The organism is Flavobacterium lacus (genome assembly GCF_003268815.1).
Lineage (GTDB): Bacteria > Bacteroidota > Bacteroidia > Flavobacteriales > Flavobacteriaceae > Flavobacterium > Flavobacterium lacus.
Genome location: NZ_QLSV01000016.1, coordinates 1 through 57,671, shown reverse-complemented (window position 1 = coordinate 57,671; position 57,671 = coordinate 1). Strand labels below are relative to the sequence as shown.

Sequence of the window (57,671 nt, the reverse complement as noted above, 5' to 3'; positions counted from 1 at the left end):
AAGTAGCTCCAAAATTTTCTGCTCTCGAAATAGGTCCGAAAAATCGTCGGGAACGTTCTTGCGGCGTTCGTAAATCGCCATGTCCGGCGGTCTGACTGATCATAGCTCCCGAAGGCCAAATACGAGGGCCTTTCGCATTACCGTCATCAATTGCTTTTTTGAGGTCAAAAACAGGTCCGCCCACATCTCGCACCGAAGTAAAGCCTTGCATCAACATTTTTTCCGATTGTATAAATACTTTTCCAAATAAAGCTTCGGGTTTTACATCGGGTGCCATCATATCGCCCATGGTTAACGCTCCAAAAACCATGTGCACATGCACGTCGATTAATCCAGGCATTAGGGTTTTTCCTGTTCCGTCGATCACCAATGTTGTGCTTGTTTCCTCCAGCGGCACTGCCGAAATTACCTCAATTTTATTTCCTTTAATTACTACATGTTGTTGTACTAAAACCGTATTATTTTTGCCGTCGAAAATAGAAACATTCTTAAAAAGTACTGCCTCGTGCGACGCTTGGGCCCAACTAACTTCGGTGGACGTGAGCAAAAACAATAACGACCCTATTGCCGTTAACAAAAAGTGATGCAATACGTAAACTTGTTTCATAGTATTGATTATTTTATGATTTTAAACCCACTTTTATTGCTTGCGAAAATTAGATTTACAAAAGGCTTCCAACAAAACTGAAGCAAAAAACGTTACCGTTTCATCGTCCAAAAATCAAAGCCCAACCCGATTCCGATGTAGGGTTTACGGTTGTAATTCCAATCGCCGGTGTTTTTTGTCAAACCGATATCCCATCCGTAAAAACCTAGTACCTTGAATCCTCTCACGTTTACTCCCAAACCGGGCGTAATAAAAAAGATGAGACCTTCTTCTTCGTTTGTATAATTAGCTCCGGAAAGACGCGTGGTGCCTTCGTCTAGCCCTACTCTGCCCAAACCAAAACCCAGTCCTGCAGAAATGCCGTAGGTTCTTGTTTTGACGTCTAATCTTCGGTTTTTATAAAACTCCCAATCGTAATTCAAACTAAAAGAAGTTCCGATTTTTAATTCACTGGTTACTTGACTGTTTAGTCGATTTTTGATGGCGGGTCTGATTGTAAACGGTATCGTAATGGCACTCCATTTTGTGTGCAAATGCGTTAAAAGCAATTCTTCATGAACGGGTAATGGAATATAAACCATTTGATTGAGTGGTGCATCTGATTCTTCTATAAAAGGAACAGGGCTTAAATAAATCTTTCCCGGCGATTCGGCAGTATATTTAATTCCGGCTATTTTCCAGTTAGATAAAACGGTAACGGTACTATCACGGGGTGTGGCAATCAAGGTATCTTTTTCAAGCACGCGTTGAATGGTCATTCCGGCTATCTCCTCTGTCATTGTCCAACCCGCCTTTAACATGACTTTTTTTGTTCCGATAGGAACAATCACTTTGTCTTGATGTGGCCATTTATGATGCAAAGTATAGACATTAACTATTTTTCGCTGCTGTTTTTGCTGACCGTAGCACAGCACAACACCGGACAAAAAACAAGCTGTAAAAAGTAAAAAAAACCTAACCGATTTTCTTTGGATTAGCCCTGAAAACCAACTTAATTGGAACGTCATAAAATGATAATCTTATTTTGTGTGTGAAGCATTTTGTACTGGTTAGGTGGAATGCAACGCCAGACTCATAGGTCTATTATCAAAATTAATTAAAATTTATTTAATCTACCAAGTTTTTTTTTGATTAGTCTCGCACCAAGTGGAGCGTTTTTTTGTCGAAGTGTTTTTTATCTCGCAAAGTCGCAAAGTTTGAAACCTCAGTAACTCAGCACCTCACCACCTCAGCCAACCAAATAAATCCCATCCTCTTTAATCTCAATCAACTTCTGGCGGTACAATGTTCCGATTGCTTTTTTAAATGTTTTCTTGCTCATTTTCAGGACTGTTTTGATGTCTTCCGGGTGGCTGTTATCGGTGAGGCGAAGAAAACCGCGGCTGGCTTTCAGTTCATCCAAGACGATTTGCGCATTTTCTTCAATGCTTTCAAAACCTACTCGATGCAACGAAACATCTATTTTACCGTCGGGACGCACGAGTTTTACGAATCCTTTGGTTTTGTCTCCCGGACGAATTTTGTCTTCATACACTTCGTTTTTATAAACCAATCCGCGATAACGACCGTTGATAATCACATTAATACCAATATCGGTAATGTGCGAGATAATCAAATGCACTTCCTCTCCGCTTGTTAAACCAGATGGTTCTTTGTCCAGAAACTGATTAATCTTGCTTGAACCCACCAACCGATTCGTTTTTTCATCCAAAAACAAATGCACCAAATAGCGTTTGCCTTGCTCCATCGGTCGTGCTTGCTCTTTAAACGGCACAAACAAATCTTTCTCCAAACCCCAATCTAAAAATGCACCAAATTGATTGGTATAATTCACTCGCAAAAAGGCGAAATCCCCCAATGTAATATACGGTTTGAGGGTGGTAGCGACAGGACGTTCTTCGTGATCCAAATACACAAAAACAGTGATGTCCTGCCCTATTTCGTAATCGGCGGGCACATATTTCACCGGAAGCAATACGTCGTCTTTTCCGTCGGTTAAAAAGAGACCCACTAGGGTGCTTCGGTCAATTTTGAGGGTGTGGTGAACGCCAAGGGTGAGCATAGGGATAATTTTGGGCAAAGGTAGGGAAAATGTGGGAATGGGGCAATTTGTCAATGGAGCAATTTGTTAATGGGGCAAAGGGGCAATTGTTGGGTGTTGGGAAAGAAAGTTGTAGTAGCTATTTAGATTGGTGAGATTGGAACGCGGATGACGCGGATTTAAAAAATTGACGCGGATTTTGTTGGATTCGCTTCGCGAAGGCGGATTTGGGCGGATTTCGGCAGGGTTATCATTTTCTTTTTTTTGATTATTTTTTTTTAACTGCAGAGATTGCTTAGACGCTTCGCTTTTGGGGTTTCTCGCAGAGACGCGAAGACGCTTCGCTTTTTTGGTCAGTTTTTTTACCATTAAGAAATTTGGGTGTTGGGAAAGAAAGTTGTAGTAGCTATTTAGATTGGTGAGATTGGAACGCGGATGACGCGGATTTAAAAAATTGACGCGGATTTTTTTGGATTCGCTTCGCGAAGGCGAATTTGGGCGGATTTCGGGAGGGTTATCATTTTCTTTTTTTTGATTATTTTTTTTTAACTGCAGAGAATGCTTAGACGCTTCGCTTTTGGGGTTTCTCGCAGAGACGCGAAGACGCTTCGCTTTTTTGGTCAGTTTTTTTACCATTAAGAAATTAAGGTTCATTAAGGTTGTTACTAATTGGTGAATTAACTGTGGACATAACCTACTTTTTAATGGAACACAGATGAGTATGCGCAATAAAGCGTTTTTAATAATAAAACCCAACCGCAGCGGCATCGAATTGTTTAAAAGCAATTTGATTTCGTTGTTAAACAGTTGTTCAGAAAAGGAATCGGAGGAGTTTCACAAGAACCGCTAAATTAGCAGCTGCGAGAGAAAGAAAGTGAATAAAAAATTGCCTAAATCCTGTCCATTCACAAACACAAAAAAAAAACTTCCTCCCCAAAAAAAACCTCGCTTAGAAACCTGAAACATCGGAACAAACGAGGTGGTTTTGTGTAAGTAGTATGAAAATTTAGTTTTTTCATCCGGTTGAAACCCGTTGTTACAATTATTTTATCCCTACCAGATTTGAGTTGGTGCGTTGTAGGTTTTGAACGTTTTTAGGAAAGTGGCTTGGAAGTGACAGAGTTTGGAGAGCAGGTTTAAGTCTCGATTTTTTTTAATACTTGCCGCACAACAATTGTTTTTGCGATTTTGTCTCCAATTCTCTAATTATTTTTATCACTTAAGGCGACTAAAATTCCTAAGCACATTTGCAAATCAATTATTGCAAAAATGAATCTTACTATTGCTTGAGTCATTGTAATTTTATTTAAATCATTATTTACAACTTTTAAACTCAAAATACGTTTGCCTATAGTCTGCCCAAATAAACCTTCGCTAATTGGCCAAAGAAAGAGAAAAAGCAAAAAAATAATTGGGATCGAAACATGCCCAACAAAACTTACTATTAATATTAAAGCCAACATAGTAAAAATAAAATAATCAATAAAAAAAGCTATAATTCTTAACCTTTTTTGTGCTACTTCAGTTGTTGAATCAATACTATACATTAGTACTTAGTTTTGGTTAATCAATCTCTGCTAACTAGTAAATATACGCAAGTTTATATATCTCCCGCCAAATATATAAAATCTCCCCACAAACTAAAACACAACTTTTTTACAACCCTTACGGATTCCCGTAAAAAAAAGCAAAAATAACTTTTTACCTTAGCCATCTAGTTTCCTAATTATTTTGCGAAACTAGATTGTTAATTTTATTTAAAAAACCTAAATTTGAGAATTAAACCAGTATACATGCACATCGAACCTCGCAAAGCCCTCAATAAAGCGTTTGAAAAATATAACCCAACCTTAATGGGATGGAGTGGTTTAAAAGTAATAGGTGACAAACTTGATTTAATTTTAAAGTTAAAGCAGTCCAACCCCACCGCAGACACGAGTGCGTTGGAACGTGAGATTGATTTGATGGTTTATGAATTGTGTGGGTTGAGTGAGGAAGAGATTGGGATTATGGAGGAGAGTTAAATAGATGAAGTGGTTTGTAGGAAATGTTACATTAATTTTTTAAATTTGGGTTTCTGAATACAAATACCACAAAGTTTAGCGATAGTATAGAAATTATGTAACCTTTTTTATAAAAAAGTTATATAAAGTTGATGATATTTACTAGTTATGCCTCATTGTAAAGACGACAACAACATAAAACAAAAAATATGACAGTAAGACAAAAAATGGACAGTATTCTTCGAAATGACCCCGATTACTTAGACTGTGGGGAATATCATATTGACGGCAGAGCACACGGAGTTTTGCAAAACACAAAAAACGGAAAAATCAAAGTAGTTTATAAATCCAAAGACGACATTGATGATGACGGGAATCCAATTACCAAAGAAATGGAATATAAAAACCTGAAAGAAATGTTAGAAGATTATAAACTTGTTTATTAATTAAAGATGAAATTCGGAAAGACTATAAAAATATTCCTCATTGATGGAGAACCCAACGGGAGAATGAGTTGTGAACTTTCCAATTGGTCTGGAAAAGCTTATAAAATTCCTCGAATTAAAATCAAGGACTGCTCAGACCGTGACGACCTAACAAGCACCGGTGTTTATTTACTCTTCGGGAAAGATGATGCTGGAAAAGACCAAGTGTATATTGGTGAAGCTGAATCAATTCTAAAACGACTAAACCAACAGTTGACTCAAAAGGATTTCTGGAATGAAGCAATTGTTTTTATTAGCAAAGACGAGAACTTAAACAAAGCTCACATAAAATATTTAGAAAATCGGCTTCACGACATTGCAAAATCGGCCAATCGCTACACAGTTGACAATTCTATTATTCCGACTCAATCCTCAATCTCAGAATCTGACAGAGCCGAAATGGAAGAATTTATTGAATACATTAAAATGCTTGTAAATACACTTGGACATAAAGTATTTGACGAAAAAAGAGAATTTAAAGCTAAACAAAAACAAGAATCGTTTTTTATTAAAGCTGCTCGTGGTGCTGACGGACAAGGAGAACCGACATCTGACGGTTTTGTGGTTTTCAAAAATTCCAAAGCTGCTTCAACAATTGTAAATTCAATGACTCCAAACTTCATCACTTACAGACAAAAACTAATTGACGAAGGAGTTCTTGTAGACAAGGTAGAATACTTTGAATTTTCAGACGACTATATTTTTAGTAGTCCATCGACAGCAGCAGTTATGGTTATGGGACGAAATGCAAACGGACTGACAGAATGGAAAAATAAAGACGGAAAAACGCTTAAAGAATTTGAAACGAATGACAAAACAACGAAGGCATAACAGCACATTGGCAATAGGCGGGGTTTCGTCTCCGCTTGACAGTTTTGAGGTAGCCGAAAGTTTTGTGCTCCGAACAAACTTCTGTGCTGAAAAGCCCGCCCATCGCCAATCTGCAAAACGTTAGTGGCTATTATGCCGAAAATTCTACTCAAAGAAAATTATGATTAAAATAGAATTTGAAGAACCGAATATAGAAACTTGCGAATGTTGTGAAAAGGAAAGTACTAAACTGACAAGATTTGTTTATAAAGATGATGATGCATTTGCAATTTATTACATAAAGTTCACCAAAGATCATGAAGAAAAAATTGCTACTGGAATAATTAGTATTGGAGATTGGGGAACTGACGAAGAACCGAAAAATAGATTCTCATTTCCATTCAGAATTTGGACGAATAGTGAAAATTTTCAAGTCGGACTAATCGATAAAGAAGAGTCGCCATGGAAACAAAGTTTACTCGGAAAAATATTGGACAGAAAAGATGCGTTGAATCATCCTTGGATAAGCGAAGTATTTCATATTACAGACCATATTGTTGTCGAAGATAAAGAAGTCGTTGAATATTTTACGTAACAATAACAGCCACTAACAGCGTTTACACGAGATTTGGGTTTTAGGCTTAATTTAACGTTGGTTTTGTATCTGAAAAATTAGTCTTAATTTAGTCCCAAACCTCGTGTAGCCGCGAAACGCTAGCGGCAAGTGTACCTGACGACTTAGCAATAAATAATAAACATTTAAAACAGAAAATTATGACTTGGTGGATTTTATTAGGAGTAGGAATTACATTTTTGACACTCATTCTTGCAGGAGCATTTAAAAAGAAAAAATGACACCCAGCATTGAAAAATCAAAAGAAATAAAATTAGTCGGAATACCACTACTCCAAATGCGACTGTTGACCGAAACGGAAATCTAAATTGTGCCTTTCAATTTAATTCCTGGCTGCGCAAATCTCACGACTTCGTGGCAACTATTTAAAATATACTATACATTGCTGCGAAGTCAGAGACGTTGAGAGCACAGTGCTACATTACAAAAAACATTTCTCGGAGCGGGAGTGTTTTGCTGCGAAGTCAGAGACATTCGCAGAGCACAGTGCTAGTAGGAAGAGTGGAATTAGTTTGAGCATTTTGCTGCGAGATGGAACTATTCGCCGAGCATAGTTTGCAACGTTATGATTCGTATTGAAAAATAGGAAGTGTTTTGCTGCGAAGTCAGAGACATTCGCAGAGCACAGTGCTAGTGGGAAGAGTGGAATTAGTTTGAGCGTTTTGCTGCGAGATGGAACTATTCGCCGAGCATAGTGTTACTTTAGATGGAACACTGCCGGGAGCGGAAGAAAGTAGTTAAGGGAGCTATTAAAATGATGGTCATAACAACTTAAATTATTAAAAATGAAAATTTTTTGCGTAAAGAGTTTAATGCTGGTTTTTATCTTGATGTTTTGCGATTCATATTCGCAAGACATTCCGAAAGACACTCTTTATGGAAAAATAAAAAGAGTGAGGGAGAAAGTTGTTTTTTTGACTAAAATAGAAAATTATAGGCTTTTTGATTTTGACGATGAAAATTACGGACACACGGGTTTTTTAGGTCCAAAATACAGTACTTGGAGGTTTTATGATAATTGGTTTAAATCTCCCGTTATCTACTATTTGAATTATGATAGATTGTATGATGTAAACAGAAATGTTACAGAAGAAACTTGGTATGGTAAAAAAGATGAATTTGTAGGATATTTTAAATATTCCTATGATGAAAAGCAACGTCTCACCAAAATGATAGATTCAAGTAATACAGATGTGGATATTGTGATTCATGATTTTAGAGATTATGGCGACCATACTTCTGAAAGTGAAATAAAAATCAACTTTGAGTTTAATTCTTTTTACACGATTTACAAAAGGTATTTCAAAGGTAAACTCACGCAAAGAAAATCATTGAACGATTACGGTGAAACAAATGAGTTTTTCTATGATTATAATGATTTTGGGAAGATATCCACCATCAAACACCGAACTAATTTTAGATACATGAGAATGGATGAAAATTCAAAAGATCGTGAAAAAGTTGATACCATAAGCATTATAAATACTAAGGAAATTTATCATTATGATGCCCAACAAAGATTAGTGAAGAAAGAATATTTTGATACATTTACCTATGATGATGATGGAAAACCAAAATATAATGGAACAGAATTAATTGTGTACAAAGATGCGCAAAATACTGAATTTTACAACGTTAAAAATGGAAAGAATGTTTTAGTAAAAAGAATTAAAACCGATTCAAAGGGGAGGCTTATTGAAAGAATACATTTTGGACATGATAGAATAAATGAAGAGTTACAAATAACCTATCAAAAAGATAAAATAGTAAAAGTAATTTGTGTTAAAGATGAGTCAAAAACATACAAAATCGACTTTTCCTATAAGTTTGATCACAATAACAATTGGATAGAAATAATTAAGACGATAAATGGTCGTGATTTATTCAAATGGATAAGAGAAATTGAATATTATTAGATAATACAAAAAAATCCCGAACACATCGGGATTTTAAATTATTTAGGTGAGACTAGTTCAAGTATTTCCTAGCTGCGCATTCTATGATAAAAAACAACTAAAAATTGTTAAAATTATGATGCAAATTTATAAGTATTAATATAAGGTGTTTCTCTGTTTACAACAGCAAAAACTCTGCTTATAAGTTTGCATCTAATATTGTTTAAAACAAGCATTGAATTTTTCCCTTCTTCTTTCTTTTTTATATAATATTCTTTCAATTGCGGATCATATTTTAATGTAGTCATGGCACACATTTGAAGTAAAGACTTCATTTTTTTATCAGCCATATGATTAACTTTGGTTCTACCTTTTATACTAGAACCAGAGCTATATTCAAATGGTGCTACTCCAGAATAACAAGCAAATTGTCTCCAGTTTTTAAAAGCAGAAAATCCTTTTGTAGCAATAATAAAATATAAACTTGTTTGTTCTCCAATGCCAGGAACTGATTTTATTAATGTATACTGTTTGTTTAAATCCTCATTAGATTTGATTATTTCTTTAATTCTCTTCTCTATTTTATTGATGGTTTTCTTGATAGTATTTGTCAAAGATTGATTAATTGTTGAAACTTCTTTGAATACCTCTTTACTGACAAACTCACTATTTTCTTTAGTTGTTTCTAAAAGTAATAAGGATTTAAGTACTTTTTCTCTTTCTGTATAAAGCATTTTCAGCTTTTGGATGTCTATCTCTGCTAAATTATATAATCGTAATTTATCAATATTTCTGTAACTGTAATAGGAAATGTCTTTTGCATCAGTCTTATCGTTTTTTCCTCTAGATATTCCTTTTGAACGTTTGATTTCAATAGCTGGAACAATCCACAAATCTAACTCTATAGCTAGCAAAGTGTAGCTTAGATGATTAGTATACACTCCTGTGTTTTCACAGCAAAACAATACTTGACTTAAATCAATGTTTCGTTTAGTCAACAACTTTACAAAATCCTTGATGGATTTTGGATTATTGTCAATCACAAAATGTTCCGATTGTAATGTTTGAGAATTTAAAAGATTTACATCTAATTTTAATTTTGAAACGTCAATTCCTACGTGAAATAAATAATTTTTCATAACTTTGAATTTAGGATAAACAAAAATGTTGAACTTCTTTAGAGCCTTTATTAGACCGCAATGTCTATCATTCTATTTGAAGCAATTCAACTGGGTTCAAGGAGAAGGCAGAGGACTAATGCGCAGCTTAGTTCTTAACTAGCAAAGTCTAAAGTTCACCTCTGCTTTCCTTTGAATAAAATTAATCATTTTTTATCGAATTCAAAGTAAAGGCAAAGTCTCACGACTTCGTGGCAACTATTTAAAATATACAATACATTGCTGCGAAGTCATAGAATACGAAGAGCACAGTGCTATTTTACAATAAACATTTCTCGGAGCGGGTTGACAATTAACAGACTACTTTACTTTTTTACAACTTTTTGTGTGGTAGTTGTCCCATTTTCATCTTCTAAAGTCAATAAATAAATTCCATTGGCTAGATGGGAAAGCGAAATTTCGGAAACGTTAGTAAAGATTTGTAGCGTTTTGCCGTAAATATCGATAACTTTTATGGTTTTTATCGTGGTTGATAGTTGAAGTTTGTCTTGCACCGGATTGGGATAAAGCGTTACGACTGGTTTTGTAAACTCCTCATTTGATAATGTGTCCGGTCCAAATTTAACCAACCAAAAGTCGGTGGCGTCAACATTATAATGCAGTCCTACAACATCGCCGTTTAATGATCTTGTGACTCCAGCAACTATATAGCCACTATCTGCAGTTTGTGCTACACAATAGGCAGTGTCTACGCGACTCCCTCCTAACGTTTTTTGCCATTGTAGCGTGCCACTGCTATCAATCTTAACTATCCAATAATCAGATTGACCTTTGTTCTCTGTGATATCCCCGTCGTTTGAAAGGGTTGTTGCAGCAATGATGTATCCACCATCTGTCGTTTGTTGAATAAAATTGGCGATATCATTGTTTGTTCCGCCGTATGATTTTTGCCAAAGTATCTCACCTATTCCGTTTAACTTTACAATCCATGCATCGCGATTACCAATTGATACCGACACATCGCCGTTGGTTGAATCTGTTCTTCCTGCTACAATATAGCCGCCATCCGCTGTAGGTTGAACTGAAAAAGCAATATCTTCGCCAGTACCACCAAGGCATTTTTGCCAAACTAGATTACCTAAACTATCTAATTTTACAACCCAATAGTCAACAGAAGCTTTGTAGGACGCACTTCCAACATCATAATACGTGTGATTGCCAGTTACGTCACCATTGTTTTTGGTTTCTGTTGTTCCTGCCACGATATAGCCACCATCAGCAGTTTGAGCCACAGAATAAGCAATATCTTCACCCGAACCACCTAAACATTTTTGCCAAACTAAATTGCCTAAACTATCTAATTTAACAACCCACATATCTGAAGTTTGTGATGGGGCGTGGTGCCCTGAAACCATTCCTTGATTAAAGTCGGCTGTACCGGCAACAATATAGCCACCGTCGGTAGTTTGTTTAATAGAATGAGCAATTTCATTACCTGTGCCACCAATACATTTTTGCCAGCTGATTGTGCCCACCGCGTTTAATTTGACAATCCACATATCGCCACTGCCATGATGACCTGTAACATCGCCACCGCTAACGGTTGTATATCCTGCTACAATGTAGCCACCATCGGTTGTTTGCACCATACTAGTAGCCGACTCTGATCCTTGGCTTCCAAGGCAATTTTGCCATTGAAAATTTCCCTGACTATCTGTTTTAACAACCCACATGTCTAACGAACCAGAATGAATTCCTTGCACAATGCCATTATTTGTGCGGGCATTGCCGGCTGCAATATAGCCTCCATCAGAAGTTTGTAATACTGGCAGGGCAAAATTAAAAGTTCCGGCTTCTGTCCCTGTTCCGCCAAGACAAACTTTCCACTCAATTGGGGGAACTTGTGCGTAAAGCAAGCATGATGAACACAAAAAAAACACTACTAAAAGTACTGTTAGCTGATTGTATAATTTTATAATGTATTGTTTTTCACAGATTTTCATAATGCCTTTTTAGTTTGAGCAAAATTATCTTTTTTTTTATGTAATTCCTATTTTGAAATACCTCCGCGAGGTCAGAGACATTTTCCCGCTCCGTCAAGTCTCGGGACTTCGTGGGAATAATTTAAAAAACCTGCTCCCCAAAGTGTTATAGCAAAGATTTGCTATGAAAAGCACCGCAAAGTCCATACTTTGAGCCAGTACTATTTTCTACTCCCCCATCTAATCCATTCCTTTTTTTATCAAAGAGACCTTTTACCCTTTTTAAATCAAAGAACTAAACTAATCGTGCCACAAAATGCCGTTTTTTGGTTTTATTTTAAGACAACTTTTTTTAGCAGTGTTCCATTTGTTGTTACAATCTTTAGTAAATATATTCCTTTGGAGTAGGGTCTTAAATCTATTTCATTTTTGTTTGTCGTTTCCAGAAGTACTCCGCTGAGATTGAATAATTCTACTTGTTGTAACGTATCCGAATCAATACTTACAAGTCCGGAAGTTGGGTTTGGATATACTTTTAGGTTTTGTGTTACAAAGGACTCCACAGTTAGCGGATCATAGATCGGAATAAAATCGGATATTGTTACTTGTGCCGTATTCGTGAGTATAGGAAAATTGTAGTCAAAATAAATGTTTGCATTATTGTCAACCACGATACCATTTGCTAATGAATTATACGTTGTTGCTTTAAATTTCACAAAACCATTGGAGCCTAATTCATTTACGGCACTATGTGGTAAGTTAATATCATTGAAAGTAAATTCAATTTCCGGTGTTACTGTTCCTCTTATCATCACTGTATAAGGATGAGAACTTATTCCCCATTGAATGGTTGCCGGATCAAGGTGAACGGAAAGTGAATCTTTTATGACCACTTTATAGGCCGTATCGGTTCCTGTATTTTGAAAACGAATCATGTAATCTAAAACGGTTCCGGCTTTTACATAATTGTTTTCTGTTATTCCGGTTGGGCTTACCAATTTATCATTGGGATCAAAGCTATCGATGATTTCCAAACAATGTACTTCGTACTCAATGTCATCATCACCCATTGGCATTGTGTTGACAAATTGGGTGCTCATCACCTCATTGTTACTACCACAACCTTCAACCGTGTCTTGGGCTATACTGTCTCCGGGATAAAACGGACTTTGATTAGCTTCCAGTCGAATTGTTTGCCCATTTGCCGGATATTCTATTACCGTATTTTGTCCTCCGTTGAGTTGAAAAGTAGCGGTTACGGCAAGGGCATTGTCTACATATAGGCGATATTCTCGTGGGTTTTGCATATTACCACTACCGGGTTCACTCGTATTTATTATGGTAAATTGCACTTGATTAGTACCTAAACATGTTCCTTCCACTTTAATGGATGATTTATCCCAACTCAGATAATCGGGGTCTAAAGCATTTGCACAATCATTTATAGGCGTTATCCATGCTTTGGTGCATTGTGTTAGTCCGGTGATGCCATCTACACATTCGGTATGATCTATAATATGAATAAAACCCGTTTGATTTGGTGCTAACGCACCGATATTGAATACGTAATTGCCCTGCGAATTTATAGTATAGGGATAATCGCTGGAAATAAAAGTAACATATTCCGGAAGTTGTACTATTACTTCTACATTTTGAGCCACTGCAAAGCCAGAATTACTGTAACTAACGTAGGTATTACTATCAAAACATCTTCGGCGTCTGTCACTTGCGATATCAACATTGAGCAGTGGGCAATTGGCTATTTCCATTGGGAAATTGAGGTTATTTGCATCTTGTCCTACATCCGTTATCGTAACTTCCTGTTGGGTGTAGCAGTTTTGTTGTATTAAGGAACTTTGAACAGGATTGGTAAGTATTTCAACAGTGTATGTTCCGGGAACTACAGGAATATCATAATTTCCATTATTATCACTTATTGAAAAACGACTAACTCCGCTAGTATCTGTAGCCTTTACGATAATAAATTTTTGTGTTACATCGGTAGGATCCAGAACGCAATTAGCATCTAAATCCTGGAATATCGTTCCGGTAATGTTACATCGGTTTGAAGGTAGTTCGTAATCCGTTATTTCAGCAAATACAGCATCTCCATTATTGGTTACAATTACGTTTTGGCCTGCGTTATAGCTAAAATCATAATCTAATCTACTGGCAAATAGTATTTTACCATGATCATATAACACGCTCGCATCCAAAGATGCTGACTCAAAATCTACTACCCATTTTATTTGATGATAAATATCTATCTTAGCTACAAATCCTTTATATCCGGATATTGATGCAATTCCCGGACTAATGCCCAAGGTAGTTTCTCCACTACATCCACCCGTGATGTAGGCTTCATTAAATTCATTAAAAGTTATAGCGGTAATTCTTAGATGGCCACTAGATAAGTAGGTGTGTTCATTAATAATGGTAGCATCACTAGTATAAAACCCAACCATTCCTTTAGAATTAGTACCTGGTGTATATCCGGTAACTCCAATAATTCCGGTTGCTGTTATGTCTAATGACGAGGCATAGTCATATCCATTATTTTCCTCATCTAACACCCTTTTTATCCAGTTTTGGGTTCCGTTTAAAGCATATGATACAAGCAAAATTCCTTTATCTGTTGAGCCATTAAAAGGCATAAGCACCCCATCAAAATACACTTGACCTTCTGCTTTACTCAAAACAATAAGTTCATTGGTTTGTGGATTAATTTTTAAATCAATTCCATAGGCAAAGGTATTATGAGGAGTTCCTCCTGCTCTTTTTGCCCATTGTATTGTTCCGTTTGGTTGGTATTTTGCTACAAGCATATCTACTGTGGTAGCATTAGAAATAGGTGGATTACTCAGTGTGATCGAATTTCCTAGAGTTATAGTTTGTCTAAAAGTTCCAGTAAGGTATACATTTCCATTAGTATCTGTGGTTACTTTTTCAAAAGAACTACCTAAGTTTCCTGAGTCGTGCCAAAGGTAATCACCATTGGTATTTACTTTGAGTAACACGCCTTCACCACCAAATTGTCCAATAGAGCCTACATTACTTAAAAGTTGACCGTTATAAGTTATATTAAAACCAGCTGATTTAAAGACAACATAAATGTCTCCAAAGGGGTCTACATGTATATCAGAAGATCTATCATAGTAAATGTTATCATTACCCCCTATTGTTTTCATCCAAACTACTTCTTTATTTACATCAAGTTTGGCAAAAAAAACATCACCACGGCCAACCATCGGATACGACAGACCATTATAGGAAAATGTATTGATAGTAGTATTGGTTTCACCAATTGAATAACCGATAATATAGGTGTTTCCTGAGCTATCTTTTGTAGATTTTGTACCATACTCGTATCCGTCTCCGGTTACTGCAGCTGCCCAAGTAAATTGTTGGGATTGACCACTGGTTACTTGGAGTAGTATTGCAACTACTAAGCATATTTTTAATCGCATGTTACTATTATTATTTTGCTCAAATATATACAATTCTCTTACATCTTTTATACCACAATCTTTTTGTAAATAAAATTCTGTTGTACTAATGATCAAGTGATTGCAAAACCGCACGAGCGAGGTTCAGACGTAGTCCAATCCGTCCAGCTCCACGTCTCCGGACTTCGTGGGAATAATTTTAAAAAAGCATGTCCATTCAAAATTTACAACCCCTCTTATTGCTCTTTCTAAAAATTTACGAATGAAAAAACTTAATTTATTAGTTTTAGTTATCTTAGTAACTATATTTTTTTCCTACTCATTGCGTGATAGCGATGAAAATGATAGGTACTGTTTACTGCTGATTCGCTAATTATCAGATAGCCGCGTTGGCTCATTGACAAATTGCCGAATTGACACCTTAAGAAAACTTTCTCGTTACTATTAAACCTTTCTCTTATTTTTGTGTCATAGAAGAAACCATAAAAAATACTTTATGAAAAATCTTTCCTTTTTCTTGCTGTTAGGCTGTTCCACTGTTGTTTGGGGGCAGGAAATTTATTTTCCACCCACCACGGGAACCACATGGGAGACTACTTCACCCAGCACTTTGGACTATTGTCCGGAAAAAATTGAAGCACTTTATACCTTTTTAGAGGAAAATCAATCCAAAGCCTTCTTACTTTTGAAAGACGGAAAAATAGTGTTAGAGCAGTATTTTGATGGTTTTCAACCCACAGACAATTGGTATTGGGCTTCTGCCGGAAAAACGATTACTGCTTTTACGGTTGGCATTGCTCAACAAGAAGGACTATTGTCTATTGAAGACCCTTCCGCTGATTATTTAGGAGAAGGTTGGACAACAGCACCACTGGAAAAAGAGCAACTTATTACCGTCAAAAACCAACTCAGCATGACCACCGGATTAGATTATACCGTTCCTAATTTAGGCTGTACCGAGCCTTCGTGTTTGTTATATCTTGCTGATGCCGGGGAACAATGGTATTATCACAATGCTCCTTACACGATACTGGATGAAGTGATTGAAGCCGCTACCGCAACTACTTTGAATCAATATTTTTCGCAAAAAGTAAGAATCCCTATTGGTATGAATGGTGCATTTTTGCCCGTTGAAGAAAATAATGTGTATTTCAGCACACCTCGTAGTATGGCTCGTTTTGGGTTACTCATGCTCAATGAGGGCAATTGGGGTACAACACCTATTATGACAGATGCTACGTATTTTAACGAAATGATTAACACCTCACAATCCCTGAATTTATCGTATGGTTATTTGTGGTGGTTGAATGGGAAAAGTTCCTATAAGGTTCCGGGAACAACCGCGACTTTTCCTGGGTTCTTAATCCCAAATGCTCCTGCTGATACCTATTTAGCGGCAGGGAAAAACGGGCAATTTTTAAGCATTACCCCCAGCGAAGGCTTGGTATGGATTAGAATGGGCGACAGTCCTGATGATTTACCCGTTCCGTTTTTATTGAATAATCAGATCTGGGATAAAATAAATGATTTGGTTTGTCCGCTTTCTACCGATGATGTAGCAAAAGATAAATGGCAAATTTTTCCTAACCCTGTGGTTAATGAATTAACTATTCAGCATGCCGATAATCTTTCTTATACTTGGGCGTTGTTTAGTCAATCGTTGCAATTTGTACAACGCGGGGATCAATTTTCATCACCTGATTTTAGTGATTATGCGAAGGGATTGTATTGGATAAAAATTCAATCTGAAAAGGATGTGATTTGGAAAAAAGTGGTAAAAAATTAAGCCTGCCATAGACTTTTTGTTGACAATAGGACTACCATCCTTGTCCTTTCATGCACAAAAAAAAGGATAACCGAAGTTATCCTTTTAAAAAAACTGAGCCGATAGAGGGACTCGAACCCACGACCTGCTGATTACAAATCAGCTGCTCTAGCCAGCTGAGCTACATCGGCGTCTCAATGTGAGTGCAAATATAATTTTGAAAATCAAATTTCCAAAACAAAAAGGCACTTTTTTATAAAAAAAATAGATTAAAGTGCGTTTACTTTTTCAACTAATTGAATAGCAGCTGCTTCTAAATCTTTTTCTACTTGTTTTAAATGAACTCTTCTGTCTTCTACTTTTTTATCGTTTAATTTTGCGATTAAAGCATCAAAAGTACTGATGGTTTCATCAATTAACGCACTTGTTTTATCCGTTGGTTTTCCTGTTGTAGTCATTTCGTGGATATAAACCGCCTCGATAATATCACCCATCACAAAATTAATGTCTTTCTTCAAATTTCTAATACTTGCCATTTTTCTTTAAATTTTAATTGCGGTGCAAAAGTACGTAAAAATTTAGAAATAAATCGACTGACATAAATTCGATGTGCTATTTTCATTTAAAGCCACGAATTTTCACGAATTGATTTCATTTACCCTATACCGTGAAATTCGTTGCAAATAAAAATGTAGTTATTAAATCTAAATTGTAGTTTCTACTAGTGTGGCTATTCCTTTCAACATAAACGAAGTGAATACGGCTGGAATCAAAACCGTATCGCCGGTTTGATAAGTATACTTTTTATCTTCGAATAGTAGTTCAAAATTACCTTCGGTACACATTAAAACCATAAACGAATCGGATGTTTTATCAATCAAAACCTCATCGTTTAACGAAATAATACTGGTTTTAAAATAAGGACAATTTACAACTGGCGTGCTTTTGTTTACAATGGCAGTATATTCTTTTTTTGCTGATGTAGTTTGGTAATTGATGGCATCCACGGCTAATTCGGTGTGCAATTCACGTTCTTTCCCATTTGCATCTACTCGGTCCCAATCATAAATCCGATACGTGACATCGCTGGTTTGTTGTATTTCGGCTAGAACAATTCCGGCTCCAATGGCGTGAATCGTTCCGGTTTCTAAAAAGAAAACATCTCCTTTTTTTACAGGAACTTCGTTTAATAGCGAAAGAATTTCGTTAGATTCTAGTTTTTGCAGGTATTCTTCTTTTGATGAATTCTCTTTGAAACCAATAATTAAACGAGCATTTTCATCGGCCTGCATCACATACCACATTTCGGTTTTGCCGAAGGAATTATGACGCTTTTTTGCCAATTCATCGTTGGGATGCAATTGAATTGATAAATTTTCGCGGGCATCTAAATACTTGAACAATAAAGGAAATTGTTTCCCAAAACGGCTATAAACAACTTTGCCTAAGATTTCTTCAGGAAATTGTTCGAGTAGTTCATTGAGGTTTTTTCCTTTAAAAAAGCCATTATTAATCACGCTCACCTCATTGGGAAGCGATGATAATTCCCAGCTTTCTCCTGTATTCTCAGAAGAAATGGGTTTATTCAAGTAGTTTTTCAACTTGGTTCCGCCCCAAATGCGTTCTTTTAAAATCGGGGTAAATGTAAAAGGATACAGTATCGTTGTCATTTTCGCTTTGCAAAAGACAAAGGTAAGCAATAGATTTTAAACCAACTTCTTTAGCATTTGAAGTGCTTTTTCAATGTGAATTTTTCCGGACAAGTTATCAAAAACCAAGCGAATTATTCCCTTTTCATCAATCACATACGTCACACGACCCGGAATTAGTCCGAATAAAGCTGTAGGAACACCAAATAAATTGCGTAATTTTTTATCATGATCCGACAAAAGAATGAACGGTAATTGGTGTTTTTGAGCAAATTTTTGATGTGAAGCGACAGAATCGCCACTCACACCAATAACTTCTGCTCCCAGCTCTTTAAAATCCTGATACTGGTCTCTAAAAGAGCACGCTTGTGTGGTGCAGCCCGGGGTGTCGTCTTTGGGATAAAAATAAATGACAGTGGGCTTTAATCCAATCACCGTTGAACTGTCAAAAGCAACTCCTTTGGAATCCTTTGCAGTAAAATCTGGAACTTTATCGCCTACTTTTAATGCCATTTTAATTTCCTTTATAGGTTACAAAATTTCTAGGTGTTTCGTATAAAACAACTTCTAAATCCAAAGCTGTTTTGATGTGATTTCGCAATTTATTCCAAATCACCACGGCAATATTTTCAGCCGTTGGGTTCAAATCAGCAAAATCCGGCACATCTACATTTAGGTTTTTATGATCAAACGCGTTTTCGATGTGTTCTTTGATTAAATCGGAAAGGATTTTTACATCCATTACAAAACCGGTTTCTTGGTCTATCTCACCGGTCACACTTACTATCAATTCATAATTGTGTCCGTGATAGTTTGGGTTATTGCACTTCCCAAAAACCAAATCGTTTTTTTCCATCGACCAATCTTTGCGATACAATCGATGAGCGGCGTTAAAGTGAGCTTTTCTGGAAACGGTTACTTTCATGGTAAATGGTTATGGGTAATTGGTGATAGGTTAAAGTTTATGTTCTTCAAGATAATGATAAAATTCATCAAAAATGATTTTGAACCAAACGGTATAAATTTCCGGGTGAATTTGCATATCTTCTTTGATTGCTTCAATACTCATCCATTTCCAGTTTTCTACTTCCTCAGGGTTAATTTTGGGTGCTTCGTTGTAATAACCAATCATCACATGGTCGAGTTCGTGTTCGGTTAAGCCATTGTCAAACGGAGCTTTGTAGATAAAGTGAAACAACTCTTTCAATTCGGCCGAAAAGCCCATTTCTTCATACAATCGGCGGGTTCCGGCTTGAATATTCGTTTCACCTTCTCGTTGGTGACTGCAACACGTGTTGGTCCACAATAAAGGGGAATGGTATTTTTGATGAGCTCTTTGCTGCAACATCACTTCGTTTTTATCATTGAGAATAAAAACGGAAAATGCACGGTGCAAAACAGCTTTTTCATGAGCTTCGAGCTTATTCATCAAACCAATTGGTTCGTCATTTTCATTTACTAAGATTACTTTCTCTTCTGTCATAGTATTTTTATAGCTCTCCAAAGGTAAGAAAAAGTTCGTTTTTATTTGGATTTATATGGATTTGTGAAAAGTTTAACGGCTGTTGAAGACGCTGTATTACCCCAAACTCTCCTTGATTTTCAACGCACATTTCTCACCATCAATCGCAGCAGAAACAATTCCGCCGGCAAACCCAGCTCCTTCTCCGCAAGGATATAAACCTTTGATTTGAAGATGTTCCAACGTTTGAGCATCTCTCGGAATTCGAACCGGTGATGATGTTCTACTTTCCGGTGCGTGCAAAATAGCTTCATTGGTTAAGTAACCCTTCATAGATTTTCCGAATTGCAAAAAACCTTCTCGCATGATTTGCGTTAAGAAACCCGGAAAAACTTGTCCCATTTCTACCGAAGTTGTTCCCGGAACATAGGACGTTTTTGGAATGGATGACGAAATTTTATTTTGTGTAAAATCGATCATGCGTTGTGCCGGAACTTTTTGTGTCTCTCCTGCCAAATGCCACGCTTTTTGTTCGATGGATTTTTGAAATTCCATTCCGGCTAACGGTCCAAATTTGGCAAATGGTTTAAAATCTTCTAATTTTAATTCGACCACAATACCTGAATTGGCGGTAGCTTGATCTCTTTTGGATGGCGACCAACCATTTGTTACCACTTCGCCCGGACTTGTTGCACATGGAGCAATCACGCCGCCGGGACACATACAAAAGGAATACATCCCACGACCATTTACTTGTTTCACGATGGAATACGGTGCCGGTGGTAGATAATCTCCTCTAAAATCACAACTGTATTGAATGCTATCAATTAATTCTTGTGGATGTTCTGCCCGAACGCCTAATGCAAAAGGTTTGGCTTCGATGAGGATTTTTTTTCTGTCCAATAATTCAAAAATATCACGAGCGGAATGTCCGGTGGCTAAAATAACTTTGTTGGCTGAAATCGTTTCACCTTTTTGGGTAACAATTCCTTGTATTTCGTTGTTTTTAATTACAAAATCGGTAACACGAGTTTCAAACAAAACTTGTCCGCCACATTCAATTATTTTTTCTCGAATATCCTGAATAATTTGTGGCAATTTATTGGTTCCGATATGTGGATGAGCTTCGATTAAAATATCCGGAGAAGCTCCGAAACCGACTAATAATTCTAAAATTCTATCTACATCACCTCGTTTTTTGGAACGCGTGTATAATTTTCCGTCGGAATACGTTCCTGCACCGCCTTCGCCAAAACAATAATTAGAATCTTCGTTTACGATATGATCAACGTTAATGGCTTTCAAATCACGACGACGGCCGCGAACCTCTTTTCCACGTTCAATAACAATTGGTTTTAAACCTACTTCGATGAGTTGAAGAGCAGCAAAAAGTCCGGCAGGACCTGCACCAATGACGATTACTTCTTGTTGATTGGCAACATTAGGATAGTTTGGTAATTCGATTTTTTGTTCAGTGAAAGATTCTCCTTGAAAGAAAATCATCAACTTTAAATTGATTTTGATTGCCTTTTGACGAGCATCGATCGAACGTTTAAGAATGGAAATATGCTGAACTTCTGACACTGAAGTCCGAATCATTTTTGCCACGTGATCTTTCAATAAAAAATCATTGGCGGCAATTTCGGGTGCAACTTGAATGAGCAGTTCTTTCGGCATAGTATTCTTTTTGCAAAAGTAATTTTTTTAATTTTATGGAATAAAAAAAGGTTCAGTAAAAACCAAACCTTCTTTAGGACAATTCTATTAGGTTATTTTTTCAAAAACTTATAATTTAAATTTTGATTATTCATTTGAATATTAATCAAATACAATCCAGATTGAAGCGTTGAAACGTCAATTGTATCATTTTCATTTAAATTATTAACTTCTTTTACTTTAGAACCATTGATAGCATAAATCGAAACTTTATCAATATTCCACTCCGATTGATTAGCAATTGAGATAAAATCTTCTGCCGGATTCGGATAAACTTGAATTAATTTTATTAATTGATTTTCCGTCAAACCTAATGCCACTTCATTGTCTAAATAATCCGGAATTTCGTTTGAATTTGTGTCATCATCCATTGGATTATTATTGCCATTGTAATCTTCATTAATTGTCAATACACCATCTCCATCATCATCGTTATCTAAATAATTTGGTATTCCATCAGCGTCTGTATCTAAGGAATCTCCGGCATCTGAATTTCTTCCATCCGGAAAAACATATTCAAATTCAGTTAAAACCATATCTCCATCATCGTCATTATCTAAAAAATTGGGAATTCCGTCTCCGTCTGTATCATCATTATATAAATTTCCATCACCATTTAAATCTTCTAAATCATTGGCTATAGAATCCAAATCATAATCCGTATTACAATCTATTACCATTAATTTTACCTGTGTTATTGTACCATTGAAGACAGCATAAAGGGTTTGTTCGTTTGGATTTACATTTGAGAAATCTGACGAATTGATTGGATTAGTTCCTGTTTCGGCATCTGATTGTGATGTAAAAATTATAACTGACTCAGGAGATTCTGAACTTAATTCTTCTTTGACTAAATTTAAATTAAAAACAGCTAATCCATCTTCATTGTCATCGCAAACAACATAATTATAAACTGAATTATCTAATGGTCTGGCAAATCGCCAACCTTCCTGACTAGCAGTCCAAACGCCTGTATCTCTTCCAGGAGGAGCTAAGGAACTAGTACCGTTTTCATTAAGAATTCCAATAACTGCTCTACCACCATTCCAAGCTGTACAAGTAGGCTTATCTAAAATTTGAACATCAATAAAATTAAAAGTTTCATACAATATTAGTTGAAAGGAACTAAAATATTCATTGCAGTTGAAACTAAAATGTGGTTGGTTTTCATATAAAACAACAAATTTTCTAAAAGGGGCATTGCCAACGATTGCATATGTTAATGAACCAACTTGATCAGAATTATCTAAATCATGAAAACATGCAAAAATTGAATTCTGAAATTCAGTATTTAACTGAGAAATTGGGGAATTAAAACTCCATGGGCTGTAAGTGTCCGCTAAATTAAGATTAAAATTTACATAACCATTTGTACATATTAATAATTCATTGTGATTATTTCCATAAAAATCAAAGTCAAAACCAATTGGAATTACTTCTGAGTATCTATCGTCAAGAGTTGCTAATGACATTGCTTCAGTAGTGTAAACTTGGTGTGGAATTGGAGAAACCGAATAATTGTTTTGCGAAAAACCAAGGTTAGTAAGTAATAAAAAAAGTACGATAATTTTTGACAAGTAGTTGTTTATCATATGTTTGTTTTTTTTCAAATATAATTAATAAAATTTGATTTGTTAATTTTTTTCTTCAAATGCTCTCAATGCAAACGAAGCCAGCCAATGTTCACCTTCATAATTTCCATCCACGACAGAAGGAAGTGAAAAATCAAGGTGTTTATCTGCTAATGGTTTTAGGTGAGAAAATTGTTTTGGATATAAATTGATCAAGTGATAAAAATTCCAAGCACGACTAAAATTTAATCCATCCAAGTGCACCAAATGACCATCGGTTCGGTCTGAAACTCGGGCAACTTCCCAATTAAAATCTTTCTTAAAAATGTTTTTACTAAACTTTTTTAACCATGGTAAAAATTCCTTTTCCGACAAAATGCGACTCATGATTGCAATTTCTTCCATACATGGCGAAAGGAAATCGGTGCCGCTAGGCTCCCAATTTAAAGGACAATTTTCATCGGATAAAAATAATCGTTTGGCATTTTCAGTGATTTGATTTTGAAAATCTTTGTTATTGGAATAAATGGCATAATCCCACGCAAACGTGAGTCCGAATGCAGTGTTATTGTGCGTTCCTGCCCTAACCGGATAGAGCAATTTTGGTAAAAATTCAACATATCGAGCTATCATCAAATTGGATAATGGCTTGAGATTTTGAGCCATTTCTTTTGCAAAAGGTGCTGTGCTGCTTTCTAATTCCAATTGAAGTTTCAACAACCAATTCCAACCATAGGTTCGTTCAAATGATTTTTCGTGATTTTTAGAAAAATAATTAATTTCAACTTGAATATTTTCTTTTGAAAGGTTAGTTTTTAGTTTATCAATAATTTCATTTTTATTGGCTAAATCCGGAAAATTATTCAACAAATAGACCAAACTCCAATGTCCGTGCACCGAAGAATGCCAATCGAAACAACCGTAAAAAGCCGGATGTAATTTTTTAGGCGAGTGAATTTCGGTTGAATCCAATAGTAGTTGATTCAACTTATTGGGATATTCCTGTTGCAAACACTTTAGCGGAAGTGAAGCCAAATGATTTGCTTGTTCTACTAAAAGTTTTTGTGCATTTAATTCAACAGAAAATAAAAGTAAACCAAAGAAGAAGTATTTCATAAAATGAATTTATTTTTGCACTAAAAAAATGTCCAGAAAGATAAAATTAATTTGGGACTTTAGAGGTCCGGCTTCTGCAAAAACGGCGGAACACCATGAAATCCATTTAAAAGAATTTATTGAAACCGAAAAATTACCTTTGAACATTACCGGTTTTGAAATCTATAATGAAATGCAAGCCATCGCTTTTATGGTGGTAACCGATGAAAATATGATTGCTGTTCGCGATGCATTGAAACCTCATCGAGGGGAGATTTTTAGTGAGTAGTAAGCCGTTTTTAGTGTTCAGTAACTGCCTGCTAAAAACTGATTACTGAACACTAATTCGCTACTTCACTAATAAATTTAATTCGCATCAAACGCAATTCTTCAATATCATAATCACCATCAAATTCTTTTAGAGCATCTTCAATTTTATCGGTTTGCGAATCCATAAAATAGTCATAAATTTCTTCTTGTTGATCTTCATCCAGAATTTCATCAATCCAATATTTAATATTCAACTTGGTCCCGGAATACACAATTTGTTCCATTTCCTTGAGCAGATTATCCATTGTGAAACCTTTTGCTTTGGCAATATCTTCTAACGATAATTTTCTATCGATATTTTGAATGATGTATAATTTATTGGCAGAGTTTGCTCCAGTGGATTTAACCACCAAATCATCCGGACGAATAATGTCGTTTTCTTCTACATACCGAGCGATTAAATCAACAAAAGGTTTACCGTATTTTTTTGCTTTTCCTTCGCCAACACCGTGTACATTACTTAATTCTTCAATAGAAATCGGGTATTTTAGAGCCATATCTTCCAATGAAGGATCTTGAAAAACCACAAATGGAGGAACACTTAATTTTTTGGCTTCTTTTTTACGCAAGTCTTTCAACATGGCCATTAAGGCTTCGTCTGCTGTTCCGGTAGATTTTGAAGCCGCCACAATGGCATCATCTTCTTCTTCGCTGTATTCATGGTCTTCTGTCATCATAAACGACGTTGGATTTTTGATGTAGGCAGCCCCTTCTTCTGATAATTTTAAAATTCCGTATGTTTCAATATCTTTTTTCAAAAATCCAGCTACCAAAACTTGGCGAATTAAAGCCATCCAATAGCGTTCATCTTTATCGCTTCCGCAACCAAAAAAGTCCTGCGAATCGGTTCGATGAGCTTTGATGACGGCGTTAATTTTTCCCATCAGGGTAAAAACAATTTCTTTTGACTTATATAAATGTTTGGTGTCTCGCACCACTTGAAGCACTTTCACCACGTCCTCTTTCGCTTCCTTTTTTGGCTTTGGATTTCGCACATTGTCATCCATATCGCCACCTTCTCCGGTTTCGTTATCAAATTCTTCACCAAAATAATGGAGTAAAAATTTTCTACGTGACATGGATGTTTCGGCATAAGCAACCACTTCTTGAAGCAAAGCAAATCCTATTTCCTGTTCAGCCACAGGTTTACCTGCCATAAATTTTTCTAATTTTTCTACATCTTTATAGGAATAATAAGCCATGCAATGCCCTTCTCCTCCATCTCGTCCGGCACGACCGGTTTCTTGGTAATAACTTTCGAGCGATTTTGGAATATCATGGTGAATTACAAAGCGAACATCCGGTTTATCTATTCCCATACCGAAAGCGATGGTGGCCACAACCACTTCAACATCTTCCATCAAAAACATATCTTGATGCTTTGCACGGGTTTTGGCATCTAAGCCGGCATGATAAGGAACGGCACTAATTCCGTTTACTTGTAAAACGTGTGCTATCTCTTCAACTTTTTTACGACTAAGACAATAGATTATTCCCGATTTTCCTTTATTGTGTTTTATAAATTTAATAATGTCTGACTCAATATTTTTAGTTTTTGGTCGTACTTCATAGAACAAATTCGGACGATTGAATGAGGCTTTGAATGTTCTGGCATCGGACATATCCAAATTTTTCAGAATATCTTCCTGCACTTTTGGCGTGGCAGTAGCTGTCAGACCAATAACAGGAACATTTCCTAAATGTTTGATTATATTTTTTAGGTTTCGGTATTCCGGACGAAAATCATGACCCCATTCGGAGATACAGTGGGCTTCATCAATGGCAACAAACGAGATAGGAACTGACTTTAAAAATTCTACATATTCCTCTTTTGCTAATGATTCCGGGGCAACATACAATAACTTGGTGATGCCGGAAACAATATCTTTTTTAACTTGATTAATTTCGGTCTTGGTTAATGATGAATTTAAAACGTGTGCAATGCCGTCTTCAGAAGAAACACTTCGGATGGCATCCACCTGGTTTTTCATTAATGCGATTAAAGGAGAAACAACAATTGCTGTTCCGTTTTGAAATAAAGCAGGCAACTGGTAGCACAATGACTTTCCTCCACCAGTTGGCATTATTACAAAAGTGTTTATTTTATTGAGTATACTTTTGATCACTTGTTCTTGAAGACCTTTGAACTGATCAAAGCCGAAATACTTTTTTAATTCCTTATGAATGTCAATTTCGTTGGGATTCATTCTTATGTATGGTATTTTATTTTAAATTTGCATCCATAAAGATACAACTTTCTTTTATTCACACAAATTTTATATACAATCCGTTTTGATTACTAAAGAAAAAATTTTAACAACCGCCAAGGAGACCATTTTAGCTGAAAGTCAAGCCATTTCAAAACTGGCTGATTTACTTACAAATGATTTTGTAGAAAGTGTTCAGTTAATTTATCAATCAAAAGGCCGATTAATTGTTACCGGAATTGGTAAAAGTGCCATTATCGCTCAAAAAATTGTAGCCACTTTAAATTCTACCGGGACTCCGTCTATGTTTTTACATGCTTCAGAGGCGGTGCATGGCGATTTAGGAATGGTTCAACCTAATGATGTTGTTATTTGTATTTCTAAAAGCGGAAATAGTCCGGAAATTAAAATTTTAGTTCCAATTTTAAACCGATTTGGCAATACGTTAATTGCAATGACCGGAAATCTGACTTCTTTTTTAGCCAAACATTCTCAATTTGTTTTAGATACAACAGTAGAAAAAGAAGCGTGCCCGATAAATTTGGCACCCACGAACAGCACCACGGCTCAATTGGTGATGGGGGATTGTTTAGCCGTTTGTTTGATGGAAATGCGAAATTTTAAAGGTGAAGATTTTGCGAAATATCATCCGGGAGGAGCATTAGGCAAAAAACTTTTACTTCGTGTAAAAGACATGCTTGACGAATCTAAAAAACCAACTGTTTCACCAGAATCGAATGTTCAGACGGTTATTTTTGAAATTTCTGAAAAACGACTAGGTGTTACTGCTGTGGTTGAAAATGATAAAATTATCGGAATTATAACCGATGGTGATATTAGAAGAATGTTGAGTAAAACAGAAACCATTACTGGAATTACCGCCCGCGACATGATGACTCAAAATCCAAAAATAATTCAACCGAACGACATGGTAGTTGACGCATTGAATATCATGGAAGATTTTTCGATTACACAGTTAATTGTGGCGGAAAATAACACTTATAAAGGAGTGATTCATTTGCATGACATTTTAAAAGAGGGTATTGTATAATGGCAACAAGTAGTCCCAAAGAAATGTCCTTTTTAGACCATCTGGAAGAATTGAGATGGTTATTAATCAGAAGCACAGCTGCCATTCTTATCCTTGCTTGTGCTGCTTTTTTTATCAGTGATTTTATTTTTGAACACATTCTATTTGGCCCGAAGGACCCTAACTTTGTTACGTATCAGTTCTTTTGTCGAGTAACACAATTTTTTGGTGTCGAAAATGCAGACATTTGCAATGTAAAAATGCCTTTCATCATCCAAAATACCAATATGGGCGGACAAGTTTCGTTTTTAATTTGGACTTGTATAACGGTTGGATTTATTGCCGGATTCCCTTTTATTTTGTGGGAAATTTGGAAGTTTATTGGTCCGGCGTTGTATGAAACAGAGAAAAAATATGCTAAAGCATTTATTATCGTATCGTCTTTGTTATTTTTTCTTGGGGTTTTATTTGGTTATTACATTATCACACCATTATCCGTTTATTTTTTCGGCTCATTTAGTGCGAGTTCCGAAATTGTGAACGAATTTAATTTAGAATCTTATACCAGTATGATTAAAACGTCATCCATCGCTTGTGGATTATTGTTTGAGTTACCGATCTTAATTTATTTCCTTACTAAACTAGGGTTAGTAACGCCTTCTTTTTTAAGAAAATACAGAAAATATGCTTTAATAATTGTATTGATTTTAGCAGCAATTATTACACCTCCGGACATTATTAGTCAAATAATCGTAGCCATTCCGATCATGGTTTTATATGAAATTAGCATTTTAATAAGTCTACTAGTAGTTAAAAAAGAATTAAAACAATCCACTTTAAAATAAAAAAAATGTCAGATTTAGTTCAGGAATTTAATGATTATCGTTCTAAAATGAATGAAAAACTGTTGGCTGATAATAATTTAGTCATCAAACGAATTTTCAATTTAGACACCAATGCTTATGCCGAAGGTGCCTTGGATGTAAAAACGAAAGAGTTGCTTGGCTTAGTTGCTTCTGCTGTTTTGAGATGTGATGACTGTATCAAATATCATTTAGAAACAAGCTTCAAACACGGAATCAACAGAGAAGAAATGATGGAAGCGATGGGAATTGCCACGTTGGTTGGTGGCACGATTGTGATTCCGCATTTGCGAAGAGCGTATGAATTTTGGGAAGCACTTGAAAACCAAAAATAAGATAATCTATTGTTAATATTAAAGTTTGAATAGGCTAAAATTGTTTCTTTGCATTCTATTATGAACTCAGAAACTCAGTAACTTAGCTACTCAGCATCTAAAAAATGAAATTAAGAGCCGAAAATATCGTTAAAACCTACAAAGGCAGAAGTGTTGTGAAAGGCGTTTCTGTTGAGGTGAATCAAGGAGAAATTGTGGGTTTATTGGGTCCGAATGGTGCCGGAAAAACCACTTCCTTTTATATGATTGTTGGATTGGTAAAACCAAATAGCGGAAAAATATTCTTGGATAATATGGAAATTACCGATTTTCCGATGTATAAACGAGCTCAAAATGGTATTGGCTATTTGGCTCAGGAAGCTTCTGTTTTTAGAAAACTGAGTATTGAAGACAATATTCTGAGTGTTTTACAACTCACTAAACTTTCTAAAGCGGAACAAGAAGCAAAAATGGAAAGTTTGATTGCTGAATTTAGTTTGGAGCACATTCGAACCAATCGAGGTGACTTACTTTCGGGAGGAGAAAGACGCAGAACTGAAATTGCTCGTGCTCTTGCTACCGACCCGAAATTTATTTTGTTGGACGAACCTTTTGCCGGCGTTGACCCGGTTGCCGTTGAAGATATTCAGCGTATTGTGGCTCAATTGAAAAATAAAAATATCGGTATTTTAATCACCGACCACAACGTTCAAGAAACATTAGCCATTACGGACAAAACCTACTTAATGTTTGAAGGTGGCATTTTGAAAGCCGGAATTCCGGAAGATTTGGCTGCCGACGAAATGGTGAGAAAAGTATATTTAGGGCAAAATTTCGAATTGCGAAAAAAGAAATTGGCGTTTTAATTTCTACTGCAAAACCATATAATTCAACATTTTTGGGGTTCCATTATAAATATTAACATCCACCGGACCTTGAATACCGGGAACTGTACCTTTTTCTGTAAATTGCCAAAAAGCCCAATGGTCTTTAATATCTTCTACGAAAAAATTATAATTGGCAATCCAAAACGTGTAGCCTTTGAATTCTTTTTCAAGAAAATCTTTATAATAACTTTCACCTGAATAAATGATGGGTTTTACATTGTAATGATTTTCTACTTTGGTCAACCATCGCTTTAACCCTACTTTCAAACTATCAATCGATTGTGTTTTTGGCAAATTTTCAATGTCTAAAACCGGAGGAAAATCACCTTTTTGAAGTTTTACGGTTTTAATAAAATTAGTGGCTTGTTGGATAGAGTTTTCATTGGGACGATAATAATGATAGGCTCCGCGAATAAAACTATTTTCTTTTGCGTCTTTCCAATTTTGTTTAAAACGGCTATCTACTTTGTCTTTTCCGGCAGTGGCTCTGATGAAAACGAATTTCAATTGAAATGTGTCTTCAATGGTTTTAATTTCTTCCCAACTTATTTTTCCTTGGTATTCAGACACATCAAAACCAAAAACTTTCTTTTCATGTCGTTTTAAAACCTGAAAAATTCTGGCTTCTTCAACCTTTGTGGCATTTTTTTCGGTTTGATGTTTGGATTTAAAACTAAAATAATAGGCTAACGCATCACGATAATGATAAGCTGTTACTCCGATGAATAATACAATTAAAAATGTAATGGTAAAACCAATCATTTTACCAGAGAAAAAAGTCTTTTTCTTGGTGGTTTTTCGCCTTGTGACCGGTTTTCGTCTGATTTGCTTTGCCATACTTTATGAAAAACAAAACGTTTAAGAAATCATTTTATTTTGAATAACCGACATCAACACATACAGCAAGATAATTAAAGGTAACGCAACAATTTTTAGTGTTACCAACAAAATGATTGCTAAAGCCAAAAATACGATTTGAAATTTACTGTTTTGCCAAGAAAAGTTTTTCATTTTGAGAGAAAACAATGGAATTTCCGCATTCATCATGTACACACTCAAGATCGAGATTGCCATTAAAATATAAGGATTTGTAAGAGCATCTTTTAGAAAAGTTATCTCGGTTGAGGCAATAATCAATGGAATGCTTAATATAAAAAGTGCATTGGCCGGCGTTGGCAATCCAATAAAAGAATCGGTTTGTCTGGTGTCGATGTTAAATTTTGCCAATCGATAACAAGAGCCTAACGTGATAAAAAATCCAACTAAGGGTAAAATATGGTTTGTTGGAAAATAATCACCTAAGGCGGAAACACCGTCGTTTTGGTAAGTAAAAATCAACTTAAACATGACATAACCGGGAACAAGACCACTGGTAACCATGTCTGCCAATGAATCTAATTGAACGCCTAGCGGACTTTGTACTTTGAAAAGACGGGCAAAAAAACCATCAAAAAAGTCAAGAAATATCCCTAAACATACAAAGAAAAAAGCCAATTCAAACTGATTTCTAGCTGCAAAAACCACTGCTATACAGCCTGATAATAAGTTAAGTAATGTAATTAAATTGGGAATCTTTGCTTTTATATTCATATTCTAAGGTTTGAAAACAAATTTAATACAATAAGTGAGAAACAAGTGCGTTTTTTACTTGATATTTTTAGTTACGCTATTTCAATGTTTTTTATTTCGTGACATGTTAGAATGAAACAAGCTAAAAATTCCTATTTTTGGAAAAAAATTGTGCAAACTTCGGTTTGAAAATAAAATTGTGCTTTGAAAAAAAATCTATTTATTGTCTTGCTTCTACTTCCAATTATGGTGAGCAGTCAAGCTGTACGAAAATACTCCAATGAATTTATGAGTATTGGCGTGGATGCGGCTGCTTTAGGAATGTCTAATGCCGTTACGGCAAGTACGGCCGATGTGAATTCCGGTTATTGGAATCCGGCAGGATTGGTTTTTTTAGAAGACAGCCAAGGAGCCTTGATGCACGCTAGTTATTTTGCCAACATCGCTCAATATGATTATGCTGCTTTTGCTATGCCGATTGACGACCGAAGTGCATGGGGAGTTTCCTTAATTCGATTTGGGGTAGATGATATCTTGAATACCACACAATTGATTGATAATAATGGAAATATTGATTACAACCGTATCAGTAAATTTTCTACAGCCGATTACGGTGCCACTTTTTCTTATGCTCGAAGTTTACAGGTTCCGGGTTGGCAATATGGTGTAAATGCAAAAGTAATTAGACGAATAATAGGAGATTTTGCGAATTCTTGGGGGTTTGGACTTGATGTAGGGATTCAATTTGAACGCGACAATTGGAAAGTGGGATTAATGGTTCGCGATATTACGACCACGTATAACATTTGGAATATTGATGAAGAAGAATTTGAAAAAATAGCCAATGCTATTCCGGGAGAAAATCAGGATTTACCGGAGAGTACGGAAATCACATTGCCAAAGGCTCAGTTGGGTATTTCCAGAAAATTTGAATACCGCTATGATTATTCAATTTTAGCGGCGTTTAACCTAAATATGCAGTTTTTTAAGACCAACGATCTTATTTCTACTGACTTTGTGAGCATTGATCCTGCTTTAGGATTTGAGTTTGGTTATACTGATTTAGTTTTTTTGAGAGCCGGCGTTGGAAATTTTCAGAATGTACTACAAATTGATAATACTGAAAAAATTGGGTTTCAACCCAATATTGGATTAGGCTTTAAATACAAAGGTATTCAAGTTGATTATGCTCTAACCGATATTAGCGACCAGAGTGCAGCCTTGTATTCTAATATTTTTTCTGTAAAAGTTGATTTAGGAATCTTTAGATAATTTACATGAAAATAAAATTACACTTTCTACTTTTTTTATTTTGTAGTTTTTTGAGTTTCGGACAAAATTATCCCTTATCTTCCGACGCACGAGTTAGCATTTTAACCTGTGGAAGTGGCGAAGAATTACATTCCATCTTTGGCCATACGGCAATTCGAATTCAAGATAACACAAGAGGCGTTGATGTTGTGTATAATTTTGGTATGTTTGATTTTGACACGCCAAATTTTTATTTAAAATTTGTAAAAGGTGATTTGGAATATTATGTAGCCAAAGGTTCTTTTGAAGATTTTATGTATTCCTATCGAATGGAAAACAGAAGCGTTTATGAGCAGGAATTAGACTTTACGATACAACAAAAGCAACAATTGTTTGATGATTTAGAAAAATCGTTGTATTCTGACGAGCGATTTTATATCTATAAATTTATCGATAAAAATTGTACGACTATGGTAGTTGATCAAATTAATAATCAATTAGAACAACCGAGTATTTCAAAAGTTGGCAATACTATCGAAAGTTATCGTCATGTGCTAAATCCGTTTATGGAACATCTTTTTTATCAGAAATTGGGAATCAACATCATGTTTGGTTATCGAACGGATAAAAGTGCCGAGCAACTTTTTTTACCCATAGAATTATTAAAAAGTTTAGAAGTATCTCAAACAAATAACCAACTTATTGCCAAGAAGACTACTGTTTTGTTTGAACAAGATAAATCACTGCAATCAAAATCGTGGTGGAATTCAATTTATACTTTTATATTCTTTTTGATACTTGTTTTTATTTCAAACAGCAATAAAATCTATCTAACTTTTTTAGTTCTTTTAGGATTGTTAGGAATATTTCTCTCATTAGTAGGATTTTATTCGTTGCATAGAGAAATTTCGCAAAATTACAATGTGTTGTTGTTTAATCCTTTCTTGATTGGAATAGTTATTTCTTTTGGTAAGAAAAATGTAGTTTGGTTTAACCGATTCTTCTATTTTTTACTACTTTGTTTTGGTGCTTACCTTCTTTTCATGTTCAACAAAGCTCATTTATTTCTGATGCTTCCTTTTATGATTTTAATCATATTGCTACTTTTCCGGTTGAGAATACAACTTTTGAAATCGTAATTATTGTCCGCGATAAAACAGAATGGTACTGATGGTTTTAATCATGATGTTAATATCCAAAAAGATACTTCTGTGTTTGATGTAATATAAATCGTATTGCAGTTTAATTAGACTATCATCAATAGAATCTCCATAAGCATAATTTACTTGAGCCCAGCCAGTGAGTCCCGGTTTAACAACGTGTCTGGTTTGGTAGAACGGCATGACTTCGGCAATTTCATTCACAAAAACAGGACGCTCAGGTCTTGGTCCGATAACGGCCATTTCTCCCAAAAGAATATTTATAAACTGAGGGAATTCGTCTATTCTACTTTTTCGAAGGAATTTACCGAAAGGCGTTATTCTCGTATCATTTGTGGTTGCAAAAACAGCTCCATCAGTTTCAGCATTTTTAACCATGGTTCTAAATTTTAGAATTCTAAACTCTTCTCCATTTTTTCCAACTCGAATCTGGGTATAAAATAATTTTCCTTTATTTCCAACGGCGTTTCCTATCAATATTAAAGGCAATAAAATCACTCCGGTTGTTATCCCGGTTAAAGCGATTACAATTTCAAAAAAACGAACAAAAAACAAATACAATTGATTCTGGTTACTTCGGCTAAACGGAAAATATTTGTAAAAATCTCTTGCAACAAATTGAACAGGAATGCGTTGGGTTAAACTCTCATAGACTTGTGTATACTCTCTAATTATAAAACCATTTTCTAACAACAATAATAATTTGTTATAGAGCTCAACTGTAATTTCCTCTGTTCTTTGGGTTGCAATGACTATTTCTGAAATTGAATTTTTGGATACAAATTTTTGCAAATTGTCTACAGAAAGAATAGTAACCGCATTATTTTTAAATTTAAACGCTGACGTTTCATCTGTATTAACAAAAGCAATGATATTATAGTGAGGATCGATACTTTTTAATCCGGAAATTAATTCGTCTGCCATTTCTTTTTCAGAAATCAAAATCACTTTTTTTTCAAAACGGTGAGAAGCTAAATATTTTTGATAAAACATTCGCCACAGAAATAAGGCGAGAAAAATAGCAAGAAAAAAATATAAAATCTGGATACGATTTGAAGGAAGAGTTGGTGTGTAAAAAGGGGTTAAAAGATAAAATAAAACGGTTGTTGAAGAGGTCAAGACAATACTTCTAATCACTTGAAATTGATTACTGGCCACTTGCAAGTTATACATTTCAAACACAGAGCCAACTAGCAACACATAAACACCTAATACGAGGGTCCAATAGAAATTTGTTGGAGTAATTGCGAAATAATCGAAGTTAAAAATTATCCCAACAATATACAGCATTACTAAAACAAACAGGACATCAAAAAATCTGAGAAGAATTTTTCTCTCTGAAACTTCAAAATGAATTTTCTTTTTAGTGTTCATTCTTTATGGCTGTTGAATTGAAGGGTGCAATTTAACAATTTTATAAAGAGTTTTTGAGCTATTTTAAAATTTCTTTCCATTGGTTTTTAACAATTTGCCAATCGAACTGCTCTGCTAATTTCCGACCATTTTCAGCTAAGTTCTGGGCTAAATCTGGATTTTCGATTAGCTCTTTTATGGCTTCAACCATTGCCTGCGTATCAGAATCGTCAACTAACAAGGCGGTTTCCCTATCCTTAACTAGAAAGGGAATACCTCCTACATTTGTTGAAACAACAGGTAAGCCAAGTGCTAAAGCTTCAATAAGGCTCACGGGTGTATTATCAAAATGGGTTGTGTTGATAAAAATATCATAGTTTTTTGAACGTTCAATCCAAGCGGGTTTGGATAACTTACCCGTAAAGTTTACTTTTACATTAAAAGGAATGGCATATTCTTTTAAATCTTGTATTCTCAAATCTTTTTCTTGACCAATTACACATAATTCAGCATTAGAAAAACTTGTTTTTAGCATTACCAAAACATCAATAGCCATTTTGGGATTATAGATAGTAGATAATGAACGTACCCATAAAATTTTGGGTTGTACACTTGTTTTTTTTTGAAAATTATAATTACTAATCTCAATTGTATTTGGAATTAGTTTTAAATTATGAAATTTATTTTCTTTAAACACTTTGAAAAGATATTCAGAAGGAGCTACATTATAGAGTGAGTTTGAAAAAACAAGTTTTGAGATTAAAGGCGATGATTTTAATCTGTTGGGTAAATCTCCACCTCTTAATATAGTGATATATGGTTTATTTAAAATTCTGCATAGCTGACTAACCATAAATGCAAACCAAAAATTTATTGTACTATACGTATCAATTAAAACATAATCAACTTTATGAGCCTTTACTAATGTTTTATGAAACATGTTTAAAAACCTGAGAAATTTATTTTTTTTTGAAGAAGCATAATATAATTTATAATTTTCTTTTTCTAATAAAGGCCCGAGTGTTTCAATAGAAGTCGCAGAAAACCCGTGTTTTAAAAGTTTGTTCCCTATATAAAGAATATTAATCATAATTATAGGATTTGTTTTTTTAAATTTTGTACAAATACACATGTCCAATCACTTTTACTGGCCTGATTTCATCCCAAGCTTCTGCACTTAAGATATAGTTAACCCCTTTCGATTTTAAAAAGACAACTTTTTCAAATTGGTCCATCGTTCTAAATTCCTTCAAATCTTGATACCATTGAATAAACTTGTTTTGATTTCCTTCTATTAACATTGATGCTCCCTTTGAATCCAATAAAACAGATCTATCCGCACCGGCTCTTATCAAATATGTGCCATAAAAAACAGCGTCTTTCTCCGTGTTTAATTTTAAATAATCTATCATATCTGAAAGATCATAATTTTTAGAATTCTTTGAATTAAATTTCATGTTGTTAGGCAGTATCGCAGTAGAAATATCATCTCCTACAAAAGGTAAGCTTGAGAATCTATTCAAAGATGAGCAAACTAAAACTGTAAAATATAGAGCAAAAACGTAAAATTGAACCTTACCAGTTACTTTCAAACGGTTGAAAAATTCAACTGCTAGCAAAAAAATACCAATTTGAAAAATTATAATAATAAGCTTTTGAAATCGTATGAGTTGAAAAGACATCCTGATATTTTTATTGAAAACGGTATTAATGATTTCTTCAACATAAACAGAGAGATTCGCTGTAAAAAAAATGATTACTACTGAAAAAAACAAAACTTTGAAATAAATTTTATTTTTAGAGGAATCAAAAAAATAAAAAATAAAAAATAAAACACTAAACAAATAAGTTACAGGTCTATTCCAGTTTAAAACAAACATGAACGGATTTGAAAAACTCCTTGGTATTCTTGCAAAAAATGCTTCTTTAAAAATTGTCTGATCGAATGATAAATTACTCTCAACCCCCATGTAATAGGTTGCAATAAATGGAAACATTCCAATACCACAAAACAGTATTGCAATAAATACTTCTTTAATTGATTCTGTCAGAAATAATTCGTTTCTAATAAATTTAAATAAAATAAATACAGAAAAATATAGTATGACTCCACCAATACCCGTGATAGGATGAAAATTAAAAATTAGACCAAGTGCTAAAGACGCTACTATTACTTTATATTTATTTAGGTACGAAAAAAGCAGAAAAGGAACAGGTAAAAAAACGGAATATATGGTTCGCGGCATAATGGTCCACAAATCGGAAATCCCAAGTAGTTCGCCTCCGGGTGGCCAAATAATACCTCGCATGAAAAGAGAAAAAACAACCGCTATCCAAAATTTATTTTTCAGCTTGTAAAATAATAAGAACCAAAATACACCATAAAAAAAATGCGAAAAAAAACTAAAAACATTAAGTGCTTGGATGTAGTCGTGATGAACGAATTTTGCAAAAAATCTCAACGTCTGAACAAAAAAAGGAGTATAATACTCTACATTCTTAATATCGTTTAAATATAAATCGTTTTTATAAAGTGAGGGGTCATCAATTTTTTTGCAAACAGGAATAATATTGGCTAAATCTGAAGAAATATCTTCAATTTTTGCATCTCGTCCCTGAAAATAAAATGCAACAGCAATTAAAAAATTAAACAACAATACAAATGAAGTTTCCTTTTTACTCATTACGATTAAGTTTTGGAGAATTTATTATGTCATATTGTATTGCTTGAAGCAGTAACTGAAAGCCCAAAATTATTGACAAAGTAACTAGCATTATGGTTCCTGTAGGGGTTAAAACTTTTAAATTAGAATAATATATCCAATTATGAATTCCATAAATTATTCCAAATAAAAACAAAGGCAATCCCGCCAAAATATAAAGTGACCCAATATTAAAATCAAATAAGAAATATTTTTTCAAAATTCGTTTAATAAATAATTTTAATAGATTCCATGAAAAAATTATGGGCATCTGCCAAACCTTCATACTCGATTTTTCATCATTGTAGACTGCCGGCATAGTTAAATCCATAATTCTTGAATCAAGATAATACAATTCAGCAATTAAAGAAGTCTCAAAAAAATACCGATTAGATAGTTTAGAAAAGTCAAGTTGCTTCAAATCAGTAACTTTTACAGCAAAATATCCATTTGTTGGGTCAAAAACATTCCAATATCCCGTTGAAATTTTAATCAAAAAAGATAATACTAAGTTTCCAATTCTTCGAATGACAGGCATTTTTTTTAACGCTTTAAAATCTCTAAATCGGTTACCTTTTACATAATCCGCTTGTTTAGAAATAATTGGTTCTATTAAATACGGCAAATAACTCAAATCCATTTGATTGTCTGCATCAACTTTTATAACGATGTCTACATTTAAATCAATTGCTTTTTTAAATCCCAATTTTGTGGCTCCTCCCACACCCAAATTACTTTGGTTTTTTAAAAAAAATATTTCTGTTTGCTTGTTAATATTAGCTAGTATTATTTCTTGGGGTAATGGTTGATTACCACAATCATCCACAATGATAACATAGTTTATAAATTCGGGAATTTTATTTATAACGTATGTGATTTTTTCTGAAGCGTTGTAATATGGTATTACAATTGCCACTTTTCTATTTTGAAGTAATTGTTTCATTTTCGTGCAAAGATGAAATTAATAAATTAACTACCACTAAAAATATGCCCAGAATTGCAAATAATGGTCTGTAAATATATAGATGTTCCCCAAAAAAAAGTGTCACCAACATAGAAAAAACGAGCCCTTTCAATGCTAGTGCTTCTCCCTTATTTTTTTTGAATGATATTAAAAGATAATTTATTAGCCATCCAAAATAAAAATAAAACCCTACAAGTCCCAATTCCTTGATTACATTGAGGTACATATTATGGGCAGAGAAACTTTTAGTAGTTCGGTTATTGAAGCCCAAACCAAAAGGAATTATCTCTGGATTTTCAAGTATATAATTTAAATAATTAATCGAAAGCCTATCTCTTCCTGCACCCAAATCCTGATAAAGCTCTCCGACATTTGCGTTTTCAATGTCTTCATCGTTTTCAATTTTATTAATAACTCTTCCACTAATTACCTCCTCTACTTTTTCATATAAATTATTGTTGGAAGTCAAAAGAAACCCAAATAAGCTTCCAACAATTAAACCAAAGAAAATAAAACTTGAGGTTTTGTAGAAAGAAAAAAACAATATAAAAATTAAAAGTCCCAAATAACTGGTTCTAGAACCTGACAATAAAAGAACATAGATATTAACTACAATTACAAAAACGGTAAACACTTTTGAAATATTGAGTTTTTTATTAAAAAAAACACCTATCGCAAAAATAAAATTAATTAAGGAAAACATCCCTGTAACTATTTTATTTGGACCCAAAGTACCAGACAAAAATCCTCTATAACCTTTGTAATAATTATCACTCCATAAAAACGGAATAAGATTAAAGTTTTGTAGAGCAATGATAATACAAGAAATAGAAGATAGGGAAAATACTATAATTACAAAAAGCTTCAACTTATACCTGTCAAAAGAGATAACATAAAGTAATACGGAAGTAACAAAAAATATCCACAAATGATATAAATACAAAACCGATTGATAAAAAACAGACATTTTATCCATAAAAATGGCAAAAAGAAGTGTTGAAATAATTGTGAAAGTACTCCATAATATAAACCAGTAGAGCCATTTTAGAGGATTTACTTTTTGTATAACATAGTAATAAAACTTATAATTTCCGTAAAAGAGAGTCAGCACAATCAAACCCAATAAATCATATAAACGTAACTCATTATCTCCTTTCACACTATAACCAATAATTGGCAAATTGTAGAAGTAAGAAAAAATCATCAAAGAGACCAACATGAAATAAGCATTATTTCTTACTACATAAAAGAAATTTGCTTTTGGAGGCAACGTATTTATTGTACTTTCCTTGTTGGATATAATACTCATTATTAATTCATTGAATTTACCTATTGTCTAAGTAGAATTTTAGTTTTTTAACGTAGTTGCCAAAGGTAAATAATTTTGCCAATTTGACTATCTCCATTGATTTTTTTTGAAGGGTATTTTGATCCGATTTCATCGCATTGATTAAAACTGTCTCATATCCTGGTCCAGTTTTACTTACCATCCATAAAAATCCATTTTCATCATTGATGTAGTGTGAAATACTGCCCACATCCGAAACAATTGGAATCACTCCATAACATGCCGCTTCAGCTACTACTTTTGGGAAACCTTCTGCATAACTTGGTAACAAAAAAAAGTGAGATTTTTTCATTTGTTCATGAACAAACTGTTTATTTTGTGCTCCATGAAAAAATATTTTATTTTTTAAAAAGTCTGATTCTTTAATATATTTTTGCAAGTTGTTACCTTCCCCAATAATATGAATTTCATTGATATCTTCAATTGGTAGGTTTCTAAGTGAATTAATAATTCTGGAAACTCCTTTTACTTCGTCTAGTCTTCCAACGAAACAAAAATTATATGGCTTAACAAAAATTTTTTGGTCAGCAATACTTTTTCCCTGTTCAATATCGTCATCCATCAAACAAGGATTCTCAAAAGATTTGCAATGTGATGGCTGATTTTTCCAAAAACCGTTAATCGTTACTGTACACTTAGACCAATTCCTTTTTAACCAATATCGCTGAATTCTATTAGATAATGGTGGGTTTAATTGCCCCCAATCTCCGGCATATTTTACCCAAAAAAGAAATCGTCTGGGTATTAAATAAGAAAATAAAGGCAGTAGAAATAACCCCATTGAAGTTGGCACTCGTAATTGAACTTCTGTTGCATTAGGTAGATTTTTCAATATTGTAAAAATAATTATTGGGATTTTTACAAAAATTAAAAGCTTATCAATAATTTTTTTTCCTCCATACGCAGGAATGGGAACATATTTTATATTCTCTTTTAAGTAAGGTAGGGAACTATTTGCGGCAGGAGATTTATAAAAACAGGCAATATGAACTACCTCGTCCCAATAATCAGCTATAAAATTAACTTCATTCACTGTTGCACCCCAACCAACAATTTTACCATTTGAAAAATAGTGTCTAGTGTGTGAAATGATAACTAATTTTTTAAACTTCATGATTCTAATACTGTTAGATATTTTTTTACAATAAAACTCCAATTAAAATTAGTAGCCCACTCTTTGGAGTTTAAGCTAAAAGCCTGATAGTTAGTTACTATTTCAGTCAAAGCTTGCTCAATTTCTTCTGAACTATTGGGATTAACCAAAATACCACTATAACCCGATTTTATAGCCTCGTTAATACCCGATCCGAGTGACCCAATAGCAGGAATACCTAGAGAATTTGCTTCTAATATTGCAATTCCAAACCCTTCGACTTCACCTTTATCTATGGTGTTACTTAACATTATAAATATAGTAGAAGCATTCAATAGTTTAAATTTTTCTTCATCAGACACAAGACCGTGAAAAGTTAGATGTTGGCTAATATTCAATTTTTGAGCTAAAAGAGATAAATCATCTTTTTCAGAGGGCACCCCTACTATGTGATAGTGTATATCAGGAAAAGAATTTACAACTCTTGGAATAGCTTTTATAAAATTAATTTGTCCTTTTCTTTTGGAAACATTTCCCACAGTAATTACTGACGGGTTACCTCTAATAGCATTAATTTTATTATTATACTGATTGACCTCAAAACCGTTATGTATAACTTGAATTTTTAAATTTTTGTTATTTTTTAATGCTAAATCTTTTGTGAATTGAGAAACAGCAATTATTTCATCCATTTTACTTAAACTCCAATAAGTCAGTTTTTTAGACATGAAACCGCCAAAGTTAACCTCCGATCCGTGAATAATGGCAATATATTTTTTATTACCATAAAAAAGTTTTGCGACACCAGCACACCACAACGAAAACTTTCCAGAGGCTAAAACAATTTCACTGTTTTTGATGTTTTTAATTACATTTATAAATCTGGAAAAATAGGTAATTAATACAATTTTGTATCTTTTAATCCGAACTACATCAAATGATTGATTGTTGTCAAAAACACATTCATCAATTGGATTATTAGTTCTGTGATTTGTAATCACTTTTATCAAGTACTTATTAATTTGTAAATACTTTGATAATAGGAATGCATGATTTCCTATTCCTCCCGGTAAAGGTGGAAATTCGGAGGTTATAATTAGAATTTTTTTATTCAACTTTTTTAGTTTCTCTTAACACAAAAAATATTATTTGGTATTCCCTCAAATTTTGATAAATTTAGGTCAAATAGATCGTAATCGTATTGTTTTAGAAAATCTATTATTTCATGATTACCATTTGACTCCACGACCAATATGGGCAAATATTTTGCAATTGTATTTTTCATTCCTTTAAGAACGTTAAGTTCATAACCGTCAACGTCAATTTTAACAAAATCCGGCTTAATTTGATTGGAAAGAAAATAATCATCTAAAAATATTTGATCAATTTCTATCTTTTCAACAACTTCAATTCCTGTATCAAGAATATTACTAGTTTGCCCCATTAGGTTTAAACTTATTCTATTTCTTAAATCTCCAACCGCAACATTTTCTAAATGGATATTCTTAATGTTATTTTTTATAATACTTTTTTTAAAAGCTTCAACTAACTGTGGATGTGGCTCAAAAGAAAAAACAATTGAATCCTTTGATAAATTTGTACTTAATGCTAAACTTATGAAGCCATAATTAGCTCCAACATCAATAATTGTGGGTGTTGAAATTGAAAATTTATCAAATAAAAAAAGAGCATTTTTCAATAAAGTATTTTCAATTCCTTTATTTTTAGCTTTAACGACTACTTTAGGAGATGCAAAAAAATGAAAGCCTCCTTTACCCCACTTAACAAAAAGAGAGATAACAACATCTTTGTTATTTGGTCTTAAAACTGTATTTCTTAATTTTTTGAGTAACCTACTTCTACCAAGAAAAAGAATTGTTTTCTTTGGTAAAATGGAATATAGAAAGATTATTAATTTGTTCATTTTATATTTTTTGGTGTGAGAAAATCATGTTCAAGTTTGCTACTGGCTAAATTCCATGATTTATAAATTTGATAACAAATTAAAGGAAAAACAAATGGAATTAAAAAAAAACTAATTACTTTCAAATTTTTGTTCTTTTTCAATTTATAAGGAACTAAAGATGGAATAATCGTTTTTAATAAATAAAGTCTTGATAAATCTTTCCCAAAATATTTTCTCGAAAGATACAAAACACTCGGCACAGGTCTTGGTCCAAAAAGTTTTTTAGGTCGCCATCCATCCCAACTTCCCATTTGTCTTAATCCGCCTTCACTTACTTTCAAATGAATGCGTTTTGCTTTATAGTTTGATATATTTTTATAACCATTTAAATAACAACGCAATCCATATTCACCATCGCCCATACGTTGTTTTTCAAACTGTAAATCAAAAAAACCGATTTTATAGAATATTTCTTTTTTTAGCAAAACATTTCCAGTGTCTAATTGGGCACTCCACTTAAAGTAACTATAATCGCTTGGAACTTCTGCCCCAACAACACTTAATGAAACACCGGAAGATAAATCGGCGTTAAAATAATCCAAACATTTCAAATGTTCTTCTATCCAATTATCATCAACTAAAGAATCATCATCATACAACAAAATTAATTCCCCTTTTGCAGACTTAATCGCTTCATTTCTGGCTTTCCAGAGTGCTTTTTCTTTTTGGAACCAATACTTTAAATCAAAATTCCATCCGCCATAAAATTCTTCTTTAAAATCATCAGTTTGATCTACAACGATAACCTCAAAGTTCCTGTAGGTTTGTTTTTCTAAATCTAAAAAAACATCTTTCAAATACTGATAACGATTTAATGTAGGAATGACTACAGATACCAACGGATTTGAGTTAATTAACTGACTTTTAAAATCGTTGTAATCAGAATATTCATAAACTTGCTTTGAATAATCTTGTCGCTTAACCGTTTTATGTTTTAAAAAACCTAAGACTTCTTTTATCGGGTTGTGAAATGTAATAATTCTAATAATCAAAGTGTAAACTACCCAAGCTTTATGGAAATTTTTTCTCAAAAATAAATACTCATCCTCTAACGGTAATTTTACTGACGTCCATATATTTAAACCCGGTTTGTAGTTTTTATTTATAAAACCCGATTGAAATGCAGTCCATGCCAAATCTCTTTTTTGGCTTTCCTCTGAAACATACCGCAAGTCCTTTTGTAAAACGAATTGATTTTCTTCTAACTGCTTTTCTGTAGGAAAATAACCAAAATCTGAGGATGGTTTTAAATTATAATACCAAATTGGTATTTGATATTTTATAAAATTAAAAATCATTTGGTGTTGTTTCTATCGTGTCCCTTTATCAAAAAAGTTGCGAATTGTTCTGAACAAATTTTTCTGTCTTTTTGATTCACATGAATGTAGTCATAAAATAAATCACTAGAATTAAAACGTAAGGAATGATTTAAAACCTTATTATTCGGAGGATATGTGACATTTATATTTGACATTGGTGATTGATATAACAGTAATTCAATTTGATTATCAGTGCAAAAATCGATTATTTTGAATAAATATGGATTATTTAAAGCAAAAATTTTATTTTTAAAATTTTCATCAACTGACTGATATCAGAAAGTAAAATAAACCTGTTGGGTGTTATTATTTAATTCATTCGTAGTATGGAAATCTTTGCCTCGAATTTGGGAGAATAGGAAACGCCAATACCAACAACCATATAAATAGTCATTAGCAACTAAAAGCAGTCCATTTTGCCATGCTAATTTTTGCTTTTGCAACAACACATATAACACAAAAACCAACGACAGAAGTACAAAAAATTCGATAGAATTAAATAGCATAGTTAGTTACTGATTAATCGGTGTAAAATAATTTAAATTCTATTTCTTGTTTGGTTAAGTTAAATTCACTTTTCACTCTTTCCATTGCATTTTCTCTTATTTTTGATTTTTCTGTATCATTTAAATCAATTGTTTCTATCATTTTTTGAGCCAGTAAAGTTGGATTTCTTTTGGGAACAACCCAACCAGTTTCATTGTGCAAAACATTTTCACTTAAACCATCGGCGTCACTCACGATGCAAAGCAAACCCATTGCTTGAGCTTCTAAAACCGCATTGCAAAAACCTTCCTGAATGCTATATTGAATATAAAAATCGCTTTTTTCAAGAAGATTTTTTACTTCATTATGCGGAATTTTCCCAGCAAACGTAACATTTGCTTCAAGGTTTAATTGATGCACTGCAAACATCAGTTTTTCTTTTTCAACCCCATCACCAACTATTGTAAAATGAAAAGGAATTTCTTGTTTTTTCAAAATTGCAAACGCTTCCAATGTATATTCTAATCCTTTTTTCCAGTGAAGACGACCAACAGTTACAAATTGAAAGACTGAATTTGGTTCCTGAGCACTTGCTTCGGGTTGAAAAAAATCAATATTAATGGCTGGTGTGATGATGTGAATAGTATCACTCGAAATTCGATAGTCTATCAACGTATTTTTCATTTCATTTGATAAAACATGGTATTTTACTTTTTTGGAAAACAACAAATTATAACACGTAGGAAACTTTGCAGGATAAATATACAAATCAAATCCTCTAAAACTAACCGCCATTTTTGCTCCAATAGCTTCGGCTACATTCTCACTTTGCAAAGCCATTGTCCCGAAACCAAAATGCAACCAAGTTAATTTGTGTGATAAAAAATGACTATTAATTAAACAATTTTTAATTGAATTTTTACAACTTAAACCATCTTCTCGATTGAGTTTAAAAAGTTTTATGGTTGATTTTATATTTTTAAGACAATTGATTATGGCGAATAAAATATCAAAAATCAAACCAAATCGCTTTGAAAAATTGGGAGCAAAACTAGTTTCACAGGTTGGATGAACATTTCTATATTTACTGTTTGAAAATAAAATAACCTCAAAACCATTCTCTTGAAGCCCTTTTATTTTTGAATTAAAAAAGGTTTCTGAGTAGTTAGGAATATTTGGCAAAACCAAACCGATACGACTAGCTGTTTTTAAACTCATAAGAATGTTTATAAAGAGTTAGTATACCGTGAATCATATTTTTTTCATAATGTTGTTTTTCAATCTGATCCCTAGCTGACAACAGCATTTTTGAACTTTCAGATTCAGAAAGTTGGGAGGCATCAAGAATTGCTTGAGCCATATCTTTTGAATTTCTTACCGGAACCAAAAAGCCGTTTTCATTGTGTTTTATTACTTCTTTCATTCCGCCACAATCGGATGAAACCACCACTGTTCCGATTGCCATAGCCTCTAAAACAACGTTGGCAATACCTTCTTCTAAACTTGGTAAAAGCAACATATTTGCCTTTTTCATTTTTTCAATTACATCATTAAATCCCAATTTAGGGACAAAAAAAACCTCCTTAAGCAAGTCTAATTGCTTTCGTTGAAAAAGTAATTCTTCATCTTCGTCTACTCCAACTATAGTGTAGGTAAATTTAACATTTCTGTCTTTTAAAATCCGCATGCAATCCAATGCATATCGATATCCCTTTTTCCAATGGTTTCTGCCAACAGAAAGTATCTGAAGATGTTCAACTGATTTTTTTGTCAAATTAAATGACATTTTTTTTGTATTTAAGCCACTATATACAACCTTAGATTTTTCTAGAGTAGAATTATATTTTGTTGCTTCTTGCATAATCGCTTTTGAAACACCATGAAAGCCATCAACCAGCGGAAAATATCTTTTGTAAATCTCAGCATATTTTGGTTCGCAAATGGGAGTGTAATTGATATGAGCTCCACGAAGGCTTACAATTAATTTGATATCAAACTCTCTAACCCAAACCCAATCTTCAATCCCTTTAATCCATTGTAAATGAAACACATCCGGCCTATTATATAGGATAGGATAATATCGAATTTTAGAAATATTATTGTATTTTGAATTCAATTCCATCCAATTTTTTAATTTTTTCTTTTCTTTATTTTGAAATAACGAAAGTAATACTGAATAATAGAGTAAAATGAAAGTTTTACTTATTTTACCTGAGTAGCCTATAATTTTTACATGATTCGATTTGTAAGAAACCTTTCGAGTAAGTTTGCCTACAAGGATTAGCTTATTTCCCTTTTCAGCCAACCCATTTATCAATCGATCGATAAAGGTTGGCGGTGGGATTTCTCCGCAGTAAATGGCTATTTTAAACTTTCTCATGATTATGTAAATGCATAAAAAGCGAAAGCGTTAATAAAGTACTTATTGGATGGGAATATTTTAATGATTCTTTACCTTTAAAATTATCAACCATTTCCAGTGTAAGTTTTGGATCGATAAAATTCTGAAAATCTTTATTTTGAAACAACCAATACTTTAAATTTCGTTCATTATCATCTCCCAAAAATTGATTTTCATAGTTATTGACTACTTTATTTTTGGTGATAAATTCTCTATCGATTTTTTTGAATAAACGGTAAGGTAAATTAAACGGAAATTTATTGAAATGATAATTATATAGGTTAAATGGCCGGTGATCTTGCCAAGCAATTTTTGCTAAAACAGGATTTCTCATTTTTAGATAAGCAATTTGAATTTGTCGTCCGGCTAAATATTTTTCGGGTACAGAACAAATAAATTCACACATACGATTATCGTAATAAGGCAACGTTATGGGCTTGACTGATTCAAAAAAAGATAAATTTATACTTGTCCATCGTGGTGCCCAATATAAGCTTTTGAAGGCTCTAATTTGTGCATTGGCACTTTCAGGAATATATATTTCTTTCAGTAAGTTACAGATTCTTTCTTTCAAATAAGTTTCAAAATCACCTTCAATTCCCCACGATTCCCAGAGTTTTTTTCCTAAAATTAATCCGCCTTTTTTTAGCACTTTTTTAGCCATTAAATCGACTTGTTCATCAAACGGAAGAAGATCATCTACTTTCATGTCATCAAAAAGCACATCACCCCAATGACCTAAACAAAAAATATCGCCCATTGCCGATAATTTGTCTAAAACAGCAGCTTGACGCGGATGAGTAAATTCTGTATAACATTGGTTTATTCGAGCAATTTTTTCAATATCTTTCCATAAATAACCTTTTGGTATGATCCATTTTTCAAAAGGAAATTGGCAAACTCGAGCTATTTTTTCAGCAAAATACGTTTCGTTTAATCCGTTTTCGAATTCGTAACTATAACTTCTTACGTCTTTTTTTAAATGATAAAGAGCCGCAGCTTGCGTTCTGCTGTCCAGTCCGCCGGATAGCGGAAGAATAACTTTTTTATCGCCAACTTGTTCATTAACTATCGTTTCAAAAAGTGTTGCAAATTCTTTTACTACTTGTTCAAAAGGTCTTTCAATAGGCGAATAATGCCATTTGAAATAATTCTTTTCTACAAGAATTGTTTCTTTATCTAAGGTATATTGAAATCCGGGTTTTAGAACTCTTTGTTCCTTAAAATAAGTATCTTGATCTAGAAAAAAACCGGTCGCTGCAAAAACACAAATTGCTTTGTAGTCAATTGACTTCGTTTCGCCTACAAATGTTTGCTTAGAGGGAATTATTTCGGTTTTAACCTGAGTCATTATTTTTTTACTATTTTTAAATAGAGTTCTTCGTGTTTCTGAATAAACATTTTAAGTGAAAAATTATCTTCACAATGTTTTCTCAATTTTTGACCAATTCCAACCCTCTCTTGGGTTGACATTTTGTAAAAGTAAATAATTTTTTCTGCAAGTTGATGGTAATTACCTTGTTCAAAAAGCAATTTATTAAAATCCTCTAAAACAAATCTAATTCCCGGAATATTAGAACCTAAGACAGGTAAACTCATACTCATTGCTTCTAAAAGTGCTACAGGTAAACCTTCTTTTTGACTTGAAATTATATATAAATCTGAATTATTTTGAAAAGGACGAACATCAGTATGTTTTCCTAGAAATTTTACTTGTTTTTCTAGCCCTAATTCAGCTACTGTTTTTTTTAAGTATTCTGGATAGTCCCCGCAATCAGAACCAATGATATTCAATTTAATTTGAGGGGTATTTAGTAAGTGAATTGCTTTTATAATATCTTCAATTGCTTTTACTGGAACTAAATTGGCGACTGTGATAATGTTAAAATTTTCTTTTTGAATAATTGATTTTATTGATTCCTTTCTAAAATAATCTGTATCTACTCCAAAGGGTATAATCGATTTATTTCTTTTATTTGGCAGGAAATGATTCATCTCATGATTTGTTATAATTACATGGTTTGAAAAAAAACTTCTAATTTTCCAATGTAAATTGCCCCATGACATTGATTTTTTGGTATAAATGAACTTTGCTTTTCCTAAACGAGACGCAACCACTTCGCTCCAATCGCTACTCCAATGCCATGAGTGAACAATATTAAATTTATTTTCTTTGATAAAGTTTTTAAAAGGTTTTATTCTTGAAAGAAAAGTAAAATAGGGTTTGATTGGAACTGTTATTTCAAGAAAATAAATTGGAAGATTAAGTGATTTAATTTCGGTAAAAAAAATTCCTTTGGAGTTACGACAGGCTATAGAAACATCAAATTTTTCTTTATCTAAGTTTTTGGCTAGGTCATAAACCACTTTTCCGCTTCCGGCAGTATCAAAATTGGGAATGGTAAAAAGAATTTTTACTTTATTCTGAGCCATATTCTATAAAATGGGTTGTATTTTATATTTGGAACTATTTTATTTAAAAATAAACTAAATTTATTAAATAGAATAACATTTAATTCTAATTTTTCCAAACGAGAATCATTAGTTAATTCCGAAAGAGAATAACCAGAAGAATGTAATCTAAATAGGTCTCCGTTTAGTTGTCTTTTCAAAATATTCATCGCTTTAGAATTATCATTTACAATGTCATCTGAAAATAAGTTTTTACGTAAATTAAAATAAGATAATACTATCCCATCTTTTTCTTTATTTCGTTTAGAAATGGTTGAAGCTGCATGTCTTAGATAAAAATTATAAACTTTATCATAGTAATATCCTTTTGAATAAAGCCCTAATCTTATGTATAAAAAAGCATCTTGACCTGTTTTAGAAGTATGAAAACCACCTAAAAAGTTTATCACTTCTCGCTTTGCTAATATGGCTCCTGGCCCTTGAAGAAAAAAGAAATTTGACAACCAAATTAAACCTGCCTTTGGAGGATCAATCATTCCTACCTCCAAGCCTTCCAATGGCTGCATCAAAGTCCGACCATCTGTGTACGTCCTTTGGGTTCGACAAAGTACATAATCCACATCAAATTCTTCCATAATTCGAACATCTTCCTTCAATTTTTGAGGGTGTATATGATCATCACAATCTATAAAAGTAATGTATTTTCCTATTGCATTTTTAATTCCGTTATTTCTAGCATAACCAGATCCTTGATTCGATTCGTAAAGAATCTTATAATCTAATTTTGTTTTTGACAATTCTGTTTGTAAAATTTGTACGGAATCATCAGAAGAATTATTATCAACAAAAATAATTTCAAAATCTTGAAAAGTAAATTCTACCAATTTCTTGATGAATGATGGCAAGAAAGTAGCGCCATTATATACCGGAGATATTATACTTATTTTCTTCATCATACATTTAGCACACTCATTCAAGGCTATTTTTTTAATTATAAAAGGATGATAAACTCATATTCTTTTATACTTTGGCATTCTTTGTTATTATATATAGAGTCGAGTTTTTGTAATTTTCAAGATTTTAAATATCATCTGAAAATTGTAAAATGGCATCTCTAGTTTTATAATCTTCTTGATTCTTTGATTTATTAAATATAACTTAAATCCTATCAACTTTTTATTCCCATAATATTTGTAAATTATGTAACCTACATTTTTTATGAATTCTAAAGAAACATTATTTATATTTCTTCTACCCCCACTTAGTGCTCCTATATGTAATAGTTTAGCTTTTGGATTAAAATAGATTTTGTGTCCACTATTAACCAATCTGACGGCTAATTCTCTATCTTCACCAGCACCATTTGGGTCAAAAAACAAATCATACTTTCCAATTGAACAGAATAAATCTTTAGTTATTGCAGTACAACCTGCTGGAGTGTAATAACAGGAATCTATTTCTTTTTTAGGAGCAAGAGTTAACTTAAAAAACCAATACGAATTTAATTGTTCTTTATTAACAACTGTCCCGTCGATATTACAAATAGATCCAGAACAGACTTTTGATTTTTTTTCAACTATTGATTTTGTAATTTCATATACAAAATTACTGTCTATTCTGGCATCATCATCCAAAAAAATCAAAATTTCTCCTTTAGCGAATGAAACTGCGTCGTTTCTACTGCAACATGGCCCTTTCCCTTTATGTTGAAAATGAGTGAATTTGTATGGATAACTATTTTCGATTTTTTCAAAAATAACACTTTGATCAGACACTATCACTTCATTTACACTAAGTGTTTGAATAGAAAGGTCTTTTAACATATCTAAAACATAATCCCTTCGATTAAGCGTAGGTATAATTACAGAAATATTCATATGTTTTTAATTCAATAAATCATAAACCTTAATCAATTTATTCCCCAATAGGCTAATCTCAAATTCGTTTTTAACCCAATCATGTCCTTTTTCCCCCATTTTTATACGTTTTTCAGGGTTTTGGTATAAAAATAGTATTTTTTCTACAAACACCTCCATATTATTTTCTTCTATTAAAAAACCGGTTGTGCCATTCAGCATACCGTATTTAACCCCTCCAACATTTCCCACTAGTAGTGGTAACTTAAAAAATTGTGCTTCCTGAATAACTAAACCTTGTGCTTCTGAACGTTTAGAATGAGGTTCTTGAATACCTGGAAGTAAAAAAACATCTGATCCTGCCATAATCTTAAAAACTTGTTCTTGAGATAAGGCTCCATATAAAATAACATTTTCTTCTAGGTGCAATTCTTTTACTAATCTACGTAATTCTCCCATCATTTCTCCATTACCTATAAGATGAAAAAGTATGTCTGCTGTACCTCTATCAACCAATTTTTTTACAATTTTAATTGCTAAATCCGGTCCTTTCCATTGAATTAAACGACCACAAAATACAATATTGAATTTTGGACTTATTTTTACTGTTGATAAAAATTGATTTAAATAGGATGTTTTAAATCCTTCCGGCAACAAATAACATTTGTCTAAATCACCTTTAACTTGAAATAATATCTCTTGAAGATAGATAGAATTTACTATAAAAGCATCAAAAAAAAAGAATAAATCCTTGTAAACATTTTGGTATATATTAATTTTAGATGGTGTTAAATCTGAGCCGTGAAAGGATACTATTGCTTTTCTAGCTGAACAAACTCCAATTCTCATGGCTTCTGCTACTTTACGACCATTAAATCCAAAATGGCAATGCACTAAATCAAAATGGGTGTTCAATAAAAACACAGGTAAATCATAAAACACTTTTGCTTTAGCACGATTTTCCTTCCATTTTAATGGATTCAATAATTTGAAAAGTTTAGAATAAGTTATTTGAGTTCGATATTTAAAAAAAAACGTTATTATTCCTTTTAAAAAGTGCCAATTTGTCTTTTCGTTTTTAAAATGAGTAATTGTCAAATCCGCTAAATTGTAATCGTAGTATAATTGATGAGCAAAACTATTTTTATTATGATTGTAACTAAATATGGTAATACTATGCCCCTTATCTATCAAATCTGTAATTTGATTGAGTATAAAAGTTTCTGATACAGAGGGAAACTCTGTTACAACTACCAGTATTTTATATTTTTTTAACATTTTTGAGTTGTTACTAATAACTACTACCTTTTTTAATATCCATCTTTAATTGATTTTATACTTAAACGTTATTTAAAATGAGAGTTATAGTTAGAGATAACTGTTCTTGTATACTTTTAAAAATAAATCCAATATTAATTAGATAAAAAATGGCATGATTAAGGCGATAAAAAGTTTCAAGTTAATTGAATTTAAATTTCAACCATCTATTTCTAAAAAAATAGGGCGTTTTTTTTGACAAACCCATAAGTCTTCCAATTAAAATCATTTCAAAAGCTTTAATTCCATTATGACGAATTAGTAAAGGAAAAAAATCTCTAATTATAGCATTAGTCAGTTCTTTATGTTGATTTTGGTTAGCGGCAAAAAACAATTTAATAAGTTTACGGTATAAATAGTAAAATAAATCGTTTGATTTAATTTGCTCACTTCTTTTAAAATTTTGAAATAAATAATAAAATAGTGATTCTTTAAACCCTCTGTTATAAATAGAATTTTTAGCTGATTTCGCGTCTTCATGTTGTCTGTAAAGAAATCCAAACTCAGGAATTATTTTGTAATCGGATGAATTACATCCAAAAAATAATCGAGTAAAAAGTTCAGTTTCTTGACCTCTTTGCATTTTTGGTTTAAACAATTCTTTACCAACTAGGAAACTTTTTCTAAATAAAACAGAAGGTGTCAGAATTTTTATTTTCCACATTGTAAAATCTACGTACAAATTATCTGTAGGCTCCATTTTTACAATTGTTTTTGAATTATTCTTAGAATCCCAAAAAAAACCAGAAGATATAACAAATTGAATTTCAGGCAAAAAAGCAATGATTTTTTTTTCTAAAAAATCATCTAACATAATATCATCACTATCAAACCAATTGATAAATTCACCTGCACTTATTTCAAACCCGTAGTTTCTGCAAGAATTAGCTCCTTTTAATAGAGACGATGGTCTTTTATGGTATTGAAAACGTTCATCTTTTTCACAAAATTCATTAACCACAGTTTCGGTTTCATCATTGCTTCCATCATCAACTACAATACATTCCCAATTGGAATAAGTTTGCGACCAAATACTTTCTAATGTTTCACCAATTAAATAGGCTCGGTTATAAGTTGGAATAATTATGGAAACTAAAGGTTGATGCATTTATCTTCACATTTTTAAATAAGAAATAAAATTAAACAGAAGTTAGAAAGCGATACTTTGGAGTTGTAAGCAACCAAACTTTTTTTACTCCAACAAAATGTTTAATATGTACTTTAATTTGTTTTTCCGCAAATAAAGTCACTAGTGATTGAGCGGTTTCTTTTTCTCCTACTCGATCATAATCATCAATAATAATTATAAAATCGTCTGTTGGCGTCAATCGCTCTGCCAATGGCAAAATATCGTATCTTGAAAAATGTGAACTACCAAAAGGGCCATCGACCAAATAAAAATCAAATTTACCTGACACAATTTCAGTTAATCCTTCATAACAGTTTACTTCATGTCCATTAACATCCTTTTTAACTAATGGACAAATAGAAACATTAGAAAAATCACTCAATGTAAATCGCTTTTTAAAGGCTTTATCCCAATCAGAACTTTGTTCAATAATATGATGTATTCCAGTTTTTAAATCATGTTCTAAACAAGATGAAATAAACTTGGACGACTCGCCTAATCCAAATTCCAAAATACGTTGCGGCTTGGCATCAGACATAATCCTATTTAACAAATAGAAAAATGAATAACCTCCGGCCCATCTTCCAATATTTAAAGATAAATTTTGTAAATGAGATTTATCTCTGATACTGTCATGAAAGACATTTGCCCAAATTAATTCTTCATTTTGCCTAATAATATGTCTTTGATTTTCCTTATTTTCTTTAATTAAGGCAATTATCTTTTTTATCATAGATAGTTTACGTTATAATCCAACAATGTTTTACTCTGCTCGGCTGGTGTTTTTTTACCGGAACCATAATAATCTCCTTCTGTCACTTCAAAAGAAAAAGCATTTTGGATCCAATCGCTAACCTCATTATTAACACTTATGTGCGTTGTTACATAGTATAATCCGTGATTCAAATTTAATTTAGGAATCATAAATTGTACTCTTTGACTCGTATTAAAGGATTGTTTTGGCAAAACGCTATCACTCATCCATGCAATTCGCTGTCCCATGTGATCATCAATACGTAAATCAAAACGCATTTGATTGCTGGTAATTCCCTTAGGATTACTTAATGCAAATTCAATATGAAATGGCTGTCCAGTTTGTGGTAATATACCTATTGAATTTCCAAATACTTCCACATCAATTATCTTAATAATACCACTTCCCTTTCTTTCTTTTATCTCTTTAATTGCCGTATGAACTGTACTTTCCTTTAAATAAAATTGAATTGCATCATCAACTCCTCCATCAAATGTTATCATACCATTCTTGATTACAACCGCCCTAGTACATAAACTCTTAACGGCTGCCATATTGTGACTCACGAACAAAACCGTTCTACCCTCCCCTTTTGAAATATCCTGCATTTTACCAATCGCCTTCTTTTGGAACTCCGCATCACCAACGGCCAAAACCTCATCTACAACTAATATTTCAGGTTCTAAGTGGGCTGCTACAGCAAAAGCTAAACGCACAGTCATTCCGCTACTATATCTTTTTACGGGGGTGTCTATGTATCTTTCACAACCAGAAAAATCAATAATTTCTTCTAATTTAGTATCTATTTCCTTTTTAGTCATTCCTAGTATGGCACCGTTTAAATAAATATTCTCACGCCCAGTCATTTCTGGATGAAAACCAGTTCCTACTTCCAGTAAGGAGGCAATTCTTCCCCGTGTTTTTATAGTACCTGTTGAAGGTGCAGTAACTCGAGATAATATTTTTAACAACGTTGACTTACCTGCTCCATTTTTTCCTATAATTCCTAAAACCTCTCCTTGCTTTACTTCAAAACTGATATCTTGCAATGCCAAAACATACTGACTATTTCCTTTTACACTGCGATCATTCGCTTCACCGATCTTTAAATATGGGTCTTCTTTACCACGTACAGTATGCCACCAACGATTTAAATCGTGAGACAAAGTGCCAGTACCAATCTTACCTAGTCGATATTGCTTAGAAATATTTTGTACTTTAAGTATGGTTGTACTCATGAATCATCTTAATGGGTTAAAAATAATGTTAATTTTCTAATGATAAAAATTTATTTATATGAAGTTTGTTATATGTGTTTTTTTGACAGAAATATTTATAATTCTTTGTTTAATCTTTATATTGGTTTAGAACTTTAATTCTTTCAAAACTCTTGTTAATATTGACATTTCAAAAATTAAATTACATCAATAAAACTCTTCTCAGTTCTGTTGAAAACCAATACACCTGCAAGAAGCACAATCAATCCAATACCTAAGGAATACAAAAGATAAGCCAAATTAATTGAACCTGAACCTAGAAATGCATATTTAAAAAAATCTAAAATCCCTGTCAATGGATTCAAATAAACCAATATATGGTATTTTGGATTAATCTTTTCTAAAACCAATGTTGTTGGATAAACAATTGGAGTAACATACATGAATAGTGAGATTCCAAAGGTGACTACAAAATTCAAATCTCTGTATTTAACTGTTAGAGAAGAAATTAACATGCCAATTCCCATAGCTAATATAGCTGTCATGAATAGTAAAACTGGTGTTATTAGTACTAATAAAGATGGGTTTATATCATAACCTTGATAGATATAGTATATCAAAACAACAATAAAAAAAACAAACTGAATACAAAATTTGACTAAATTGGAAACAACAACCTTGAGTGGCATAATAATTCTAGGGAAATATACTTTACCAAAAATATTTTGATTGGCAGTGAAGGTTTCGGAGACAGCTTTTAGACAATCTGAGAAATAAAACCATAAAATATTACCCGCGAGCACAAATAAAAAATAAGGTACCCCATCAGATGGTATGTCGGCAATTTTACTGAAAATTATAAATTGAATCACAGAAGTAAGTAAAGGCTGTATAATAAACCAAATTGGACCCAAAACTGTTTGTTTATAAAAAGTAACAATGTCTCTTTTTACAAATAACATTAAAAGATCTCTGTAATGCCACAACTCTTTAAAATTGATTTCAAAAGCTGATTTTTTTGGAGAAATTTCAAATAACCACTCTTCGCTTTTCAATTTATTCATCTTCACAAAAAATTTTTCAAATGTATCGTTTTTTTATGAGTTTATTTATTCTAAACAGTTTGTTTATAGATAAATTATTAACTAGATGTTTTTATTAGAAATAATTAAACAAAAAAACCTCCGATTTTATCGGAGGTTTCTCTTTTGTTAACTCAGTACCTTAGAACCTCAGTCCCTCAGCACCTTTGTTCTATTGTTTCACCACTCGCACGGTTCTCGTTTCATTACCTTGTGTTACAATCACGTTGTAAACACCCGATGGATAACGGTCTCCAAACTGGTAGTTGGTTACATCTGCTGCTTTCACTTCTTTCACTTCCAATAATCTTCCGGCCATGTCATACACGGTCAAGCTTACTGGTTCTGTGTTGGAAGTTTTCACATCAATAGCAAAACTGTT

The 57,671-nt window shown here is 33.3% G+C and carries 54 protein-coding genes and 1 tRNA gene (1 of these 55 running past the window's edge); 14 read left to right on the top strand and 41 right to left on the bottom strand.

Annotation, left to right across the window (positions count from 1 at the left end; translation table 11 throughout):
- The 4 genes from B0I10_RS14020 to B0I10_RS14005 all read right to left on the bottom strand — a co-directional run.
- Positions 1-607, bottom strand: partial view of a metal-dependent hydrolase family protein gene (locus B0I10_RS14020; protein WP_112087141.1) — the start only. Its footprint begins 758 nt before the window's first position; the window shows 607 of its 1,365 coding nt (coding positions 1-607); the start codon lies at positions 605-607; its stop codon lies beyond the left edge, outside the window.
- Positions 608-699: 92 nt separating this feature from the next.
- The gene (locus tag B0I10_RS14015) at positions 700-1,614 is read right to left on the bottom strand and encodes a hypothetical protein (RefSeq protein ID WP_112087140.1); all 915 of its coding nucleotides are present in this window, start codon (positions 1,612-1,614) and stop codon (positions 700-702) included.
- A gap of 221 nt (positions 1,615-1,835) precedes the next feature.
- Positions 1,836-2,669 (bottom strand): CvfB family protein, encoded by an 834-nt coding sequence (locus tag B0I10_RS14010; RefSeq protein WP_112087139.1) that lies wholly within the window; start codon positions 2,667-2,669, stop codon positions 1,836-1,838.
- A 66-nt stretch (positions 2,670-2,735) separates the two neighbouring features.
- Positions 2,736-3,302 carry a hypothetical protein gene (locus tag B0I10_RS14005; RefSeq protein WP_146740369.1) on the bottom strand — a complete coding sequence of 189 codons (567 nt, stop codon included), beginning with the start codon at positions 3,300-3,302 and terminating at the stop codon, positions 2,736-2,738.
- Between the two features lie 61 nt (positions 3,303-3,363).
- Here B0I10_RS14005 and B0I10_RS15925 point away from each other — a divergent pair, with 61 nt between their 5' ends.
- Positions 3,364-3,498, top strand: coding sequence for a DUF7149 domain-containing protein (locus B0I10_RS15925; protein WP_449404078.1), 135 nt, complete (start codon positions 3,364-3,366; stop codon positions 3,496-3,498).
- A gap of 352 nt (positions 3,499-3,850) precedes the next feature.
- Here the strand turns inward: B0I10_RS15925 and B0I10_RS14000 are convergent, their stop codons facing one another.
- Positions 3,851-4,195 carry an RDD family protein gene (locus B0I10_RS14000; RefSeq protein ID WP_112087137.1) on the bottom strand — a complete coding sequence of 115 codons (345 nt, stop codon included), beginning with the start codon at positions 4,193-4,195 and terminating at the stop codon, positions 3,851-3,853.
- A 246-nt stretch (positions 4,196-4,441) separates the two neighbouring features.
- On the opposite strand from B0I10_RS14000, the gene B0I10_RS13995 reads away from it, so the two are divergent.
- The 5 genes from B0I10_RS13995 (at position 4,442) to B0I10_RS13975 (ending at position 8,496) form a co-directional block, all read left to right on the top strand.
- On the top strand, positions 4,442-4,672 hold the full coding sequence (locus B0I10_RS13995) for a hypothetical protein (RefSeq protein WP_112087136.1): 231 nt from the start codon (positions 4,442-4,444) through the stop codon (positions 4,670-4,672).
- 188 nt (positions 4,673-4,860) lie between these two features.
- Complete coding sequence (locus tag B0I10_RS13990; RefSeq protein WP_112087135.1) at positions 4,861-5,097, top strand: hypothetical protein; 237 nt, start codon at positions 4,861-4,863, stop codon at positions 5,095-5,097.
- Between the two features lie 6 nt (positions 5,098-5,103).
- The gene (locus B0I10_RS13985) at positions 5,104-5,967 is read left to right on the top strand and encodes a GIY-YIG nuclease family protein (protein ID WP_112087134.1); all 864 of its coding nucleotides are present in this window, start codon (positions 5,104-5,106) and stop codon (positions 5,965-5,967) included.
- A 160-nt stretch (positions 5,968-6,127) separates the two neighbouring features.
- Positions 6,128-6,541 (top strand): hypothetical protein, encoded by a 414-nt coding sequence (locus B0I10_RS13980; protein ID WP_112087133.1) that lies wholly within the window; start codon positions 6,128-6,130, stop codon positions 6,539-6,541.
- 824 nt (positions 6,542-7,365) lie between these two features.
- Positions 7,366-8,496, top strand: a complete 1,131-nt coding sequence (locus B0I10_RS13975; protein WP_146740368.1) for a hypothetical protein — start codon at positions 7,366-7,368, stop codon at positions 8,494-8,496.
- A 113-nt stretch (positions 8,497-8,609) separates the two neighbouring features.
- On the opposite strand, the gene B0I10_RS13970 is transcribed toward B0I10_RS13975, so the two are convergent.
- From B0I10_RS13970 to B0I10_RS13960, 3 genes are all read right to left on the bottom strand, one after another.
- A complete protein-coding gene (locus B0I10_RS13970) occupies positions 8,610-9,614 on the bottom strand; it encodes a transposase (protein ID WP_112087131.1) in 1,005 nt (334 codons plus the stop codon).
- 344 nt (positions 9,615-9,958) lie between these two features.
- On the bottom strand, positions 9,959-11,596 hold the full coding sequence (locus B0I10_RS13965; RefSeq protein WP_112087130.1) for a T9SS type A sorting domain-containing protein: 1,638 nt from the start codon (positions 11,594-11,596) through the stop codon (positions 9,959-9,961).
- A gap of 311 nt (positions 11,597-11,907) precedes the next feature.
- Positions 11,908-15,042 carry a T9SS type A sorting domain-containing protein gene (locus B0I10_RS13960; protein ID WP_146740367.1) on the bottom strand — a complete coding sequence of 1,045 codons (3,135 nt, stop codon included), beginning with the start codon at positions 15,040-15,042 and terminating at the stop codon, positions 11,908-11,910.
- Between the two features lie 475 nt (positions 15,043-15,517).
- On the opposite strand from B0I10_RS13960, the gene B0I10_RS13955 reads away from it, so the two are divergent.
- Complete coding sequence (locus B0I10_RS13955; RefSeq protein ID WP_112087128.1) at positions 15,518-16,807, top strand: serine hydrolase; 1,290 nt, start codon at positions 15,518-15,520, stop codon at positions 16,805-16,807.
- Between the two features lie 96 nt (positions 16,808-16,903).
- Here B0I10_RS13955 and B0I10_RS13950 read toward each other — a convergent pair.
- The 9 genes from B0I10_RS13950 to B0I10_RS13910 all read right to left on the bottom strand — a co-directional run bounded on the left by B0I10_RS13950 (position 16,904) and on the right by B0I10_RS13910 (position 24,300).
- Positions 16,904-16,977 (bottom strand) — tRNA-Thr (locus B0I10_RS13950).
- A gap of 78 nt (positions 16,978-17,055) precedes the next feature.
- Complete coding sequence (locus B0I10_RS13945; RefSeq protein ID WP_112087127.1) at positions 17,056-17,322, bottom strand: hypothetical protein; 267 nt, start codon at positions 17,320-17,322, stop codon at positions 17,056-17,058.
- 168 nt (positions 17,323-17,490) lie between these two features.
- Positions 17,491-18,456, bottom strand: coding sequence for a type I phosphomannose isomerase catalytic subunit (locus B0I10_RS13940; protein ID WP_112087126.1), 966 nt, complete (start codon positions 18,454-18,456; stop codon positions 17,491-17,493).
- A 36-nt stretch (positions 18,457-18,492) separates the two neighbouring features.
- Entirely contained in the window at positions 18,493-18,948 is a 456-nt protein-coding gene (locus B0I10_RS13935) for a peroxiredoxin (protein ID WP_112087125.1), read from the bottom strand.
- 1 nt (position 18,949) lies between these two features.
- On the bottom strand, positions 18,950-19,360 hold the full coding sequence (locus B0I10_RS13930; protein WP_112087124.1) for a 6-pyruvoyl trahydropterin synthase family protein: 411 nt from the start codon (positions 19,358-19,360) through the stop codon (positions 18,950-18,952).
- A gap of 30 nt (positions 19,361-19,390) precedes the next feature.
- A complete protein-coding gene (idi, locus tag B0I10_RS13925) occupies positions 19,391-19,918 on the bottom strand; it encodes an isopentenyl-diphosphate Delta-isomerase (RefSeq protein ID WP_112087123.1) in 528 nt (175 codons plus the stop codon).
- 96 nt (positions 19,919-20,014) lie between these two features.
- The gene (locus B0I10_RS13920) at positions 20,015-21,574 is read right to left on the bottom strand and encodes an NAD(P)/FAD-dependent oxidoreductase (protein WP_112087122.1); all 1,560 of its coding nucleotides are present in this window, start codon (positions 21,572-21,574) and stop codon (positions 20,015-20,017) included.
- 92 nt (positions 21,575-21,666) lie between these two features.
- Positions 21,667-23,205 (bottom strand): T9SS type A sorting domain-containing protein, encoded by a 1,539-nt coding sequence (locus B0I10_RS13915; RefSeq protein ID WP_112087121.1) that lies wholly within the window; start codon positions 23,203-23,205, stop codon positions 21,667-21,669.
- A 42-nt stretch (positions 23,206-23,247) separates the two neighbouring features.
- Complete coding sequence (locus B0I10_RS13910; RefSeq protein ID WP_112087120.1) at positions 23,248-24,300, bottom strand: DUF2891 domain-containing protein; 1,053 nt, start codon at positions 24,298-24,300, stop codon at positions 23,248-23,250.
- Between the two features lie 28 nt (positions 24,301-24,328).
- On the opposite strand from B0I10_RS13910, the gene B0I10_RS13905 reads away from it, so the two are divergent.
- Positions 24,329-24,568 carry a hypothetical protein gene (locus B0I10_RS13905; protein ID WP_112087119.1) on the top strand — a complete coding sequence of 80 codons (240 nt, stop codon included), beginning with the start codon at positions 24,329-24,331 and terminating at the stop codon, positions 24,566-24,568.
- A 52-nt stretch (positions 24,569-24,620) separates the two neighbouring features.
- On the opposite strand, the gene recQ is transcribed toward B0I10_RS13905, so the two are convergent.
- Positions 24,621-26,816, bottom strand: a complete 2,196-nt coding sequence (recQ, locus tag B0I10_RS13900; RefSeq protein WP_112087118.1) for a DNA helicase RecQ — start codon at positions 26,814-26,816, stop codon at positions 24,621-24,623.
- An 85-nt stretch (positions 26,817-26,901) separates the two neighbouring features.
- Here recQ and B0I10_RS13895 point away from each other — a divergent pair, with 85 nt between their 5' ends.
- From B0I10_RS13895 to lptB, 4 genes are all read left to right on the top strand, one after another.
- Positions 26,902-27,867, top strand: coding sequence for a KpsF/GutQ family sugar-phosphate isomerase (locus tag B0I10_RS13895; RefSeq protein ID WP_181456962.1), 966 nt, complete (start codon positions 26,902-26,904; stop codon positions 27,865-27,867).
- Positions 27,867-28,691 (top strand): twin-arginine translocase subunit TatC, encoded by an 825-nt coding sequence (gene tatC, locus B0I10_RS13890; protein WP_112087117.1) that lies wholly within the window; start codon positions 27,867-27,869, stop codon positions 28,689-28,691. The genes B0I10_RS13895 and tatC overlap by 1 nt, the downstream gene beginning before the upstream one ends.
- Before the next feature lie 5 nt (positions 28,692-28,696).
- A complete protein-coding gene (locus tag B0I10_RS13885) occupies positions 28,697-29,044 on the top strand; it encodes a carboxymuconolactone decarboxylase family protein (protein WP_112087116.1) in 348 nt (115 codons plus the stop codon).
- A gap of 104 nt (positions 29,045-29,148) precedes the next feature.
- Positions 29,149-29,889, top strand: a complete 741-nt coding sequence (lptB, locus tag B0I10_RS13880; protein ID WP_112087115.1) for an LPS export ABC transporter ATP-binding protein — start codon at positions 29,149-29,151, stop codon at positions 29,887-29,889.
- Between the two features lie 3 nt (positions 29,890-29,892).
- On the opposite strand, the gene B0I10_RS13875 is transcribed toward lptB, so the two are convergent.
- Together B0I10_RS13875 and B0I10_RS13870 are read right to left on the bottom strand one after the other, a co-directional pair.
- Positions 29,893-30,747: a glycoside hydrolase family 25 protein gene (locus B0I10_RS13875; protein WP_112087114.1), complete on the bottom strand. Its 855-nt coding sequence runs from the start codon at positions 30,745-30,747 to the stop codon at positions 29,893-29,895.
- A 21-nt stretch (positions 30,748-30,768) separates the two neighbouring features.
- Positions 30,769-31,500, bottom strand: coding sequence for a CDP-alcohol phosphatidyltransferase family protein (locus tag B0I10_RS13870; RefSeq protein WP_112087113.1), 732 nt, complete (start codon positions 31,498-31,500; stop codon positions 30,769-30,771).
- A 183-nt stretch (positions 31,501-31,683) separates the two neighbouring features.
- Here B0I10_RS13870 and B0I10_RS13865 point away from each other — a divergent pair, with 183 nt between their 5' ends.
- Together B0I10_RS13865 and B0I10_RS13860 are read left to right on the top strand one after the other, a co-directional pair.
- Entirely contained in the window at positions 31,684-32,751 is a 1,068-nt protein-coding gene (locus B0I10_RS13865; RefSeq protein WP_449404077.1) for a putative type IX sorting system protein PorV2, read from the top strand.
- A gap of 5 nt (positions 32,752-32,756) precedes the next feature.
- Positions 32,757-33,869 carry a lipoprotein N-acyltransferase Lnb domain-containing protein gene (locus B0I10_RS13860; protein ID WP_112087112.1) on the top strand — a complete coding sequence of 371 codons (1,113 nt, stop codon included), beginning with the start codon at positions 32,757-32,759 and terminating at the stop codon, positions 33,867-33,869.
- Here the strand turns inward: B0I10_RS13860 and B0I10_RS13855 are convergent, their stop codons facing one another.
- From B0I10_RS13855 to B0I10_RS13745, 21 genes are all read right to left on the bottom strand, one after another.
- Positions 33,870-35,264, bottom strand: a complete 1,395-nt coding sequence (locus tag B0I10_RS13855; RefSeq protein ID WP_112087111.1) for an exopolysaccharide biosynthesis polyprenyl glycosylphosphotransferase — start codon at positions 35,262-35,264, stop codon at positions 33,870-33,872. It lies immediately after the preceding gene.
- A gap of 58 nt (positions 35,265-35,322) precedes the next feature.
- Positions 35,323-36,333: a glycosyltransferase family 4 protein gene (locus B0I10_RS13850; protein WP_112087110.1), complete on the bottom strand. Its 1,011-nt coding sequence runs from the start codon at positions 36,331-36,333 to the stop codon at positions 35,323-35,325.
- A 19-nt stretch (positions 36,334-36,352) separates the two neighbouring features.
- On the bottom strand, positions 36,353-37,927 hold the full coding sequence (locus B0I10_RS13845) for a glycosyltransferase family protein (RefSeq protein ID WP_112087109.1): 1,575 nt from the start codon (positions 37,925-37,927) through the stop codon (positions 36,353-36,355).
- Positions 37,920-38,888 (bottom strand): glycosyltransferase family 2 protein, encoded by a 969-nt coding sequence (locus B0I10_RS13840; RefSeq protein ID WP_112087108.1) that lies wholly within the window; start codon positions 38,886-38,888, stop codon positions 37,920-37,922. The genes B0I10_RS13845 and B0I10_RS13840 overlap by 8 nt, the downstream gene beginning before the upstream one ends.
- Entirely contained in the window at positions 38,866-40,089 is a 1,224-nt protein-coding gene (locus tag B0I10_RS13835) for an O-antigen ligase family protein (RefSeq protein WP_181456961.1), read from the bottom strand. Before B0I10_RS13835 ends, B0I10_RS13840 begins: the two co-directional genes overlap by 23 nt.
- 145 nt (positions 40,090-40,234) lie before the next feature.
- Positions 40,235-41,371, bottom strand: coding sequence for a glycosyltransferase (locus B0I10_RS13830; RefSeq protein WP_112087106.1), 1,137 nt, complete (start codon positions 41,369-41,371; stop codon positions 40,235-40,237).
- The gene (locus B0I10_RS13825; protein WP_112087105.1) at positions 41,368-42,465 is read right to left on the bottom strand and encodes a glycosyltransferase family 4 protein; all 1,098 of its coding nucleotides are present in this window, start codon (positions 42,463-42,465) and stop codon (positions 41,368-41,370) included. Before B0I10_RS13825 ends, B0I10_RS13830 begins: the two co-directional genes overlap by 4 nt.
- 5 nt (positions 42,466-42,470) lie before the next feature.
- Complete coding sequence (locus tag B0I10_RS13820) at positions 42,471-43,274, bottom strand: FkbM family methyltransferase (RefSeq protein WP_112087104.1); 804 nt, start codon at positions 43,272-43,274, stop codon at positions 42,471-42,473.
- The gene (locus B0I10_RS13815; RefSeq protein WP_112087103.1) at positions 43,271-44,614 is read right to left on the bottom strand and encodes a glycosyltransferase family 2 protein; all 1,344 of its coding nucleotides are present in this window, start codon (positions 44,612-44,614) and stop codon (positions 43,271-43,273) included. The genes B0I10_RS13820 and B0I10_RS13815 overlap by 4 nt, the downstream gene beginning before the upstream one ends.
- A gap of 540 nt (positions 44,615-45,154) precedes the next feature.
- On the bottom strand, positions 45,155-46,339 hold the full coding sequence (locus B0I10_RS13800) for a glycosyltransferase (RefSeq protein WP_112087100.1): 1,185 nt from the start codon (positions 46,337-46,339) through the stop codon (positions 45,155-45,157).
- Positions 46,320-47,501, bottom strand: a complete 1,182-nt coding sequence (locus B0I10_RS13795) for a glycosyltransferase family 4 protein (protein WP_112087099.1) — start codon at positions 47,499-47,501, stop codon at positions 46,320-46,322. The genes B0I10_RS13800 and B0I10_RS13795 overlap by 20 nt, the downstream gene beginning before the upstream one ends.
- On the bottom strand, positions 47,488-48,873 hold the full coding sequence (locus B0I10_RS13790; protein WP_112087098.1) for an asparagine synthase-related protein: 1,386 nt from the start codon (positions 48,871-48,873) through the stop codon (positions 47,488-47,490). The genes B0I10_RS13795 and B0I10_RS13790 overlap by 14 nt, the downstream gene beginning before the upstream one ends.
- A complete protein-coding gene (locus B0I10_RS13785) occupies positions 48,873-49,889 on the bottom strand; it encodes a glycosyltransferase (protein WP_181456960.1) in 1,017 nt (338 codons plus the stop codon). The genes B0I10_RS13790 and B0I10_RS13785 overlap by 1 nt, the downstream gene beginning before the upstream one ends.
- A 47-nt stretch (positions 49,890-49,936) precedes the next feature.
- Positions 49,937-50,890 (bottom strand): glycosyltransferase family 2 protein, encoded by a 954-nt coding sequence (locus tag B0I10_RS13780; protein WP_112087096.1) that lies wholly within the window; start codon positions 50,888-50,890, stop codon positions 49,937-49,939.
- 87 nt (positions 50,891-50,977) lie between these two features.
- Positions 50,978-51,811, bottom strand: a complete 834-nt coding sequence (locus tag B0I10_RS13775; protein WP_112087095.1) for a glycosyltransferase family 2 protein — start codon at positions 51,809-51,811, stop codon at positions 50,978-50,980.
- 6 nt (positions 51,812-51,817) lie between these two features.
- Positions 51,818-53,068 (bottom strand): glycosyltransferase, encoded by a 1,251-nt coding sequence (locus B0I10_RS13770; protein WP_112087094.1) that lies wholly within the window; start codon positions 53,066-53,068, stop codon positions 51,818-51,820.
- 181 nt (positions 53,069-53,249) lie between these two features.
- On the bottom strand, positions 53,250-54,215 hold the full coding sequence (locus tag B0I10_RS13765) for a glycosyltransferase family 2 protein (protein WP_112087093.1): 966 nt from the start codon (positions 54,213-54,215) through the stop codon (positions 53,250-53,252).
- Positions 54,216-54,246: 31 nt separating this feature from the next.
- The gene (locus B0I10_RS13760) at positions 54,247-54,969 is read right to left on the bottom strand and encodes a hypothetical protein (protein ID WP_112087092.1); all 723 of its coding nucleotides are present in this window, start codon (positions 54,967-54,969) and stop codon (positions 54,247-54,249) included.
- Complete coding sequence (locus tag B0I10_RS13755) at positions 54,966-56,228, bottom strand: ABC transporter ATP-binding protein (RefSeq protein ID WP_112087091.1); 1,263 nt, start codon at positions 56,226-56,228, stop codon at positions 54,966-54,968. The genes B0I10_RS13760 and B0I10_RS13755 overlap by 4 nt, the downstream gene beginning before the upstream one ends.
- Before the next feature lie 176 nt (positions 56,229-56,404).
- Positions 56,405-57,271 (bottom strand): ABC transporter permease, encoded by an 867-nt coding sequence (locus B0I10_RS13750; RefSeq protein WP_112087090.1) that lies wholly within the window; start codon positions 57,269-57,271, stop codon positions 56,405-56,407.
- A gap of 190 nt (positions 57,272-57,461) precedes the next feature.
- Positions 57,462-57,671, bottom strand: a 210-nt coding sequence (locus tag B0I10_RS13745) for a T9SS type A sorting domain-containing protein (RefSeq protein WP_146740366.1), incomplete at its 5' end; no start/stop codon positions are given.

Excerpts from the sequence above, each read along its gene's own strand:
- B0I10_RS14015 (WP_112087140.1), bottom strand. The coding sequence starts at position 1,614 with ATGACGTTCCAATTAAGTTGGTTTTCAGGGCTAATCCAAAGAAAATCG.
- B0I10_RS14010 (WP_112087139.1), bottom strand. The coding sequence starts at position 2,669 with ATGCTCACCCTTGGCGTTCACCACACCCTCAAAATTGACCGAAGCACC.
- B0I10_RS14005 (WP_146740369.1), bottom strand. The coding sequence starts at position 3,302 with ATGAACCTTAATTTCTTAATGGTAAAAAAACTGACCAAAAAAGCGAAG.
- B0I10_RS15925 (WP_449404078.1), top strand. The coding sequence starts at position 3,364 with ATGAGTATGCGCAATAAAGCGTTTTTAATAATAAAACCCAACCGCAGC.
- B0I10_RS14000 (WP_112087137.1), bottom strand. The coding sequence starts at position 4,195 with ATGTATAGTATTGATTCAACAACTGAAGTAGCACAAAAAAGGTTAAGA.
- B0I10_RS13995 (WP_112087136.1), top strand. The coding sequence starts at position 4,442 with ATGCACATCGAACCTCGCAAAGCCCTCAATAAAGCGTTTGAAAAATAT.
- B0I10_RS13990 (WP_112087135.1), top strand. The coding sequence starts at position 4,861 with ATGACAGTAAGACAAAAAATGGACAGTATTCTTCGAAATGACCCCGAT.
- B0I10_RS13985 (WP_112087134.1), top strand. The coding sequence starts at position 5,104 with ATGAAATTCGGAAAGACTATAAAAATATTCCTCATTGATGGAGAACCC.
- B0I10_RS13980 (WP_112087133.1), top strand. The coding sequence starts at position 6,128 with ATGATTAAAATAGAATTTGAAGAACCGAATATAGAAACTTGCGAATGT.
- B0I10_RS13975 (WP_146740368.1), top strand. The coding sequence starts at position 7,366 with ATGAAAATTTTTTGCGTAAAGAGTTTAATGCTGGTTTTTATCTTGATG.
- B0I10_RS13970 (WP_112087131.1), bottom strand. The coding sequence starts at position 9,614 with ATGAAAAATTATTTATTTCACGTAGGAATTGACGTTTCAAAATTAAAA.
- B0I10_RS13965 (WP_112087130.1), bottom strand. The coding sequence starts at position 11,596 with ATGAAAATCTGTGAAAAACAATACATTATAAAATTATACAATCAGCTA.
- B0I10_RS13960 (WP_146740367.1), bottom strand. The coding sequence starts at position 15,042 with ATGCGATTAAAAATATGCTTAGTAGTTGCAATACTACTCCAAGTAACC.
- B0I10_RS13955 (WP_112087128.1), top strand. The coding sequence starts at position 15,518 with ATGAAAAATCTTTCCTTTTTCTTGCTGTTAGGCTGTTCCACTGTTGTT.
- B0I10_RS13945 (WP_112087127.1), bottom strand. The coding sequence starts at position 17,322 with ATGGCAAGTATTAGAAATTTGAAGAAAGACATTAATTTTGTGATGGGT.
- B0I10_RS13940 (WP_112087126.1), bottom strand. The coding sequence starts at position 18,456 with ATGACAACGATACTGTATCCTTTTACATTTACCCCGATTTTAAAAGAA.
- B0I10_RS13935 (WP_112087125.1), bottom strand. The coding sequence starts at position 18,948 with ATGGCATTAAAAGTAGGCGATAAAGTTCCAGATTTTACTGCAAAGGAT.
- B0I10_RS13930 (WP_112087124.1), bottom strand. The coding sequence starts at position 19,360 with ATGAAAGTAACCGTTTCCAGAAAAGCTCACTTTAACGCCGCTCATCGA.
- idi (WP_112087123.1), bottom strand. The coding sequence starts at position 19,918 with ATGACAGAAGAGAAAGTAATCTTAGTAAATGAAAATGACGAACCAATT.
- B0I10_RS13920 (WP_112087122.1), bottom strand. The coding sequence starts at position 21,574 with ATGCCGAAAGAACTGCTCATTCAAGTTGCACCCGAAATTGCCGCCAAT.
- B0I10_RS13915 (WP_112087121.1), bottom strand. The coding sequence starts at position 23,205 with ATGATAAACAACTACTTGTCAAAAATTATCGTACTTTTTTTATTACTT.
- B0I10_RS13910 (WP_112087120.1), bottom strand. The coding sequence starts at position 24,300 with ATGAAATACTTCTTCTTTGGTTTACTTTTATTTTCTGTTGAATTAAAT.
- B0I10_RS13905 (WP_112087119.1), top strand. The coding sequence starts at position 24,329 with ATGTCCAGAAAGATAAAATTAATTTGGGACTTTAGAGGTCCGGCTTCT.
- recQ (WP_112087118.1), bottom strand. The coding sequence starts at position 26,816 with ATGAATCCCAACGAAATTGACATTCATAAGGAATTAAAAAAGTATTTC.
- tatC (WP_112087117.1), top strand. The coding sequence starts at position 27,867 with ATGGCAACAAGTAGTCCCAAAGAAATGTCCTTTTTAGACCATCTGGAA.
- B0I10_RS13885 (WP_112087116.1), top strand. The coding sequence starts at position 28,697 with ATGTCAGATTTAGTTCAGGAATTTAATGATTATCGTTCTAAAATGAAT.
- lptB (WP_112087115.1), top strand. The coding sequence starts at position 29,149 with ATGAAATTAAGAGCCGAAAATATCGTTAAAACCTACAAAGGCAGAAGT.
- B0I10_RS13875 (WP_112087114.1), bottom strand. The coding sequence starts at position 30,747 with ATGGCAAAGCAAATCAGACGAAAACCGGTCACAAGGCGAAAAACCACC.
- B0I10_RS13870 (WP_112087113.1), bottom strand. The coding sequence starts at position 31,500 with ATGAATATAAAAGCAAAGATTCCCAATTTAATTACATTACTTAACTTA.
- B0I10_RS13860 (WP_112087112.1), top strand. The coding sequence starts at position 32,757 with ATGAAAATAAAATTACACTTTCTACTTTTTTTATTTTGTAGTTTTTTG.
- B0I10_RS13855 (WP_112087111.1), bottom strand. The coding sequence starts at position 35,264 with ATGAACACTAAAAAGAAAATTCATTTTGAAGTTTCAGAGAGAAAAATT.
- B0I10_RS13850 (WP_112087110.1), bottom strand. The coding sequence starts at position 36,333 with ATGATTAATATTCTTTATATAGGGAACAAACTTTTAAAACACGGGTTT.
- B0I10_RS13845 (WP_112087109.1), bottom strand. The coding sequence starts at position 37,927 with ATGAGTAAAAAGGAAACTTCATTTGTATTGTTGTTTAATTTTTTAATT.
- B0I10_RS13840 (WP_112087108.1), bottom strand. The coding sequence starts at position 38,888 with ATGAAACAATTACTTCAAAATAGAAAAGTGGCAATTGTAATACCATAT.
- B0I10_RS13830 (WP_112087106.1), bottom strand. The coding sequence starts at position 41,371 with ATGAAGTTTAAAAAATTAGTTATCATTTCACACACTAGACACTATTTT.
- B0I10_RS13820 (WP_112087104.1), bottom strand. The coding sequence starts at position 43,274 with ATGAACAAATTAATAATCTTTCTATATTCCATTTTACCAAAGAAAACA.
- B0I10_RS13815 (WP_112087103.1), bottom strand. The coding sequence starts at position 44,614 with ATGATTTTTAATTTTATAAAATATCAAATACCAATTTGGTATTATAAT.
- B0I10_RS13800 (WP_112087100.1), bottom strand. The coding sequence starts at position 46,339 with ATGAGTTTAAAAACAGCTAGTCGTATCGGTTTGGTTTTGCCAAATATT.
- B0I10_RS13795 (WP_112087099.1), bottom strand. The coding sequence starts at position 47,501 with ATGAGAAAGTTTAAAATAGCCATTTACTGCGGAGAAATCCCACCGCCA.
- B0I10_RS13790 (WP_112087098.1), bottom strand. The coding sequence starts at position 48,873 with ATGACTCAGGTTAAAACCGAAATAATTCCCTCTAAGCAAACATTTGTA.
- B0I10_RS13780 (WP_112087096.1), bottom strand. The coding sequence starts at position 50,890 with ATGATGAAGAAAATAAGTATAATATCTCCGGTATATAATGGCGCTACT.
- B0I10_RS13775 (WP_112087095.1), bottom strand. The coding sequence starts at position 51,811 with ATGAATATTTCTGTAATTATACCTACGCTTAATCGAAGGGATTATGTT.
- B0I10_RS13770 (WP_112087094.1), bottom strand. The coding sequence starts at position 53,068 with ATGTTAAAAAAATATAAAATACTGGTAGTTGTAACAGAGTTTCCCTCT.
- B0I10_RS13765 (WP_112087093.1), bottom strand. The coding sequence starts at position 54,215 with ATGCATCAACCTTTAGTTTCCATAATTATTCCAACTTATAACCGAGCC.
- B0I10_RS13760 (WP_112087092.1), bottom strand. The coding sequence starts at position 54,969 with ATGATAAAAAAGATAATTGCCTTAATTAAAGAAAATAAGGAAAATCAA.
- B0I10_RS13755 (WP_112087091.1), bottom strand. The coding sequence starts at position 56,228 with ATGAGTACAACCATACTTAAAGTACAAAATATTTCTAAGCAATATCGA.
- B0I10_RS13750 (WP_112087090.1), bottom strand. The coding sequence starts at position 57,271 with ATGAATAAATTGAAAAGCGAAGAGTGGTTATTTGAAATTTCTCCAAAA.